This window comes from Actinomadura sp. 6K520 (assembly GCF_004349245.1).
GTDB lineage: Bacteria > Actinomycetota > Actinomycetes > Streptosporangiales > Streptosporangiaceae > Spirillospora.
In genome coordinates this window covers 1-57671 of record NZ_SMLC01000006.1, presented here as the reverse complement: position 1 = coordinate 57671, position 57671 = coordinate 1, and the positions used below count along the sequence as shown (strand labels likewise).

Genomic DNA, 57671 nt, shown 5'->3' with positions numbered 1-57671 from the left:
AGCGCGGCCGGGTCGAAGGGGCGGTGGAGGCTGAAGCGGAACATGGACGGTGCCCTCCTGTTACGGCGCGGGGACGGGCCGTACGGCCCGCCCCCGCTGGTTGATCAGATTTCGTCGTACTTGTTGGGCTGGTCGGAGTCACCGTCCTTCTTGGTGTACTCCTTGGCCTGGACGGTGGTGAAGGCCTCGGGGTCGGCGAACAGCCCCGCGAGCGTGTCGGGGGCCGCGGCACCCGGGGCGCACGACGTGGTGGGCATGGCATTGCTCCTTTTTCGTCGGGGATGACAGATGAGGCCAAGTGCCTCGCTGCTATGGCACCCCGCCGAGTCGGGGAACGGTGGATCGTGTGCAACACGGGCACGCGTTTGCAGAATCTGCACGCGGCTCTGGGCAATTTCCCATTGAGCTCGTAGCGTGTAGGGGCCTGGACTCTCTGTGCTCCCCAGGAGCGGCGATGCAGACGGACCCGTTCTGGCGGTCGGCTGTGGTCATGGCGCTGGTCGATGCCGGGGAACTGGGGCAGGTGATCCGGCTGGCGCGCCAACATCGCGGATGGCGCCAGGTTGACCTCGGCAGAGCCACCGGCTACTCGCCGGCCACCATCTCCCGTCTGGAGCAAAGGCGCAGCACCGGGCTCGACGTGATGAAGGTCAAGAAGGTTGCGGGTGTCTTAGGGATGCCCGCCCAGACTCTGGCCGCGTTACTGGGGGTCCTCGGCCCGCCTGGGGCTACGGTGGTCACGAGAGTGGCTCCCGTGGTCCAGGAGGATCCGATGCGCCGTCGCAACCTGCTCGCCGCGGGGCTGGCCGCTGTCCCGGTGGCAGCCCTGACACGGTTGGATGACGCCCTTGCGCTCACCCCGGCGCCAGCGTCCCCGGCGACACGCGCGCAGGTCGCCGCACAACTTCGGCGGGCGTGGCAGCTCTTTGACGCCGGACGCCTGACCCAACTGGTGGACGGTCTGCCCGCGCTCCTGGCCAAGGCGCACCAGACCGCTGCCGAGGACGCTGACGAGCCGACAACATGGATGCTGGTCGCCGCCGTCTACGACATGGCGGCCGAGGCACTCAACAAGGTCGGCGCTGTCCCGCAGTCGCGGCTCACCGCAGACCGGGCGATGACGTACGCCGCGCGGTCGGAAGACCCGGTCGCACAGGCTGCCGCTGCGCGCTCGCTCGGGATCGTGCTGCGGCATGAAGGCCGTCAAGCGGTGGCGCAGCGCCTCACCATGCAAGCCGTCGCGAGGCTGGACCACGCCAGGCTCACAACCCCGGCCCAGACCGCGGCCTACGTCCAGACGTTGTGCACGACCGCCTACAACGCTGCGCTGGCCGACGACCGAGACGGTGCGCTGGACATGGTCACCGAGGCCCGACGCGCCGCGCGGGGACTCCCCGACCGAATGCCGGCCCGCCCGACCACCGCGCACCGATTCAAGATCACCCTGCCACAGCTCGCGCTCTATGAGGTCGGTGTGCGTTGGGGGCTCGGTGACGCAGGCGCGGCGCTGGCCGCCGGCCAGAACCTCCGGCCGGAACAGTTCGCCACCCCCGAGCGGCGAGCCAGGCTCCACACCGACATGGCCAGGGCCTATGTCCAGCGCGGCCGACCCGAACCAGCGATCGCCCGCCTCCTGGAGGCCTACGAACAGGCACCAAGCGAAGTGCGCGATCGCCCCTCCATCCGGCGGATGGCCAGTGGACTCGTCGAGCGGCATCGACGGGTGCCAGGAGCACGAGAACTTGCCGTGATCCTCTGATCATCAGCGAGCCGACGCTCGGTGCCTGTACGGGCGCGAGCCCTCGTAGGGGCGATGAGGCGGCCCTGCCACTACCACCAAGCGGCCCACGACCATCGTCTCCGTGCCTCGCTGGACGAGGAGCGGTTCGCCGCCCTCAACGCCTGCAGCGACCCCGGTGAAGCCTTCGTCCATATCGTCGAGCACTTGATCAACAACGACTCTGGAGCAGCGAATGACTGAACGCCCCTACGTGCTGTTGTCCTGCGCGGCCTCGATCGACGGCTATATCGACGACACCACCGCCGAGCGGCTTCTGCTGTCCAACGACGAGGACTTCGACCGGGTCGACGAAGTGCGGGCCGGCTGCGACGCCATCCTCATCGGCGCCAACACCATCCGCCGAGACAACCCGCGCCTGCTCGTCCGGGCGGAGGAGCACCGCAAAGCCCGCGTCGCTCGCGGTTTGCCCGAGAGCCCGATCAAGGTCACCTTCACAGCCCGCGGCGATCTCGACCCCGGCGCGAAGTTCTTCGCCGCCGGTAGCGTCGAGAAGATCGTGTACTGCTCCAGCAGCGCGGTCGACAGTTGCCGTGAGCGCCTCGGCGGCGTCGCCACCGTCGTGGACGCCGGGGACCCCGTCGACCTCAACACCATGCTTGCCGACCTTGCCGACCGAGGGGTTCAGCGGTTGATGGTCGAAGGCGGCGGCACCGTCCACACCCAGTTCCTCACCGCCGGACTGGCCGACGAGCTCCAGCTCGTGATCGCCCCCTTCTTCGTCGGTGACTCCGCCGCCCCGCGCTTCGTCGGGACGGGGGAGTTTTCGCACCACCCCGGCAACCGGATGACGCTCGAAGAGACCCGTCCCATCGGCGACGTCATCCTCGCCCGCTACCTCCTCACACGCTCCTGACCGCGTGGTCGGGCTTGTCAGCGGGCGCGTCCGCTTGGCCAGAGTTGCCTGTGTGGTAGGTGCCGGGCGCAGGCTGTAGCCGAGGGAGTTGGTGTGGCGGGCTGGCGGGTCGGGGGACGGGACGACTCACCGCTACTCGGCCGATCGGGGGCCGCCGGGGTAGCTGGTGCCGGACGGTCAGTGCGTGGCGGACTGGACGGCCGTCCGCAGGGCCGCGCGGGTCAGCAGGAGGACGGGGCCGTCTGGGTCCTTGCTGTCCCGCACCGCCACCACCGCACCGGCCACGTCCGCCAGCTCGACGCACTCACCGCCGTTGGGGCCGCTGTGTGTGCTCTTGCGCCACTTGACTTGTGTCAGGTCCATCTCTCTTCGACGACCTTTCGGATCAGTTCGCGCGACATCTCCTGTGAGAGCGCTCGAGAACGGAGCTCGAACAGGGTTCGCGCCAGGCTGGACAGATCGGCCGGGTTGTCCGTGGTGATGCCTCGGACCGCCGTCTCGATGTACGCGATCTCGCTTCGATCCTCCATCGTCGCGACCACAAAGGCGCCGAGGACGCCCTCGTGCTCACCTCTGGACAACACTACTTGAACCGTGACGTTGGGCAACAAACTTAGCTCTAAGAGATGCTCGAGTTGTTCGCGCATGGTCTCGGGCGTCCCCACAGGGTTGTGGAGGACGTGTTCGTCGAGCAGAAGCGCGACGATCGGCGGAGTGGAGTCCTTGTCCGCGGTGAGGATGGCTTGGCGACTGATGCGAGCGTCTGCGGCATCTTGGTTGCCGCGTAGGAGCGCCAATGCATAGGCCGGGGTCTGAGCCAGCCCGGGAATCACGGAATGCTGCCAGCAGACGAGCATGGCCGCATCAGCCTCTACCTGCGGCCAATCGAACCAGATCGGGACCGGGTGCCCGTCCTTGTTCAGGTCCTCCCACAGGCTGATGAGGGAGCCGCCCGCTTCCAGGTAGTCGTCCACGGCGACCACGAAGGACCGCGTGGCGCGCTTCTTCCCGCCTTCAATGCGGCTTACCTGCGGGCCGCTCACCTTTGTGAGATGGGCGATGGTCTCCTGCTTGACGCCCTTGGCCTCGCGCAACCGTCGCATCTGGCGCCCGAAGGCTACGAGCGCAGGGGATTCGCGGGGACGTTGACGACGTGGGGGCATGGTTCCTACCTCCCGGGGGGCATTTACCGCTCTCGTTCATGCTCTGCCGCTACCTACTGCTTTCTTGTGGCATGCGAATCCTAGCTCCGAAAGTGGCTGTATGTGTGCTGAAGGACACACATAGTGAGGAGAGGTCATGGGGCAGGCGGCGACGGAGAACGAGATGGTGGTGAAGCAGGACCTTGCGGTCGTCGCGGAGGTGCGGCGGTTCGTGCGGCTGGTCACCGGCCAGTGGGGCATGGACGACTTCGTCCCGTGCCTGGTGGCCAGCGAGCTGGTCACCAACGCCCTCCAGCACGCGACGTCCACGGCGGAAGGCGACGTGATCCTGCGGTTGAGCCGCACCGAAGACGACGCCCTGTGGATGGAGGTCCAAGACGCCGCCTGCGGTCTCCCGCACCTGCTTGCGGCCGACGCGGACAGCGAGACGGGCCGCGGCCTGTTCATCGTCGACCAGTACGCCCGCTGCTGGGGCATCCGCGCCCTCGCAGACAACGTCGGCAAGGTCGTCTTCGCGGTAATCGACCGCGCATGAAGACCAGCGGAGGGGCGTTCCCTCCCGTCCGCCCCTCCGCTACCTACCGATGACGTCGGTTACCCGTGCCGAAGCCCATGCCCCGGCGGTGGGTTCAGCGTGGACGTGTAGTTCTCCCCATCCACCAACGGCTTGTCGAGATCAACGCCCACAGCGGCCATCCGGTCGTACTCAGCGAGCACAAGCTCCTTCGTGCGGTACGTCCCGTACTTGGCGATCTCGTTGTTCTTCAGCCCGCCGGTCTCCGTCTGGAACGTCTCCAGGATGTAGTCGGTGTCCTCCCGGTTGATGCCGTAGAGGTGGAAGAAGTAGGCATCCATCTCGGCGCGAATCTGAGCCCGCCGCTCCTCATCCCACCGGAACGGCTCCCCGGAGTCGCCGAGGTCGTGAGCTAGTGAGGTCATGTCGTGGGCTGTGTAGACCAGCTCAAGCGTTCGCGGAGTCAGGAAGTTCCTGTGCGGGGCTAGGTCACGAGGTGTGGGAACGGGAAGCTGCTTCCACACGAAAAGGGCCATGTTGGCGCCGCCCACCTTTTGGCGGCTGACGAAGTCGAAGACCAGAGAACTCTGGGTTGCAATTAGTGCCGCGATCAAATCGACGCTGGCCCTGGGCAGCATGAGCGGGAACTTGTCGCTTACTGCATTACGTGGGATGAAGGCTGGGATGGCCGTTCGCTCATCCGTGGTGCGGGCAACGTCACGCCACCCGCACAACCAATCGTGCTCCCAAGCTAGCTTCTTCAGTCGTTCGGCGACACCGCGGACCTCGACTTGCTTTCCTTTTCTGACGGTCGATATCAAGCCTTTATCGAGGACCCAATATCGCGGTTCTGCTAGTACTGATGGGTCTTGCTTCTCGGCGACGTCTAGGCGGCGCCGGTCCTCGTCTCCAGTGCCGAAGTAGGAGTTCCATCGATGATCGAATAGGTGTGCGGTTTTCCCTTCATACAGGGGGAGCATTCGCTCTTCGTCGCTGACGAAGATGTTGCCGTGACGCTCCCAGTTGTCACCTTCGAGTTGTTCTCTCGTCTGGAACAGGTCCGAGTCATCGGTGATGTTGAAGAGATTTCTGAACGAAAGGTTCCAGGAATTTCCATCCTTCGCTTTCTCGTTCCAGAGTACGGGGATGCGGCGGTGGATTGCTGCCGTTAGGTCGGCATCGTGTCGCGACCGAAAGATGGGAAGGTTTCCGGTATTGGGATTAATTAGAGAAATTTCCTCTGGAGTAAGCCTAAAGATGCGTCCGGTATCATCGATTTCTGTTGGATCCTGGAGGTAGAAGGCAAATCTAGCTGAAGGCTCGCTCATCTCCCGCCCGGCTAGTGATAGCAGGCAGAATTTCTGTCGCGAATCAACTCCAAGGAACAGCTTTTTGCGATTCTCGAAGTCATAAAGAAGGTTGATCGCCCCACGGCTGGCAAAGGAACTGAAGAGATGTTGCGCGCCAGCGCCCGTCGCGATCGTCGTTGGAATGATGCCGCCAAAGCGGCCCTTGGAGTCGATGATCGCCGCGAATCGTTCGGGGAAAAGGTGCTCCAAGAAGAGGGAGTTCACCCCCTTGGAACTGAGGCCCTTCTGGCAGAATGGAAAAGCGCCAGATTTGCTAGTGAAGTGGAAGGTCGACTTGACCTTGCGTCGCTCGGCCCAGTACTGGGCGCCAGCCTCCGGATTTTCGCGCTCCCAGTTTGCGATGGCATCTTTTCGAGCAGCTCCGGAGATTGTAGCGATCTTTGGGTCCACTACACTGAAGTACTTCTTGTCCTCGAACTCGAGTTTGTCCCACGGCGGGTTGCCGAGCACGCACGCGAAGCCGCCTGCCCAGCCGGTACCTGGGTCGATGTCCGCGTCCGACCCGTCGTCCGGGACGGTGAAGATTTCTGGAAACTCCAGGTGCCAGTGGAAGAAGCGGTACTGCTCGCTCAGCCGCACGATCTCGTCGTGGACGTCCTGACCGGCAGCCGTTGCGTTCGGGTCCTGGAGGGTGCGGAAGACGTCGTGTGTGATCGGCGTCGGGGCGTCTTTGGTCTTGTGCCACATGAATGCGGCGCACCAGGCGTCCGCCACGTGCACGGCGTGGGCGTACTCGGCGGAAGACTTCCACTCCTCGTACGCATCGGCCTGGCGGTGGACGTCCCGAAGTGTGTTGGAAGGGGCCGCGGTGATGCGGCGCAGGGTCTCGGCGAAGGCGGTGTTGGCGACCTTCGCCTCCTCGAACAGGTCGAACAGGCCGCCCTGTCCGCGGCGCTCCTTGTCGTTCTGCTTGGCCAAGAAGTTGGCGTATGAAGCGTCGTCACCCTCGACCGGCTTGAACGTCTTCGTAGGAATCCCGCCCTTCAGCAGGACAGGGGTTGCGCCGACGAGGCCGTTGCCGAGTTTGATGTGGGCGTCCAAGAACCCGAGGGGCTTGCCGGGCTCGAGGGCCTCCAGCCACAGCGACACCTTGGCCAGCTCGACGGCCATCGGGTTGAGGTCGACCCCGTACACGCAGCGTCCGATGACCTCGTGCAGTGCGTGGCGTACCGCGTCCAACGTCGGTTCGGGGTTGCTTTCGCGGACGGCCGCGACGCGCTTGGCGATGCGGCGGGCGGAGGCGACCAGGAAGTGTCCAGAGCCGCAGGCCGGGTCGCAGACGGTCAGGGTCAGCAGCTCGGAGACGATCGCCTCGGTCGAGTCGGGTTCGCCGGCTGCGGCGGCCTTCTCCTCGCCGCGCTTCTGGGCGTCGTCGATGACCGGGTCGAGCGTGGAGTCGAGCAGTGTCTCGATCAGGGAACTCGGGGTGTAGTACGAACCGGTCTTCTTGCGGTCGTTGCCGAGCCGGTCGATCAGCTCGAACGTCCGCTCCACGGCGCTGTGCTTGGGGACGAGTTCGAGGAGCGACTCGTAGATGGAGCCGAGTTCCTCCGAGCCCATGTTCCGGTAGTCGACCTGGCGCCAGCGCCGCGTGTCGCCGTCGTGAATGCGGGACAGGTGGCGGACGGCCTCCAGCAGGTAAACGTTCGACAGGACAAGCCCGTGCAGCGGGGCGTCGGCGGGGGCGTCGTCGTAGAGGCCGCCGAGTCCGGGGATGCCGAGTTCGGGGCGTCCGTTCTCATCGCCGAGGGCGTCCAGCACGATCTTGAGCGCCTGGTAGAGGTCGGTATGCGCGGTGCCGCGCCGCCGCATCGCCTGCTGCCGGAGCCGCGCCGACGAGAAGTACTTCCGGTACCGCTCGCGGACTTCGTCCGGCGTGTCCTTCGGGTGTAGGACGTCGCGGTCCTCGGCGACGAAGAGGAAGATCAGCCGGTAGGCGAGGCGGAGCAGTGCGCCATGGAAGGTGTGCACGTCCAGGTCGCGCAGCAGTTCATTATTGGCGGGGTGCTTCAGGAAGCCTGTCCCGAGCGCGGTGATGGCCTTCTGCACGCCATCGCGGTGGTGTTCGAGGGCGCGGGTGCCGGAGTCGATGGCGTCCGTCCGCCACTTCTCCAGCCAGCAGGTTGAGGGGGCCGCGCCCTCTTCGACGGCGAAGCGGGAGGCGTGCAGGAGGCGGTACAGCAGTACGAACTCGCTGAACAGCTCCCCATCGAAAATGGCCTCAAGGTCGAATTCGACGTAGGCGGCGGTGGCGAGGGCGCTGGAGTCGCGCAGCAGCCTGAGCTGGCGTCCATTCGTCAGCACGGCCCACAGGTGGGCTTCGGTGCGGTTCAGGCACTCCTGCATCAGCGACTGCGGCGGGATGGTGCCGGGGCCGCCGGGGCGGGCGTCGAGCCGGGTGTTCCACGAAGCCAGGTGGATCGGGACGTGCGTCCACAGGTGGCTGATCGCGAACGTCTTGGTGTCGTCGTCGGCCTGGATGCCGGACGTGCCGAGGGCTGTGAGGCGGCCGAAGCTCAGCTCGGCGAACAGCGGCTCCAGCCACTGGCGGATCGCGAGGCCGGTGGGGTCGGCGGGGGTCTCCGCCTCCGGCGCGACGGGCAGCTTGTCGCGCAGCTCCTTCCACACCGACTTGAGGTAGTCCCAGTGGCGTTCGGCCTCGTCTCGAACAGAACGGGAGCCGAAGATGTCGTAGTCGGCGGGCTTGGAGCCCGCGACGTCCTTCCCCTCGGAAATCCTGACGAGCATGTCGGCGGGGAGGAGGCCGCCGATGGTGTGGACGGCCGAGAAAATCTGGGTGCGGGCGGTGGCGGACATCAGGCGGCACCTCCGGAGACGGCACCGGTCACGGGCAGGTACACGTAGGCGCCGAGGACGTCGGCGGGCTTCTGCGCCTTCACGTCCACGCCCCGGATGATCTCGCCGGCGGCGCTGCGGACGCGGCGGTGCGACTCGCGGAGTTCGGCGGCGAGCCGATCGCCGTACTCGTCGAGGTGCTCCGTGGCGTCGGGCAGGGCGTCCAGGAGCCGTTTCATCGTCCGCTCTCCGAAGGTGGGGTCGGTGTTCTCGTCGGCGGTGGCGTGCAGCAGGCGCGCGGCATCTTCAGACGCCAGCCAGGCCGCGTCGGCGGGTGCGCCCTCGAAGGCGAGGAGCCGGGCGTCCTCGGCGACGAGCTGCCGCTCGCCGACACGGGACGGCAGCGTCAGGTGGAACCGGTAGCGGACGAGCAGCAGCGTCGTCCGGGTGGCGACCGCCTTCGTCCGGATGACGCCGCAGCGGCGGGCCGGGCGGGGACCGTCGGTCTGGGCGTCGAGCGCGGCGTTGAGGAGGTGGCCGGCGAGCGCGCCGACGACCGGGTCCGTGCGGACGAGCGCCGCCTCGCCGCGAGTCACCGCCGAGACGGTGCGGAACGGGACCCGCTTGCCGCTCTCGACGATCCCGCCGCCGAGCATCGGCGCCAGCACGTCACGGAGGCCGACCGGGCTGCCGCTCACGTCGGCGGAGAAGTCCCCGGGGGCGTCGCCGCCCTCGTACAGGACGCCGTCCAGGGCGGTGAGGGAGCGGCGGACGAAGTCGCGGATGTCGCCGGAGTCGCCGAGCGCGTCCCGGACGGCATCGACCTCGACCTTGACCTCTTCGGGACGGATCGTGTGCTGCGCGAACCGGGAGCGGGACGCCTTCTCGCGCTCGGCGGTGGAGTTCCACTCCTGTTCCAGCTCGGCGGCCTTCTCGCTGACGGCCATGACGTCCTCGGCGCCGAACAGCGCCTCCTGCTCCCCGCGCTCGCTGCGCATCAGCAGCCACTCGACGATCGCGTCCGTCACGCCCGACGACGCCTCGTCCGGGACGGACACGGAGATGCCGAGGTCCCTGCGGATCTGCCGGTGCTTGCGGATCAGGACTTCGAGGACCTTGCCGTCGATGCCGTTGTCACTGCCGTACAGGGTGATGACCTTGACCTCGGCGCGCTTCTGGCCGTAGCGGTCGACGCGTCCTTCGCGCTGGTCGTGCCGGGCCGGGTTCCAGGCGAGGTCGTAATGGACGACGGCGTCGAAGTGGTGTTGCAGGTTGACGCCCTCCGACAGGCAGTCGGTCGCGACGAGGACGCGGTGGGCGCCCGGGTCGTCGGCCGTCTCCTCGGCGAGCTCCTCGATGCGCTGGATGCGCTGCTGCGGGGACAGTGTGCCCGTCACGGCCTTGACGACCGTCTTGCGGCCGAGCTTTCCGGTGAGGTGGTCGGCGACGTACTCGGCGGTCGGGATGTAGCGGCAGAAGACGATCGGGTCGTAGCCGTCCTTGATCAGGGCCTTCAGGTGCTTGACCAGGGCTTTCAACTTCAGGTCCGCGTCCGGGCCCTCCAGCTCGGCGGCGCGGTCGGCGAGCGCGGCGAGCCTGGCCCCCGCGTCGTCGGTCTCCGCGCCGGGCGCGACGTCCAAGCCTTCGAGGGCGTCGCTGTCGGCGGAGTCGCGGGTCAGCGGTGCGCCCAGCTCGTCGGCCTCCTCCGCGGTGGCGGCGGACGCGGCGGCCGACCGGGTCCGCAGCGTCTGCGCGGCGGCACGCGGGGACGACACCAGTGAGCGGAGGAGTGCGATGGCCGACCACCAGGCGATCCGGGCCTCGCGCCGGCCCTGCTCCCCGGCGACGGTCACCCGCTCGCTCGCGTAGCCGATCGCGTCCTCCAGCAGCGACCGGTAGGCAGGCGACAGCTTGTAGGTCTCGTCCTTGAAGAACCGGTCGGCGGGGAACTCCGTCTCCTCGTCGAGGTACTTGCGGATGTCGGCGCGGCGCCGCTGGACGAAGTGCAGGGCGAGGCGTGCGCGGTCGGGGCCGCTGTTCATGTCCAGGTCGGCGAACTCGGGCTTCAGCAGGCCGAGCAGGTTGCGGAACGCGGCCTCCTTGCCGCTGTGCGGGGTCGCCGTCACGAGCAGCAGGTGCCGGTCCTTTTTGGGATCGGCGATGCGCTGGAGCAGCTCGTGGCGGCGCTGGCTCTGCTGGGAGGCCCGGTCGTCGGCGGCGACGCAGGTGTGCGCCTCGTCCACGATGACCAGGTCAGGGCAGCGGCGGACGAAGTCGTCGCGGTGCCGGTGCGACTTGATGAAGTCCGTGGACACGATCACGTGGTCGTGCTTGTCGAACAGGGACTGGCCCATGTCGAGGTCCCGTTCGAGCCGGGTGACCGTCGAGGACAGGACCAGCTCGGCGTCGATGCCGAACTTGGTGCGAAGCTCCTCCTGCCACTGCTCGGCCAGCGCCGGGGAGCACAGCACCGCCAGCTTCTTCGCCTCCCCCTGCGCCAGCAGCTCGCTCGCGATCAGACCGGCCTCGACGGTCTTGCCGATGCCGACGTCATCGGCGATCAGCATCCGGACGGTCTTCTGCCGCAGCGCCATCATCAGCGGGACGAGCTGGTAGGCGCGCGGCTCCACCGCGATCCCCGCCAGCGACCGGAACGGGCCCGCGCCCGACCGGAACCCGATGCAGAGCGCGCTGCGCAGCAGGCCCGCCGCGCGTGAGTCACCGAGGTCCTGCGGTGACGGCGCCGCGAACTCCGCTCCCCGGACGTCCTCGAACGCCGGGAACACCGCGGCGATGTCGTCGTCGGCGCCGCCGAGCGGGCGCAGCACCAGCATGTCCGGTTCGCTTTCGGGCAGCACGACCCATTCGCGGTCGCGGACCGAGACCAGGGAACCGGGGGTGTAGTCGGTCGTCGTCAAAAGACCCTCGCGTCGTCGTGCTCGGTGGTTGTCATCGGGGAGAGGCGCCGAAATAGCCGGGGGTCTCGGCGACGATCGCGTCCCAGTCGGCGTCGTAGGGGAACCGGATCACTTCCCAGCCCTGGTTGTCCAGCCGCTGCTCCGCCCGGCGGTCGCGTTCCTTGATGTTGGCGTGTTCGTGGACGGGACCGTCCACGAACACCGCGAGCGGCACGCCCGGCAGCCGGTACACGAAGTCGGGGCGGGCCTGCGCGTCGGCGACGTACGTCTGCGCCTCGTCGGGCATCCGCAGGCCGCGCTCCTTCAGCCAGGCGACGAACCGCTTCTCGAGCGAGCTGTCGGACTGGCCGGACAGGCGCTTCTGCTGCTCGGTGCGGGACTCGCCGCGTCCGGTCGCGGTGGTCTTCGCGCGGGACAGGCGCACAAGGATGTCCTTGATGGAGTGCCGGTCGATCGACCCGTGGTCGAGCTGGTTGCCGTAGGTGAGCAGGCAGTCGTAGCAGCCCCGGGCGCAGGGCCGGTCGGGTTCCTTGTGGGGGGACGACCCCCCACGCCCCCCGGAACGGCCCGATAGCGGACCGCCGAGGTCGTCGCCGTTCTCGTCGAAGTGGCAGATCTCCAGGGCCGTCTTCGCCGCCTTCGCGAGCGCGCCCGGAAGCGACTGCATCAATCGCAGCACGCCGGCGCCGCCCTCGGCCGCCTCGGTGAACAGCATCCGGTCGCGGGCGCCTTCGTCGGGCGGCAGCAGCTCGCTCGACAGCTCCGAGTCCTCCAGCTCGAACGCCGCCTCGATCCCGCGTTCGAGCGCGTACATCAATGACAGTGCGACCGGCTCCTCCAGCGGCTGGGCGAGCTGGGCGACGAGGATGTTGCGGCGGTCCTCCACGTACGGGATGACGCGCTTCTTGTGCTTCTTCTCGTTGCCGTCCGCGTCGACGACCGGCATCTCGCTGGAGTCGCCGGACGCCTCCGAGGCGGCCTTCTCGGTCATCCACTCGCCGGTCGCGGGATCGAGCCAGAAGCCGTCCGGCTCGCCGTCCTTGGCGCGCAGCCGGCCCAGGTTCGTGATCCGGACCGTCGCGGAATCGCCGAAGGACAGGGTGGCGATGCTCCCCTCGGCGTCGGTCACCGCGGCGTCCTGGCGGCCCGGCCGGGCGCCGTGGTCGGTGAACCGGTACGACGTGACGAGACGGAAGCCCGCCCTGCGGCGCTCCTCCTCGTCGGAGGAGATCCGCGCGCGGGGCTTGGTGTAGACGGTGTGCATCTGCAGCAGCCCGTACTTGGCCTCGGGCAGCGGCTCCTTGCACATCTCGCAGAGGTCGGCCTTGTGAGCGGAGTCGTGGTGGTAGCCGCAGGCGGCGCAGCGGCGGGCCTCGGAGGTGACGACGTCCCCGGTCCCGCCCGGCGGGAGCTGGATGCGGGTGACCTGGTAGCGGGCGCCCTCGTGGTAGATCAGCGCACCCGGCCCGAACTCGCGGATCGCCAGGAACCGGGGGCGCTGCAGGTAGTCGCCGTCCGCGAAACGCCGGTCCTGGATGTTGATGTAGGCGGCCAGCGGCAGGCGCGGGAACGAGTAGCCCGGCAGGAACCCCTCGCTGGCCAGGTACCGGTGCGGGCCGAAGTCCGACAGGACCGAGCGGCTCTCCGCCGACTGGTTCTTCAGCAGGTCGAGCTGCGTCTCCGCCTCTCGCCGCCTGCCGACGGCGATCTTGTTGTCGCGGTCGGAGAGCGTGGTGTCCAGGACGCGGCGGTTCTGCTCCGCCTGATCCACCAGCGCCGCCGTGAACAGCCTCCGCCAGCGGTCGAAGGCGCGGTTGAAACGGTCGGGGGCGCCCTTGACCGTCTTCTCGATCCAGTCGTCCTCCCACCAGACCGTGGCGGCGAAGTCGTCCAGGAGCCCGTCGAACACCTGTTTCGCGGCCCGCGCGGCACGTCTCTGCGCTGCCTCGTCGTGAATCGCCTGGAAGACGTTGTCGTGCAAGGGCAGCGGCGGGTCGGGGCGGCGGGCGTCCTCGTCGTAGCCGATATCGATGATCGCGGGAATGTTGTTGTGCAGCTCCAGGCCCGTCTCGGCGAGCCAGATCGCGTGGATGTGCGACCGGACGAGATCCTCGTTCGCCAGGTCGAGCCGCGGCGGCGCGACCGCGCCCGCCACCATCCGCGCGGACCGCCGGAAGTAGTACTGGTCGTGGCTGTTGCCGGTCGCGCAGTAGGTGGTGACGAGCGCCGGCTGGCCCGACCGTCCCGCCCGGCCGCTGCGCTGGGCGTAGTTCGCGGGCGTCGGCGGCACGTTGCGCATCATCACCGCGTTGAGGGCGCTGATGTCGACGCCCAGCTCCATCGTGGGCGAGCAGTACAGCAGCTTTAGCTTCGCCTCGCTGAACGCCTCCTCGCGATTGCGCCGTTCCTCCGGATCGACCTGGGCCGTGTGCTCGCGGGCGATGAGCCCGCCGAGCTCCGCGGCGGTGTTGCGGTACAGATCCCGGAAGAAGACGTTCACGCGGGGACCGTCGCCGCTGGCGTAGGTGCGGGTGAGCGGATCGTGGGCACCGACCTCGCCCGTCCCGGCCCGCCACACCAGGCACGCCGCCGAGACCCGGTAGCCGGTCACGGCCGGGCCGGTGGGACGGCGGCCGCGCCTGGCCCACCCGGGCGTCACCGACACCTCCTTGACCAGGTTCGCCTTGCTCAGGACCTTGAGCAGCTCCTCGATGAGCTGCTGCGCGTCGACCACCGACAGGTCGCTGAAATGCACGCGGCGCAGATACTTGCCGAACTTGCCGCGGCCCGACAGGAACAGGCCCGAACGGTCGATGCCGGGGCGGGAACCCTGCGGGTAGGCGGTGCCGACCTTCGGCTCATCGCCCCTCGACAGGACCCACGGGTCGACGAGCCGCTCCTCGCTGGCGCGGCGGAGGCTGTCGAAGTCGTCCCGGAAGTACTGGACGTCGATGGCGAGGGAGCGGCGCATCTCGTCCAGCAGCGCCCGCATGATCTCGGCGCGGCGGCCCGGCTCGGCCTCGCGCAGCGCCCGATGCGTCGTCTCCCAGCGGTCCTCCTTGGCGGCCAGCCAGCCGAGGTCCTCGTAGTCGATCTTCAGCAGGCCCGTCTGCTCCAGGTTGGGCATGGTGACGCGCCAGCCGCGCTCCAGGTCTAGGTAGAGCTGGAACGCGACCACGTCCCGCAGCGTCCGCGCCGCGTTCCGGGCCATGGACGGGGGGAGGTCGGACGAGCCGGTGTAGTCGGTGACGTCCAGGCCGAGGGCGCCGACGACCTTGGACGCGAGGTCTTCATGGTTGATGCCCTCGTCGCCGGCCTCGACCGCCGCCCGGTAGAGCGCGCCGCGAAGCTGGGTGATCTGGACGAAGTCGTTGAAGTGGCCGGCCTGCAGGGACGCGTCCTGGCGGTTGTCGACGAAGGTGAGCAGCTTGCGGGCCTCCTTGACGAGTGAGCCCTCCGGCACCGCCCGCAGGAAACGGATGATCGACGCCGACACCAGCGACGTCGCCGAGGAACGTCCCTCCTGGTCGAGCGTCGCCAGCTTGGCGAAGTCCTTGCCGCGGACCTGCTCATAGCTCACCCCGCAGTGCAGGCAGAACCGGAACGGCGCCGGGATGAAGGCGGCGTCCAGCTCGCCGTGCCCCTCGACACCGTAGGGATCGACGCGGACGGGGACGGGGAGCTTCGAGCGGTGGTTGGCGCGCACGACCTCCTGTCCGGTGTCGTCCGCCTCCAGCCACGCCTCCGGCAGGCGGCGGTCGCTGATCGCCTCCTCGACGGTCAGCGGCCAGGGCCGGCCGGAGTCGACGTAGAGGTAGCCGTCGCCTTCACGGCCGCCCGACGCCGCGGTGTCGCGGCGCGGCTCGTAGCGGACCATGCCGTCCTTGTCGGTCCGCCACACGGTCAGGTACTCCTGGCCGCACTCCCGGCAGAACGCCAGCGGCAGCAGGATCTTGCCGTCCGACCCCGGCTGGACGAGCTGGTAGTCGCGGGTGAGCTCGCGCGACGACGGGTCCTCCAGGGTGACGTAGACCGTGTCGCCCTTGGACAGGAACTGGTGCAGCCGGAACGCGAACAGGGGACGTCCGGTCACCGAGTGCCGGGCCTCCGAGCCGGCCTCCAGGGTGCTGCGAATCGCCTGCGCGCACACGTCCGCGGGAACACCGGACTGACCGGCGAGGTGAGCGGCGGCCTCCTCGATCTTCGCGGGGTGCTGCCGGACCAGGCGCCCGGTCGGGTCCTCGACGAGCCCGAACCGCGTCTCGATCCAGCGGGCCAGCGGATCCCGCACCAGGTCGTCGTACGCGCGCGGAGCGGCGGACGCCCGGAGCCGCTCCGCCGGCACCGTGTCCGGGGCCTCCTCGGTCGCGCGCACCAGCGTCTCCCCGATGACGTCGCGCTCGTCGATCTCGGTCCCGAAGAGGGTGGTGGCCACGCGGGCGACCTCTCTCTTCTGGTCCTCGAAGGTGCCCTCGCTCGACATCGTCGCGGACGTGCCGACGCACTGCAGGTCCTCCGCCTGGCACGCCTCGCGCACCCGCCGGATGAGCAGCGCCACGTCCGCGCCCTGGCGGCCCCGATAGGTGTGCAGCTCGTCGAAGACCAGGAAGTCCAGGCCCTTCGCCATCCGGATCAGCGACCTGCGATCGTCCGGGCGGGTGAGCATCAGCTCCAGCATCACGTAGTTCGTCAGCAGGATGTCCGGCGGATTGTCGCGGATCTCCTTGCGGCGCTCGGTGTCCTCCTGCCCCGTGTAACGGGCGAAGGTGACCGGCTCGCGGCCCACCCCGTAACCGTCCTGCAGGTACTTCTCCAGCTCGTTGAGCTGGCTGTTGACCAGTGCGTTCATCGGATAGACGATGATCGCCCGGACGCGTTTGGCAGGCGTGGCCTCGCGCTCGCGCAGCACCCGGTCGACGATGGGCACGATGTACGACAGCGACTTCCCGGAGCCGGTGCCGGTCGTCAGGACGTAGGACTTCTTCCGCTCGGCCGCCTCGATCGCCTCCAGTTGATGGCGGTGGAGGGTCAGCGGGCGCCCGTTGGGCTGTGTGCCGTGCCGGGTCTTGCCGGCCTGGAAGATCCGGGCGCACTCCTCATGGAGGAGCCTGCCGGGGCCGCTCAGCTCCGAGACGGTGCCGCCGACCGCGAAGAACGGGTTCAGCGAGACCCACGGGTCCGGCCACTGGGACTTGTCGTCCAGGGTGCTCTCGACGTACGCGGCGACGCGGTCGTCGCGGATGATCGTCCCGCCCTCGGTGAACTCCCGGTAGTCCTTGATGAGCTGCCGGTGCAACCCGAACACGTCCATCACCGAACCCGCCGCCGGGCGCGCCTTCTCCAGCACCGGAGCCGGCGGCGGCGCGGGCGCCTCCTCGGCCGACGCGAGGTAGCGGACCGGATCGTAGCTCTCCCAGTCCTCGACCGCCGCCCCGCCCTTGGCGAAGGGCAGCAGCGTGTCGCGGACCGCCACGGCGTCGGCCGGCCGGTCCGCGGGCAGCTTGCTGAGCAGCCGCTCGATCAGCCGGGCCATGTCCTCGGGGACGTCCGAACGCAGCAGCCGCAGCGGAGCCGGGGCCTCGTCGCGATGCTTCTGCCCCAGTTCGAGTGCGCTCGCACTCACGAACGGCGGGGCGCCCGCCAGCAGTTCGTACAGCATGCAGCCGAGGGCGTACAGGTCGGCCGCCTGCGTCACCGCCGCGTTGAGGAACTGCTCAGGAGCCATGTAGCGAGCGGTGCCCACAGTGACACCGGTGCTCGTCACACGGCTGGCTTCGGCGTCGTCGATGATCCGGCCCATGCCGAAGTCGAGGACCTTCACGTTCCCGCCCGGGAGAAGCATCACGTTCGCGGGCTTGAGGTCGCGGTGCACGATGCCTGCCCGGTGCGCGGCCGAGAGGCCGTCAGCGATCTGCGCTCCCAGGGCCGCGGCCCACGCCGCCGGAAGCTGAGGCTGCTCACCGGTCAGCACCTGCAACGTGTGGCCTTTGAGAAGCTCCATCGCGATGAACGGCAGGCCGTCGCCTTCGTTGAGACCGCCCTCGATGATGCGTGGGAGGTTCGGATGCTCGTTCAGGCGCCGCATGATGCGCACCTCGCGCTCGAACCGCTGGACGGCCTTCACATCGGCCTGTGAATCGATGGCCACGCCCGTTCGGCTGCGCAGGATCACCTTCACCGCGACCTCGCGGTCCCGATCGCCGTCGCCGGCCTGGAGGTCCACGGCCCGGTGGACCTCGCCCATGTTTCCCTTGCCCAGCGGCCCCGTCATACGGAACCGGTTCGCGATGCGGTCGACAGTCACAGCCACACCTTCATCTTCCCGATCGCCCGTGCGATGACATGACGATTCGATGCCCCTTGGCCGTTAACGGCCCCGTTCACGTACCCGCCGCGTTGTCGAGTCGAGGACCGAGGGGCCCGTGCCGACGATTGCCCGTCCCTCATGGCGCCTCGGCCCCCGGAGGGAGGAGAGCACCGCTGCTCAGGGTGGCGGCTACGAGGTCGGCCGTCTCGGCGGCGCGGGCGGCGGCGTCCCGCGCGGTGGTCCGGAGTTCGTGGATCTTGCGGAACGCCCGGCCGTAAGCGGTCTGCTCGTGCAAGGGAAGCAGCGGGACGCGCAGCCGGGATGCGACGAGATGGTGCATGGAGCTGCCGGTCGTCGCCTGGCTGACGTTGTCGGGCGCGCTGACGAACCCGGAGAGGAACCACGGGTCCAGGCGTGCGGGATCGGGGCGGAGCAGGAAGACGTTGGGACCGAGCAGGCACCCGGCCTCGGCCGCACCCGCCACACGTGCCGCGACGCCTCGCGGGCCGACGATCTGGGTGAGCAGCACGTCCCCCGCCTCGATGAGGAACGGGGTCGCCGGCTGCGCTTCGCCCGCGTCAGCACTGGCATGCGTCCCGCCGGCCAGGTCGCGTCCCCGGAGGACGGGCCGGTCCGCCAGGTCGGCTGGCAGAGGGTCGGCCGAGGTGGTTCGCGTCGTCTTGTGGAGAGCGAGTGCGCCGCCGCGGGCCAGGTCGGCGATCGTGGCGGTGCGCCACACGCGGCTCGCGTCGCCGGCCGAGGACGGCGGTCCGATCTCCGTCGCACCGGCCAGTGCGGTCACGTCCGTCCTGAGACGTTCGATGAGCTTGGCGACCTCGCGGTGGGCCGCGTCCGGACTGATCACCGGGGCCGAGCGGACGTGCCGTGCGGGTGACAGGTCGACGAGATCATCGAGGAGGTCGATCGCGGGAACGGCACGCGCGATCCCCGGGATCTCGGCGAACTCGGTGGGCTCGGTGGGCTCGGTGAAAGCCTTCCAAACGCTGAAGATCGTCCTATGGAGCTCGTCGCCTTCGGACGCCTTGCCCCGGTCGGGGGAAGCCGCCTCATCGGAGGCGTCCATCAGCAGGACCAGGTCGCGGCCGGGACGATCCGTCTCGGGACTGCGGAGTATCCACAGGTGAAGCCCGATGTGGTGCGGTACGGAGAGGCCCGCCGGAAGGGCGATGACCCCGCACAGTGCGCCCTGCCGGAGCAGTTCGGCTCTGATCCGGCGGCCGGACGGTCGTGACGCGGTCGCCGGCGGGAGCAGCAGCACCGCCTGGCCGCCCTCGGCCAGATGCGCCAGCGCATGCTGGACCCAGGCGAGTTCCGGTTCCGATCGCGGCGGCACGCCATAGGCCCACCGGGCGTCGAGCGCCAGGTCGTCGTGCCCCCAGTCGCGGTCGCCATAGGGCGGGTTGCACACCACGGCGTCCGCGCGCAGGCCGGGGAAGGCGTCGTCGCGGAGGCTATCGCCGGTCCGCACGTCCACGGACGCTTTGGGTGCCGCCTCGGTAAGCCGAGCCCTGGCCTGGGCCGCGGTGACGGGACGGTACTCCTGGCCGTGCACGGCGGCGCCGGGCTCAAGAGCCGCGGCCACCGCGGCGAGCAGGCGCCCGCTCCCACACGCCGGGTCGAGGGCGCTGCGGACGCGAGGGCCCCCGGTCGTCGCCAGCGCCGCCATCAGGTCGGCGAGCACGTTCGGCGTCGGATGCGCCCCGCGGATGCCGATCGGCACTTCGGTGAGCTCGTCGAGGACGTCGAAGACGGCGAGCGGGCCTTCCTGCTGCGTGACCCGCGCCGCCGCTTGAAGGAGCGTCGCGGGGACGTCGGAATGGCCGAGCTCGACGGCACCGGTCGTCGAGAGCGCTTCCGTGTGCATCGCGATCAGTTCGTCGTCGTCCAGCGTTGCGGCCTCGGCGCGCTTTCCGGCGTCCAGCCCGGCCAGGTGCGCGGTGAACGCGGCCACGGCTTCGACCTCGTGGGACGCGGCGCCGTGCAGGAGCGCCCGCAGGTCGTCGCCGGCCGACCGCGCGGGGAGGCGGCCGCGTGCGGCGAGCCACGCCTCGACCTGCCGCCGGTCGTAGCTGGGGCTGGCCTCCGTCCCCCCGCTGGGCTGCGGAAAGTCGGGGTGGCGCCGGCGCCAGTTGCTCACGGTCGCCCGTGTCACGCCGGCGAGCCGCGAGATCTCGGCGGCGGTCAGTTGTTCGCTCTGCGATGCCATCAGATCGTCCTTACCAGCTTTCGGGAGCATCGCCACTGTACATCACCCAACCGAACGAGCTCGTTTGACAGTGCTTTCATAGAGTGCTTTCATGATAGTGCTTTCAACGGTTCGGCGCGAGGAGCGACTGATGACGAGTTGGGTGGCGATCGACTTCGAGACGGCGAACTCCCTGCGGGGAAGCCCGTGCTCGGTCGGACTGGCCAAGGTGAAGGAGGGGGAGATCGTCGAAGAGTGGTCGACGCTGATCAGGCCCCCGGACGGACGCGACCATTTCGACGCCTTCAACGTCGGCATCCACGGCATCACGGCGAACGACGTCGAGGACGCGCCCCGCTGGCCGGAGGTGGTGGAGCGCATCGTCCAGTTCGTCGGCGACACGCCCTTCGTGGCGCACAACGCGGCCTTCGACATGGGAGTCCTCGCCGGAGCGTGCGAGGCGAGCGGCCTCCCCGTCCCGGACCTCCGGTTCGCCTGCACGCTGGTGATCGCCCGGCGCACCTGGACCGGACTGCTCGCCTACAAGCTGCCGGTCCTCACCGACGCGCTGAGCATCGACCTGCCGCACCACCACGACGCCGGCGCCGATGCGCGGGCCGCCGCCCACGTGATGCTCGCCGCGCTGAAGCGCCAGGGCACCCCGGCTCTGGCCGACCTCCTCGCCGCCCACAAGATCCAGATGGGCTCGTACCGGGACGGTGTCCGCCGGGGCTCCCTCTACCGGGGAGCGCCGCCCCGCAAGCCGTTCCCGGACGCCAACCCCAATGCCGGCCCCGACAACCCGTTCTACGGACTCACCGTCTGCTTCACCGGCTCACTGCCCGGCATGACGCGGAACGAGGCCGCCGACCGGATCGCCGGTCTCGGGGCCCGGACCGTCGACAACGTCACCCAGGCCGTTGACCTGCTGGTCGTCGGCCACGTCCCCCCGCACCTGCTCGCCCCCGGCGCGAAGAAGACCGGAAAGCTCGCGAAGGCCGAGAGCCTCCGCGACAACGGTCACGGCATCACCGTGATCGACGCCGAGGAGTTCCACGAGCTCCTCGCGGTGGCCGAGGGCTGACCAGCCCGCACAGGGGCCGGCCACCGCAGCCCCGATACGCGCCGCCGTCCGCGAAACCACCGGCACCGGCGGGCGGCGGCGCCCCATCCCGGAAACCCACGACCGGCGCGACGACCCGCCGCGCCCGGAACAGGAGCACACCATGCGCAAGATGATCATCGGACTCGCCGCGATCGCCGTCCTCACCGCCGGCTGCGAGCTGGAGGAGGACCCGGTCGCCATCCAGCCCGCCGAGTCCGGCAAGGCGGCGGGCGAGGACGGCGGCGCGGGCGAGCGCAAGAACGTCCCGATCAAGCTGACCGCCAAGCGCACGAAGCCGAAGCGGAGCGTCCTCAGCGACGGCGGCGCCCTGTCCTGCGTCAAGGTCACCGTCACCAACCAGACCAAGAAGCAGCTTGAGGTGAACCCGCTCTACTTCTCCATCACCGACACCGGCAACACCAAGCACGACAGCAGCACCGCCCTCGGCGACTACGAGGGCCAGATCGCCACCACGGAACTCGCCCCCGGCGAGAAGGCCACGGGCACGGTCTGCGCGAAGGGCAGGTTCCGCCCCAAAGGCGTCGCGATGACCAACCCCCTGTTCGACGAGGCCGCCCGCGCGGAGGTCGCCTCCTGAACGGAAAGGGTGGCCGGCGGGTCTAGCGCTGCTGGAAGACCGGCCTCCGTCGTCACAAAACCGCTGTTTCGTCACTTTGAGCAGATAAACCACAACAGCCCGCTAGCGTTCCTCCAGTCCCCTCGCCACAGGATCACTGGACGCAGCGCTCCGGCTGCCAGCGAACGGGGGGACCATGAAGATCCTGCATGCCGCCGATCTTCACATCGACAGCCCGCTGCGGGGGCTCGCGGCCTACGAGGGCGCACCCGAAGAAGATCTGCGCCTCGCCACTCGGAGAGCCCTGGAGAACCTCGTCCGGCTCGCGATCGACCTGCCCGTGGACGCCGTCCTCCTGGCCGGCGACGTCTACGACGGGGACTGGCAGGACTACCAGACCGGCCTCTACTTCAGCGGCCAGATGGCGCGCCTCGGGCGGGCGGGCATCCGCGTGTACATGGTCTCGGGGAACCACGACGCGCAGAACCTCATGACGCGTTCACTCCGGCCTCCCGACAACGTGCACATGTTCGCGACGGACAGGCCCGAAACCGTCCGGGACGAGAAGGCCGGACTCGCCGTCCATGGCCAGGGCTTCGCCAGATGGGACCTCGACGAGAACCTCGTCACCGCATACCCGGCGCGAGACGGCGGCCTGTTCAACGTCGGCCTGCTGCACACGGGCCTCGAAGGCGGCTATCGCGAGCACAAGCGGTATGCGCCCTGCACGGTCGCGGACCTCGAAGCCCGGGACTACGACTACTGGGCGCTCGGGCACGTCCACAAGCAGCAGATCGTCCGGAACGAGCCCTGGATCGTCTACCCCGGCAACATCCAGGGACGGCACGCTCGCGAGACGGGCCCGAAGGGCTGCTTCGTCGTCACCGTCGATGGCGACCTCACGGTCGAGAAGGTCCAGCACCATGACCTGGACACCGCGCGGTGGGAGCGTCTCGACGTCGACGTCACCGATCGCGAGGACGTGGACCAGGTGCTCAGCCTGGTCCATGAGCACTTCCAGCAGGTCTCGAAGGAGCGTCTGACGGCCGTCCGCGTCGTCCTCACCGGGGCGACGTCCGCGCACGCCGCGCTGTGGCGGGACCGCGAGCGGATCGTCAACGAGCTCCGGGCGGCGGCCGGGCACTACCCGCACCTGTGGCTGGAGAAGGTCCAGGTCCGCACGTCCGGCGACGACGGCGACTCCGGTGAGGGAGTCTCCGGGCTCTTGACCGACCTTCGCCGCACCCTCTCCGTCCTCGGCACCGACCCGGACGGTCTCATGGCCCGGCTTTCCAGCCACCCGCTCATCGGAAGGATGCCGGCCGAGCTCAGAGGGGCGGAAGGCATCGCCCCGCACGACCGGGCGTGGATCAGAAGCCTGGCCGACGACGCCTACCAGCTCGTGGAATCCCTCCTGCAGGAAGCGCGGTGACCGGAATGCGCATCGAACGCCTCGACCTCATCGCCTACGGTGCCTTCGACGGCCACAGCCTGCACGACCTGGGCGCCCCCGGCGTCCACCTGGTCCACGGCCCGAACGAGGCCGGCAAGTCCACCGCGCTCAGCGCCCTGGACCAACTGCTGTACGGCATCGATCACAACTCCCCGTACGCTTTCCTGCACCGCGCCCGGACCCGGCTCGGCGCCCGCCTCTCGACGGCCGACGGGGTGGCACTGGAGATCGTCCGCAGGAAGAAGCGCAAAGACGCGCTCGTGGACGGCGACGGAACGCCGATCGGCCAGGACGCGCTCGCCCCGTTCCTCGGCGGCATCGATCGCGACACCTTCACCACCGAGTTCGCCCTCAACAGCGACGAACTGCGCAGAGGCGGGAAACTGCTCTCATCAGGCGAAGGCGACATGGCCCAGATGCTCGCCGCCGCGCGGTCGGGGATGCGCTTGAAGGCCGTCCTGGACACGATCGAGAGTCGGCAAGACCGCCTGTTCCGGGTGCGCGGAAGGACGAACCCGCGAATCAACGTCGCGCTGGGACGCCTGAAAGAGCTCCGGCTGACCGCCCGCGAAGCCACGCTGCAGCCCGGCCAGTATCGGGGCGCCGAACAGGCCGCGGCCGAAGCCGGGGCCAACCTCGTGGCGGCCGAGAAGGAACTGAAGCGCGTGCAAGTGCTCCGCGAGGACAAGCAGCGGCTCCTCGGGATACTTCCCCTCCTGGATGAGCAGCGTGACCTGGAAGACCAGATCGCGGAGATCACCGCACGGGGACCGTCGGCCCCCGACGACATCCGCGAGCAGCTCGGCGACCTGCTGAGGGAGCAGAGCAACCACCACGCGGTGTGCTCGAAGAACGCCCCGCTCGTCGAGGACATCGATCAGCGGCTCGCCACGACGGGCGACGACGGCTCCCCTCTCCCGAACGCCGCCGCGATCGAGCGGCTCTCCAAGGAGATCACGGCGATCCTCGATGCGGTGACGCAGCGGGACGAGTCGTCCGGGAAGGCCGCCCGAACACGCAACGAAGCCGAATCGCGGCTGCGCACCGTCCATCCGCGTGCGACCCTGACCGACGAACACCTCTACCGGCTCCCCGCCGCTCTCCGCACGACCGGCCAGAACCTGAGGGACGAGGGCCGCAAGCGCCACGAAGCCCTCGACCGCGCCCGGGACACGGTCGAGCGACACCGGGAGAAGAGCGAACGGCTCGGCAAGGAGCTCAGCTCACTCCCGGCGAGCGAGGACGTCACACCGCTGAAGAACGCGTACATCGCGGTCCCGCACGACCTGCCGGACAAGCTGACGAGCACCCAGGCCACGGAGAAGAAGTGCGCGCAGCGATTCCAGCAGACCCTCAACCGGCTCGACCTTCCCGAGTTGCCACCCGAGGACGTCCTCAACCTCCGGCTCCCCGAGCTAGGACGAGTCACCGAAGCCGAGGCCGGCCACCGCGAACTCGACAAGGGACATAGCGAACGCGCCGCTGAACTCGACCAGACTCAGCGGCGCCTAGCGACGTACCGGAGGAAGCTCGCCCGGCTCGTCACCGGCGACGCCCCACCGACCCGCGACGACCTGCGCGCCCACCGCGCCCTGCGAGACGACCTCATCACCAGGTTCCGGGACGACCCGGACGCCGAAGCCCCCCTCCAAGAGGCCGTGCGGCGAGCCGACACCACCGTCGACCTGATGCTGCAGCACGCGGAAGAGGTGAACAAACGCGCCGAGACCGAGCGTGAGATCGCCGAGCTGGAATCGGCCGTCCCCGAACTCCAGGCGGCGGTGGAGGAGGCGCACACCGACCTGACCCAGGCCCGGCAGTCCTGGGACGCACTATGGGACGGTTTTCCCGCGCCGTCGCCCGAACCGGGCCGGGGAACGGGCGTCCTGGACGCCGTCGACAGGCTCAAGACCGAAGCGCAGGACCTCCAGGACGTCCGCATCGACCTCCGCGAACAGCGCGACCGCCTCCAAGCGCACACGGCCCGGCTCAAGGACCTGCTGCGACTCGGCGACGCCCCGCCGTCCACCGACGCCGCCGTGCTGTTCACCGAAGTCCTGAGCACGGCCGGCGCCCGCCTCGACGAGCACGACGCAGCCGCCGCGAAACGCGCCGTGGCGCAGCGCGACCTCGACAACGCCGAAGCCGAACTCGCCGATGCGGAGGCAGCCGAGACCCGCGCGGCGAAGGACGTTGAGGAGCACGGGGAGCAGTGGCGACGGTTCCTCGGCGACGCCGGCCTGCCCGCGGACCGTGACTTCGACACCGCTCTGACCGAGTTGAACGTCCTGTTCCAGGTGGCGGGCGAAGTCGACGCGGCGACCGCGATCGAAGACGCGCTCCGGCAGGCCGAGAAGCGGATCTCCGACTTCGAAGGGCTGCTGCGGGAGACGCTGCGTTCCTGCGGCCGAAGCGTCCCGACGTCCACCATCGGCTGGCACCAGGCCATCGAAACCCTGGAACGGGACCTTCAGCGGCAACGGGACGACGACCGCACGCGCCAGGGCCTGCTCGACCACAAGTCGAATCTCGATAAGCAGATCGAGGACGCTTCGCACGAACTGAAGGAGATCGAGAGCCGCCTCCAGGACTTCCGCGCACGCCTCGGCGTATCCACGATCGCCGAGATGGAGGACGCGGTGGGCCGCGCCCGCGACCTGAGGGAGAAGTCGACCGCCCTGGCGAACATCCAGCGGGCACTTCCGTCCGGGGCAGAGCTCGCCCGGCTCCGCGGCCATGGGACGTCCGCCGATAAGCTGACGGCTGAGCTGGTCGAACTCGACCAGCGGATCAGCGAACTAGAGGAGACCAGGGACCGCTGGCTGGAACAGCGGACCACGCGGCGGGATGCGTTCGCCCGGCTCAACGGCGGGGAAGACGCCGCCCGCGTCACCGCCGACATCGCCGCGACCTGTGCCGAACTGGCGGAAGACGCCGAGGAATTCCTGCGCCTGGAGGCCGCGAGGGTCGCCCTCCTGGCCTGCATGGACGAATACCGGAACAGCGACCAGGAACCGGTCTTGGCGCAGGCTTCGGAAATGTTCGCCAAGCTGAGCCTGGGCCGCTATACCGGGCTCGAACTATCCGACGAGGAGCGTCCGAGCATCCGCGCCAAGTCGTCCACGGGAACGCTGCCTCCCACCGCACTCAGCGAGGGCACTCGCGACCAGCTCTACCTGGCGCTGCGCCTCGCCACCCTCGAACGCCATGCCGCAGCAGGCAACGCCCTCCCGATCGCCGTCGACGACATCTTCATGACATTCGACGAACAGCGCACGGAGGCGGCCCTGCACGTCCTCGACACCATGGCCGACCGATTCCAGATCATCGTCTTCACACACCACGAACACGTAATCCGCAGCGCCGCAAAGCAACTACCCAAGGACCACTGCCACGTCCACCACCTGCCTCGCAGTCAGCCCGGATAGCACGACACGTACTCTTCTGCTGGCCAAGCCCACTCCTGACCGTTCCACACCCCCCGGCGCAAGGAGACCCGCATGCAAAATTCCACGGATGGCTCCGAACCTGCGGACAACGACCCCGACACCGCCCCCTCGCCCGTCGCCCACGATGAAACCGTCCTGGTGGAAGTGCTTCCAGGGGCCGTCTTCGCCTTCGGAGATCTACCGGAGAAGCTCAAAACCGACCTCGAACTCGAGCCCGTCGACTCCAGGCTCCTGTCAATCGGCGACCGCGAGAAGATCTCCACGTTCCTCGCCACGATCGGGAACGCCGCCAACGTGGGCGGCAACCTCGCGAACGCGTTCGCCAGCGTGGAGGGGGTCTACCGGGTCTCCGACGCGACGCTGGCCATACTGAACGCCGGCGGAACGCTCGCCGTCAAAGACGGCGCGAACCTCGGGGCCGTATTCCTCAACGGCAAGATCGTTCACCAGGCTCGCTTTATCCCGGTGTCCAAAATCAGTGCGGCGCAGAAGATGGCCGCCATCGGGCCGGCGCTGGCCATGGCCGCCCTTCAGTTGCAGCTGAGTGAGGTCGCCGGCCTCGTCAGGACCAACATCGCGCTGACGAGCCAAGTACTCACGGAACTGCACCACGACCAGTGGTCCACGCTGACGGGCCTCGTCGAAGCCGTCGACGTCGCCTTCCACGAAGCACAAGAGATCGCATCGGTTACGCCGCACGTGTGGGATACCGTCGCGACGAAGAGAGCAGAACTGCTCAAGGCGCGTGACCAGTATCAGCAGAACGTCGGTTCCCACGTCCGGAAGATCAAGCAACTCGACGCGCACGGCTGCCGCGAGTACCTCGAAATGAACGCCGAGGCCATCGTCTTCGACGCCTACGCGCTCCGGTCCTCCCTCGAAGCCTGGACGAAGTACCAGGTGCTCCGCGCCGCGAAAGTGAGCGCGGCGGGACGCGAGGACGAGGCGGGGCTCGTCGAAGTCATCGAGCGCGACACCCGTGCGGAGCGCGACACCGCGCTGACCGAGTTGAGGAGCCTCGTCTACTCACTGACGCGGGAACTGCGCGTCATCGCCGAACTCCCCGGCCGCGCGACGGTGCCGCTGACCCGTAACCGTAGGGATTCGAAGGCCGCCAAGCTGACCTGCAAGCAGCTTCTCGACGCGATCCAGCCCCTTGCCGACGCTCTCCACCCGCCAGTCCCTCCGCTTGAGAGGCCGGACGTCGTCTGCGCGCCCGAGGCGCTGGAGCTCGATCCGTACCTTCGCACCATGCGATGGTTCCTTGAGGACGGCGAGACCCTTCGCGTCCTCGGCTTCCCCGACCAGCTAGAGGTCCTCGGTACTTTCGGCGCGGCCTCCGGCGGGGCGAAGGAGAAGGTGGCAGCGGTGATCGACAAGGCGGTGGCGAAGAATCTGGTCGCCGTCACGAACCGCCGCATCATCACGGCCAAGACCAACGCATTCCGCAAGCACGGCCAGATCGGCCAGGGCATCCCGATCGACCAGGTGCGATACGTCCGGGCGCCCGCACAGGACGGAAACGGGCGCTCGGCGATCGACATCATCACCGCCGATGAGAACATCCGGTCGGTATTCCACGCTGATGTCGACAAGGCACAAGTGGACGCGCTCGCCGCGGTGCTCGCCGAGTCAATGACCATCCCAGACGCGGAACGCCACGAACTTCAACAGCACCACCACCCCGTCCTCGAGGCGGGCGAGAAGGAGAAGAGCGCCGGTACAGGCGCTACCGCAGCGATCGAACCCGACCCCGCCACCGGCGATCCCGAGTAGGACGTTCACAGGTGGACCCCTCTGCAGGCCCGAGGCGTGAGTGAGCCGTGAGTACGAGTGTGGGTTGGGCCCTGGGGTGTGGCACGGCTTGTCATCTGGCTGCGGGGACCAGGGCCGGGCTTCGGTTCTCCAGCAAGACGACTTCCGTTCTGTCTGGTCGCCGCACAGTGCAGAGCAGGCTCCCGGTCACCTGTGCCTGGGTGCGGGCGAAGCGAGCCGCAGGACAGCGCCGCGGTCCGAGTCCAAAAGGTAGGAACCACCGTGGCGTGCCGGGCCGCCGGTCCTTCCACCGCTCCGGATCGAAGTCGAGTGGCGCACGCCAGCCCCGGCTGCTGCGATGGATCAGCCATGGGCTTATGAGGAGGATCTCGCCGCGTTCGAACGGAAGACCGCGTCGGCTTTCGGCGACGGTTCGGCCGATCATGAAACTCGGGGGGTAGAGCCGAAGGACCTCATCGAGCACGAACGCACCGCGCAGGTCCGCGGCGACGCCCAGCGATATGGCGCTGGTGATGGCTGCCGCGGTGCTGCCCCATCCGGCCAAGATCATGGCCCGCAACTCTTCTGCGATCTGCTCCCGCCTCCAGCCGCGGGCTTCGAGTGACGAAAGGAAGGTCGACCCGGAGGCGCTGAGCAACCCTCGGAGATAGATGTAGAAGGCGTCGTGCCGAGAACCAGTGGCGTTCGCGTCCTCGATCAACGTCCAGGTCTGCATCACTTGGTTGCGCAGACCGGTTTGGTCAACGGAGCCCGGCGCGGTGCCCGTAACGAGGCTGATGGTTGCGGAAGTGAGCGCCTCGGTGAGCCCGGTGGGGAGTACCCCCTCGCGCGCACCGAGGGCCGCGGCCACATGCTTGTGCACGAGGTCCTCCTGCTCGGCGAGGGAGCCGAGCGCGAGAAGAAGTTCGCGCTTGAGCGAGCGGACCTCTCTACCCTGCCGAGCACCGACGCCACCCAGCTTGAACTGGGAGGCCGCCGGTCTGGACTTGACGCCGATGCCGTTTGTCAGCACCGTACGCGCGAGAGCGGCGTCAGAGACGAGCCAGCCGGGCGCGCCGCCGAAGCGGGCGCGCTCGAGCGGCGCCACTGCGTCGGGATCGAGGGCGGTGATCTGCTCGAAGAGCATGCTGCGTTCGGTCTGCGACAGACCGACCAGCGCTAGCGTGGGCGTGCTCATCAGGACAGATCGCCGACGCGTCCCCGCAGCTTGAGCCGGAGGATCGTCCGGCCGCCGTCCGGGTCGAGGTGGGGGCCACGATGCAGGACAGCGTGGTTGTCGAAGACAACGATTGAGGACTCGCTCACGTCGACCTGCGCGAAGTCTTCGGACTTGGCAATGGCCGAGCACAGTTCAAGGAGGGCACCGCAATGACCGGGCTCGAGATGTCGACCGAGTGCCGGCCGCAGCCATCGGGGCGTGGTCCCGAGCACGGGGGCCGACAGTGGTGGGAGGTCCGGGAACTGCTCCCGCCACCCGAATTCGGTGTGGTGCAGCTCGTGGGCCGCCTCTGAACCGATCACGGCGAGGAGGGAACTCCACGGCAAGATGGACGTTGGTGCAGGACGCCGGAGCGAATCAGGCTCGACCAGGGTTAGAGTCTGCCATCGGTTCGGAAGCTCCCACGAGGTGCTGTCGGTATGCCAGGCCAGGTTGTGGTCGAAAACACTGCTCGTGATCACCGTGGTGATCTCCCCGCCAAGCGGTCCGGGCGGCGCCCCTTGAAGACCGCCGAGCATATTCGCGACCAGGGCAGTCGTAACGAAGCGGGCGGCGGGCACGACGTCGATGATGACGGCATACCCGTGCCGCTCCAGGGCGGCCAGGAGGGACGTTGTGAACGTTGCCACCCCGGCCGTTGGACAGGAGTTGACCAGCGACATCGAGACCTGCTTGGTCGGGGAAGAGGGCGGCGACGTCCGCGCGACCTCTTCAATAATGCTTGAGACCGTGCCGGGCAGGGAAACCTCGGCGGACATGGCAGGTCCCTCCTAGGCGAAGTGTTGGGTGAGCACGGCACGCACTTTGGCGAGAGAGGTGTCGTCGGCCTGCTCAGTGACGAACACGTCGAGCTCGTCGTCGTGAGACAGGGTCCCCCAAGCCCCGTCGCAGGTCGCCGCGATTCCCTTGAGCAAACTGAGACCGAACGAAGGATAAGCCGAGTCCAGGGAGTGGGCGAGGAAGAATGCCAGGCTACGCTGCCGGGTCGTGAACGGGTCGCGCTCGCGGTAGTTCTCCAGGCTGAATCCGGGGTGGCAGGCATCGAGGAGTAGCTTGGGCACCTGCCACACCGGCATGACGACCCGATGTGAGCCGATGGGCCGCACGGGCAGCGCCAATGGGCGGTTGCCGTTGATGAGCATGAACAGGGCTTCGGCCAGAAGGTCCTCTCGGTTGTAGCCGAATGCGAGATCCGAGAGCGCGTGCTGCGCAGCGAGCTTGCGCGAGGTGCGCAGAATCAAGAAGGTCCCGAAGAAATGAAGCGCTTCATGGGTGAAAGTCGCCTTGAAGTCCGCGTAGAGCTCCTCAAGGGAGGTGGTGATCCCGAGGATCGACTCGATCTCCGGGGCCCGCATCACCTGGTGACGGATCCCGAGGTCTTGGCAGAGAACGGTGGCCCGCTCTGCGGCGTTCTCGGAGAACACGGCGTCGAACACGAGTGTGAAGGCGACCAGCTTGTCGTGCGGGACGGCCGCAGCGAGTCCGTACGCGAGGGCGTTGCTGTCGCCACCACCTGAGACGCCGAAGACGCAGCCACGTTCGGCCAAGCCATACTGAGCGACGAACGACGTCACCTGGTTGACGACCAGCCGACGGGCCTGCTCGCGATCGACGATTGCCAGCGCCTCCGTGGCCATGCCTTGCTCGTCAGTCCGGATTTGCCGAAAGCCGACACCGAGTTCGACGACGTCGGTGGTCGCGGCTGCTGCTCTCGGCTCTGGATCTGCAGGGACCACAGTCGGGAAGAGAGTATTGCGGATGGCGCGGATAAGTAGCCGGTCGATGCCGGCCGGAATGTTTGCGATTGGTGTGGAGAGCGGGATCGGCGTCGAAGTCTCGCCGCTGACCAGGTACGGCTGGAACATCGTCTCGGGCAGTCGCTGTGACGCCAACAGTTGCCCGACGGTCAGATGGTCGAGGGTCACACGCCGGGTGGCGAGCACGTCTTCGATCTCGATCGGTAGGTCTTCGTTCATCGACGTCCGTCCCCCTAGGATCGGATCAGGGAGGGCCGGCAAAACCAAGGCCCTCCCTGACGGGATTTTAGGACAGGCTCAAACTTGGGCGGTCAGGGCCGAAGCGCAGAGGACAAACTCGACACGTCCCTCCGTCATGCGGTCCATGCCGAGGTCAGGCAGTGTTTCGAACACGACCGCCTCGGCCGGGACAATAGGGGCCTCGCTCGCCTCGCGGCTGATCAGTTCGACCGTCACGCTGCACCTTCTTTCGCGCTGGTTCGCAGGTTTCCCCTATCCTCTCACTCGTTTCCCTAGATCGGCAGTGAGCATTGCGAAGAATTCTCTGTGGAAATCACTCATGTGCCCTCGCGCCCAGGGAGGAGTTGAGGGCCGGAAGCTTCACCTGAGTCGGCCTTGATGGGAACACGCGCTCGTCGGCAGGCCGGCGCGGTTCCGTCAGGGCCTTGGCTCAGGTGGCGGAGGGTAAACGGCGAGGATGTAGCCGGGCTGGTGGTCGAGACCTACGTCAGGTGTGGTTGAACGGCTGTCTGTGCCTGACCGCGCACAGCGACGATCATCGCCCGCAGTTGCGGATCTGACTCCTCACCGGCAAGCCACTCCAGAAGCCGTAGCGCATGCCGGATCCGCTCGGTCGCGAACCTTAGCGATCCGCTGGATTCCATGCGGTCGATCTTTCCAGGGACGAATCCGCAGACGAAGACCGCGCGAACGAACAAGAACGACCGGTAGAGCGACCGCAGTCTTGCCTCGTCGATCTCGAATGCCAAGCCGATCCGACGGCATTCGTCGAGGTAAGCACGGCAGATCTGAAGCCGGTCGTGCCACGCCGCCGGGTTCCCGGTGGATGCCACCAGAGGATGGTCGTCAATGAGTTGGACGACCTCATACAGAGCGGGCAACCGCGGATGCTCTTCCAGATCGAGAGCAACGATCTTCCCGTCCCTGGTCACCAGCCAGTTCTCGGCATGGGCGTCCCGGCCCGTCACGAGGCGGAACCGGTCCGGGAGGGCTTTGAGCCAGGTGGCGATGACAGGCTCTGGTTCTGGGAACTGCAGCCTGCCGAGGTACTTGCGCATCGTGTCGGCGATCGCCGCACAGGCGTGTTCGCCATCCTGCTCTCCATCACCTCCCGACCAGTGGTGGATGCGCGCCAGGAAGCGCGCGGCGCGTTCGGCGTACGGCATCGGCTGCCGGCCCGAGACCGGCTGCCGCGCGGAGATCAGTTCTGCCAGGCTCCGTCCCGCCGCTCGGCGTACCGCGAGCGCGGTATCCACCGGAGCCGCCGCACGGAACGCAGCACCCCCGGGCGCGTCCTCAAGCCGATCTCCGGGCAGCGGCACCCGGGCGAAACACTCGGGCACCAGCATCCACGGCGGAGCGCCGGTCGCCGTGAGGTGCGTCCGCAAGGAACCGAGCCGGCGTTCCTCCTCTTCTGCCGCGGCGGCGGTGCCGGGCTTGAGTACGAGGGTCGCGGAGAGCAGGCGGTGGGGGTCGTCCAAGACGAAGGTCGCCGACCTGCCGCCCAGGACACTGCGTTGAAAGGCACGCGTCCGGAGAGCTGCCTCGGCGGAGGCGTGGCGGAGCCGTCCGGTGTCCCGAGCGTAGACCAGGCGTACCAGTTCTTCGAGGTCGACCGTGCGCAAGCCGGCCTCGGCGGGGGCCTCCTGCGCGGTGCGGGGACCTGGATTCGGGCCGCTCGGTTGTGCCGCCGCGAGCTCGGCGAGTTGCAGCAGCGGCCACGGCCAGGCCGGGTCGACGAGGTGTGCGCGGGCAGCGAGATGGACCGCGGCGGAATGGTCCTCCGGCGCTCCATGTCGCCGCCACAATGCCTCGTGGACCGCCGCCGAGACGCTGAGGTTCTCTCGGTTCAGCCCTCCCTTGCGCCGCGCCTCCTCCTTGTAGGCGAGGGCGGTCCGCAGGTCTGCGGAATCCAGGGGGTACTGGTCGCGGCCGCGCCGGTAGTAGGCGTCCCCGAGCAGCCCGACCGCCTGCGGTGTCGCGTTGCCCTGCTCGATCGACCTGCTGAGCCACTCGATCGCCCCATCGACGTATTCCGGTTCCCGGAGGACGGCATGCAGCCGCAGACAAGTCTCACCGAGAAGGCTCGCCGTCATCCATGCGGTCTCCTCGCTCGCTTGAGCCTGGCCGTTCTCCTCGCCGTCCACGGCCGACTCGGTAGCGATGCTCTCTTCGAAGCAAGCACGCGCCTCGTTGAGGAACTCGATTCCCTGTGAGACGTCGCTGCCCTCGGCGAGGCATTCCTTGCCGAGCAACATGGAGGTGCGCGCTAGCGCACCCAGCAGTTGCGCGGACGGCGCGGACGAGTCTTCCACCGCCGTGGAGAAGTACCGGTACGCCCGCCGTAGCAGTTCTGAGCGGGCGTCCTTGTCATAGACCGCGGACGCCTCACCGGTCACCCGCAGGAGCCGGACGGCGATCCAGCCGAGCTGAGAGGCCAGCCAGGCCCGGGAGTCGGTGTTCGGCTGCCTCTCGCGCTCGGCGTCAAGGATTCCGCTGATCTTCTCCACCATTTCGAGGTCCACGGGGTCCACGTCGGACGCGGTGAGCAGAACCCAACTGGCCCGAGTGAGGGAACCGGCGCTCTTGTCACACTCGGGCGCGATCTGCATCACCTCTGCGATCAATTTACGGATTCCCGTCAGATCCGGATCGCGGCCATCGGGGCCGCGGCCGGCACTGGGGAGGACCGGGAAATCCGTGGCGAGAACCCGCTCAAGCCTGCCGATACGGGCGAGCATGAGAAGCGATCGCCGCTGGAGATCGGGCACCTCGTCCGGATGGCGTGCGCAGTACGCGTGGCCCTCCTCCGCGCATGCCGCCGCGCCCAGGAGATCCTTCTCCTTGCGCAGCAGCATCGTCTTGGTGAGCAGGGCGGACGGCAGCGCCAGACCACGCAGCCGTGCTCCCGGCTCAGCGCATGCACGCAGGTCATCGATGACGCCGTCGAGCAACTCCACCCAGGGCTCGCCGAGTTGCCGGTTCAAATACATCAGCCGCTGGGAGGCGAGGCCCCGCTTGGCCCGCATGAGCCCGTCCGGGCTGTCAGACATCGCGGGCACTGCGAGGGCATCGGTGTAGTACCCGATCGCGGCGCGTATGTGTTGCAGTGCGACCTCGATGGCGGCGCGGTGCGCCGGTTCGATGAGTTCGTCGGTGTTCTCTCCGGCGTCGTCCTTACCTGTCGTGGCACCCGCGTCCTCCCCGGCCACGCCCTCCGTGATCGACGTCCACGGGGCCAATGCCTGCTGTCCCTGGTAGAGCTCCAGGTCGGCGATGTTCGCAAACCATTCTCGGCGGCCGCCCGCATGAAGCATGCCCGCTTCGGTGACTTCGGCGATCTCTTCTGCGGCGACGGCGACACCGGCGGCGGTGAGTCGGCCGAGTACCTCCAGCCGGTAGCAGAAGTGCTCCGGGCTCGCATCGCCGCGTGCTTCGGCGAGCCGGTAATCCTCGCGTGCCCGCTGTAGGAGCGGAATCGGCTGCTGGTTCTGGCGCGCGAGGATGAGCTGTGTCTCCGCCCGCATGCCGCGCCATATATAGGACGTCTTTCCTTTCAGCAGGCCGTCATACGCCTCGACGATCGGCCAGTAGTCGAGCGCTGCGCCGAAGGCGGTCCGGGCCTGCTCGTGCTCTTTCGCAACGAGCAGGGTCTTGCCGCGCTCGTAGTGCAGGCCGGCCAGGAAGACGTGCACGAAGCACCAGGTGGGATCCCACTTGATCTGCTGGAAGCGCGACGCGAGCCGCGCCTTTCCGATCCGCAGTACCTCACGTACGGCTGTCGTGGCCACGATCGCGGGGGTGCCGCTGTGCTTGTTGAACAACGATCCCCACACCGCCTCCACCGCGTTCTCCGCAGTACCCGGGCGCAGGAGGTCCACGATGGGGATCGGCCGGAGAGCGATGATGGTCGCATCGAGCAACTCCGTGTCGAGTTGGATGCCGGCCTTGGCGAGTTCTTCGTATACCGCCTTCAGGTGATCGCGTTGCTCGGCCGATCGCGGTGGTCGCCCTGGACGAGGGCGAGGCCGGCTTGCTGCGGGCCCTTCTTCGACAACGTCCATGAGCGCGTCCCCCATTGATCGAGCCGAGCACCGGATCAGCGCATCGGAGGCAGATCCTCCCGAAGCTTGCGGTCTCCGATGAGGAAGGCCGTCTGCGGTCCGATCAGGTGATCGCCCTGGCGGCCCTGGATGATGTCGTCGCTCGAAGCGCAGATGACCCCGTCCTCGCCGGTGTCGCGGCCGAGTTCGAGCAACCGTTCGCGGAGTTCGACCGCGCGGCTGTCACTCGTCACGAGGTTGTAGACCTGGTGGAAGCGCACCTGGCGGTAGTCGCGTCCGGGTACCCGGTGGGGTCCGTCCATGACAGTGCGGATCAGCATGAACTCCAGCTTCTCGACACTGTCGGCCAGTTCCGGATGACCGATCTCAGCGAGTTCCTCCGCCAGCTCCCTGCGAAGGCACTCCGGGCCACTCTCCCGGTCCGCTCCGTTACGTACCCAGCGGGCGAAGGTGGGCAGCTTCTGCGGTGGTACGAAGCCGCGGAGGTCGGCACGCATGGGGTCGCCTTCTCGCTCGACTCGCTGCGCACGGAATCCGATCTTTTCCAGGTCGGGTTCAGCCGTGGAGCGGTACTTGCAAACACCGCCTGGGGGACCGTAGGAACCTGGCGTATACGGGGTGTGAAAGAGGACGCAGCAGTCGTCGTCCCGAATGCGGAGGAGCGCGGACACCGATACCCGCGTCGCAGTGCGGGACGACACCGCAGCCCCCAGCAAGCGGAGATCGCGGCGATTTCGCCAGACCACCGCCATGCTTCCCATGATCAGTGCCGCGAGGATCCCCGACGCCACACCAGTGAACACCTATCGCCTCGCAATCCGGCAGCTATGAGAGCAGGAGAAAGAGAAATGGAGCGGCAGAACGGACACTGGGATAATGGTGTCCAATTTAAGATATTTCCCCCCTGCAGTCAGCCGACCGGGCCACCGTAGTTTCCCCGGCAGGCTTGGTGCCTTCCGAGGTCAGTTCTATCCGCTTCGGCTAGATGGTCATAGCCGTTGGCCACCCTTGGCCTGCTGGGACTGCGGGCATAGGCATCGGCCAGGGCGCCGAACTCCGGCAGCGCCGTCCGCGAGTCTCCACCGAGATAGGGGATCAGCGCACGGTGGCAGCGGAGCTTGAGTAGGCCGGGGCTCGGAGCCGAGCATCTTGCCGGCCGGGCCCATGACCGCCTCAACAACATCGGCGGCCTGCCCGAACCGCTCGGAGCCGAGGAGTTGAGTGGAGCGCTTAAGAGCGTCGCCGGCGGGCAGGATCGCCGCCATCGGCATCCTGGCCGATCCCGAACGGCACCCCCGCCTCCCGGTTCGGCGACCCGCAGCAGCTCGTCCCCGAGGTCACCGGTCCGGCTGATGGTCAGGCCGCCGGTCCGGTCGTCGACACCACAGCCCACCGAACACCTTGCACCACCACAACGCCGCCACTGACCAGAGCCGGACGGACTCGGTGCTTTTGGGGTATGTCGGGCGGTTGCTGTGCGTAGCGGGTCAGGCGGTGCGGCGGGGTTTGGTGCCTTTTGGTGGTGAGCTGGGCGTTTGCGGAGCTCGCCGGTGAGCAGCAGTCCGACCTCATGGCGGACGGCGGGCTGGTTGTGGGAGCCGAGCGGTCGTCCGTGGCCGGGCCGGGTGGTTTGGGTGCACGGGTGAGCGGCGGTGTCTTTGTGCGCAGGTTCCGGAACCCTCTGCGGACGCGGGCGGGAGTGAGCCAATCTGGGTCAGAGATTTCTCCCAGGGGGCGCAGGTTGGCGGTGAGGTCCCGCGCCAGGATCTGTCGACCTGGACGAGGGAGTCCTCGCGATTCGCGAAACGAGATCGGACGATGACCTGGACCCCGACGACACCAAGTCCGATGCCGGTGACCGCACGGTCACACTCGATGCCATCACGGCCGATCATCTGCGGGCCTGGAGAACCCGGCAGAAGAGCGAGCGGCTCGCAGCCGGTCCGGCCTGGGTGAACTCAGGACTGGTGTTCACACGCCCGGACGGCTCCCCGCTCCGCCCTGAGTGGATCTCTCAGCGCTTCGAGTTGCTCATCACGCAGTACGCCGCCATCAGACGGCGACACAAGAACCAGAAATGGGGAATCCCTCAGATCGCCAAGCGTCACCGGGTCGGCGAAGCGAAGGTGCGAGCCGCACTCGCCGGAGGACCGCTCCCTCCCATCCGGTTCCACGATCTGCGCCATGGCGCGGCCACACTGTCCCTGGCGGCGGGGGTCGAGATGAAGGTGGTCAGCGAGACGCTGGGGCATGCGCGGTCGTCCTTCACCGCTGACGTGTACGCCTCCGTGGTCCCCCAGGTCTTCAAGGCGGCCGCCGAGGCGGCCGCGGCCGTGGTCCCCCGCCGCGTCGGCCCCCCATCGGCCCCCCAACACGAAACCAGCGGCTCCCTCGACCCGAAGTAGATCAAGGAAACCGCTGGTCAGAGGCGGAGGATCGGGGATTTGAACCCCGGATGGGCTTGCACCCAAACCGCATTAGCAGTTCCATTTTTGGCGTGTTATGGGGTAATTCGCGGTGCTCGTAAGTCCACATTTTCGCAGGTCAGCGGCTGTATTGTACTGCCTCATCCCTCGTGATCCATTGCAGTTCGTGCGCACCCTGTGCTCACCAATCGCCGATGACCTCAAGGGACAACCACTGGCCAACTGAGTACTCGCCGTAATGTTAGCGAGGCTATTTCGCCAATCGAAATCTGGGCTACCGCAGGCGGCGCGCGAGAGTGTCGGCTCGGCGGCATGTATGAGCCGGGTGCTGCCTATGTGCCGCTGCGCCGCTGGACTCGTCCGAGATCTGTGGTGACGGTCGACCGAGCTTCCTGGGTTCGTACGGAACCAGGATGTACCGACAAGTAACGTGATTTCATGCCTTGACTTGGTGGTCGACAGAAGAAATCCTGCAATGTTCCGCGCCCCGCGGGACGCAGGGAGATGCGAGATCGATGACATCTGAGCACAGTGAGACGCCGTTCGCAGCCGTCCAGCGGCCCCGGCCGCTACCGGTGATTGTGCTGGCGGACGTCAGCGGAAGCATGACCGAGCACGGGAAGATCCAATCGCTCAACCTGGCGATTGCGAGCATGGTCCGAGCGCTGGCCCATGAGCGTTCCCCCCGGGGGGAGATCAACATCGGCGTGATCACCTTCGGCGGTCGGGGCGTCGTGCTACATCAGCGCCTCGTGCCCGCCGCCTCGGCGACGTGGGCGGATATGGAGGCCATTGGTGGCCCGGACGGCACGCCGATGGGCGACGCCTTCGAGATGGCCCGGCAGATCCTCGATGACGAGGAGATGATCCCGGCGCGTGCGTACGACGTCACGCTGGTACTGATCTCGGACGGTAGGCCAACGTCGGAGTGGCGGCCGCAACTGGACCGCCTCCTGAGTTCCGAGCGCGGTGCCAGGTCGCTCCGGCTTGCGGTGGCGATCGGCCCCGAAACCGGCTCGGCTGCCTATCGGGTGCTGGAGTCGTTCGTGGCCGATCCGCTGTATCCGGTGATCCGAGCAGAGGAGGCCGACCGGATCCCAGAGATCTTCAAGTACCTCACCCAGAGCATGAGCGTCCGGGTCAACAGCGCCCGCCCCGACGACGCCTCTGTGTTCGACCCCAGCGAACTGGCAGATCTGAGCGACTGACCATCTCAACACATCAACGGAGGGTGCCCCGCAGCCGATGGGAACGATGACGTGACCGCACCTGTGTCCAGCCGGCGGAGGCGCCGGACCTACCGTCCGGGCGACATGGTCCATGACGACCGAGGGGAGGCCCTGCAACTGCACGCTGAGATCGGCGGAGGTGGACAGGGAACCGTCTGGTCGCTGACCGGCGAGCGAGCTGCCGTAAAGATTCTCAAGCCGGAAGCCCAGATTGGCGCCGAGGAACTGCGGGGCAGGTTGGCGGCCGTACGGCGCTTCGACCTGGCCAGTATCCCGATTGCGCGCCCCTTGTCATTGCTGGTCGGGGACGAGGTCGGCTACACCATGGAGTTGTTGGCGGGCATGACCGCCATCGGTTCGTTGGCCACCGTCCCTCCTCAGGGAGTGGCCGAGTGGTTCCAGAGCACCGGCGGACTGCGTCGGCGGCTAAGGTTGCTCGCCCTAGGGGCCGAGGCGCTCGACCGGCTCCATTCGCGGGGACTCTCCTATGGTGACGTATCCCCTGGCAACATTCTGGTGTCGGCGCGCAGCGAGCACGACCAGGTGCACCTCATCGACCCCGACAATGTGTCGGTGCACGCACGGCCGTTCAAGGCGGCGCACGTCACCCCGGGCTACGCTGCACCCGAGCTCATCACAGGGACCTCTGGTCAGGACACTCTCACCGACGTGTTCGCATTCGCCGTGCTGGCCTTCGAGATTCTGGCATTGGTGCATCCCTTCCGCGGCGACGTGGTCGACCAGAGGCCAGAGCTAGAGGCGCCTGCGTTCCGAGGTGAGTGGCCGTGGATCGACCATCCGTCTGACCGTCGTAACGAGAGCAATCAGGGACTCCAGCGGGAGATGGTACTCACCAAAGGGCTACAGCGGTTGGCTTCGCTGACTTTTGAAGAAGGGTTGCGGTATCCCGAGCGACGGCCTTCCATGCGGGAATGGCACGACAAGCTCGACCAGGCTGCACTCTTGATGCTCGCTTGTCCCGCATGCGCTGGCACGTACCACGCCAGCCTTTCCCAGTGTCCCTGGTGTCGGGCATCGGCGCGCCCGCCGGTAGTGCGCTGCGACGTCCATGGCTTGGTGCCCGCCGGAGCGGTGCCGGGAACGGCAGGTGACGCTGAGACGGACCGGCTTCGGTCGCTGATCCTCGCCGCCCACCAACCGCAGGTAGTGGCGGCACGCACCGGGCTGCTGCGCCTCGACCGGGGGCCGTCGGAAGTACCGGTCGATCCCGGCGAGCCGCTGGTGGAGCTGTCTTGGGACGGCGGACCAAAACTCATGGTTCGGCGGGTGGGAAGGCATGAGGTCTATGTGGTCAACCGATCGGCGCGGCGTAGTTCCCAGTTGGCCGTGGGTGAGACCTGGCCGCTCGACCTGGCCGAATCCGGGCGCTGGACGATCCATTTCGGCGGCCGGAACGAGATCCATCGCTTCATTCGAATACTCCTCCCCCGGCAGGGGGCGTGATGGCCCCTAACGCTCAGGCTGTGAGCACCCCACTGGTGGACGCACTGCCTGGTACAGCTGCCTTCGCATGGGTGGACGTGCCCCGAGGTATGCGCACAGCCGGGCTGAGCGGCCGGGAAGTCCTTCTCGAACGACTCGGGCCCGCGCTGATGGCCACCTACGTCGCACCGGACGGCGACACCCGCACCCACGCGCCGCAGGGGCACGCCGAACACGACGACGAAACGCTTCGCACCGTCGTGACCGAGAACAGCCACATCATCGCCTTCATCGATGATCTCGATCGGGACAGCCAAGGCCGCGACTGGCTACGCCTACGGATCCACGAACTGGCGGGCCGCTTCGACTGGGGAGAACTGCGGGTCGGCGCGGACGAGGCGGCGCTGCTCTCCGCACGGAGCATCGCTGGTCCCGAGCAGGTCCGCGGGAGACGCCAGGAACTCGGTTGGTTGGAGCGGCAGTTCCTGTTCCGTGACGCTCCCGGGCGCCCAAGTCCACTCAACATGCCCGGTAGTCAGGGCCACGGTGGCCTCTTGTCGCGTCGGCTTGTCGCGCTTGTGGCGCCTGGGCAGGAGATGGCTGCGCCGGCAACGTGCCGACTCGTCGGCGGCGGCGTCGTCGCCACGCTCCGCCAAGAGGACGGCGAATGGCGGCTGCGGCAGGTGCACCGGGAGAGCCGGTCCGCCCGCGACCACGAACGGGTCGTGCTGATCCACGTCCGCATCGAGATCTTCGATGCGACGGTCAAGGCCGGGCTCAAGCGCCGGATGCGTGATGAACTGACGCGGCTCGGCAGCGGGGAGGGCGAGCAGACGTTCATGGGCGTTTGGCGCCGTTACCACGAGATGGAGAACCGGTACGCGCTGCGCCGGATGCGTGACATGGACTTCGTGGAGTACGCGCGGTGGTCCTACATCGATGAGAGCGAAGACGTCGTCCGCTTCGAAATCGCCCGCGGCCGGGACGGGCTGCTGACAAGACTGCGGGAGGAACTCGACAGCGGTAACGCGGCGGATCTGGAGTGCACTGTGCAACTCCCCGAGGTCCTCGGTGGGGCGGCCACGGCCGACCCAGTGGCCGGACTGCTGGAACTGGATCTGGCCATCGGGAACGAGGTCGGCGAGGTTGTTCACGCCGACGTCGAGAATCGTGTCGTGCATATGCGGATGATCCGCCGCGGTGACGACGAGGGACCGGCTATGCCGCCGCCCCAGGGATTCCTTCACGCTGCCGTGCGGGGCGACCGCCGACGGCTCGAGCGCCGTCAGCGGGCGCTGCGGCGCCTTCTCAAGGGACACATCCCCCTGCCGCAGTTGCTCCCGCTCCTCCAAGGGGTCCCCGAGCGGGGTAAGGAGGAACCGAGCGTGCCGGCACTGTCGCCCGCTGCGGTGGCATGCTTCGGCGACGATGGCCCTAACGCCGAGCAACAGCTAGCGCTGGCCGCTGCGCTCAACACCCCCGACATCGCTGTGATCCAGGGGCCTCCCGGAACCGGCAAGACCCAGCTGATCGCCGCTCTGCAGGTGCGGCTCGCCGAGGTGGGACGCGGACACGCCGTGGTCAGCCGAAGCATGCTGCTCACCAGCTACCAGCACGCCGCGGTGGACAATCTGGTCGAGCGGTCCATGGTGTGGGACCTGCCCTCGGTGAAGATCGACTCGCAGAACCGGGGCTCCATGGCGCACATCGAGAGCTGGCGCTTGGCGACCGTGCGTGCCCTTCGGGAAGAAATGGACAGTACCCCGGACGGCCGCCGCACCATGGCGATGCGCGAGGTGGCACGGCAGACCGCCGAGTACTGCCAGGCACCCTGGCCCGCCGAGGAACTGGTGGAGCGGCTTGACGAGATCGCCGAGCGGGTGGCGGGGTTGGTGCCCGACCTGCTGCTCGGCCGGCTGGAGCGGATCGCGACCGAATTGCGTTCCGTGACGCGGGTCGCCAACCTTCAGGCGGACCCGCGGCGGGACAGTGCGCTGCGCGCGGTTCGCGGCATCCGCTGCGCACCGGTTTCCTTCGGGGACGACGGTCCGATGATGGCGGCGTCCGCCCTGGAGTACCTGAACCGGATGCCCGTCGCCGACAACGGGCACAGGGAAGTGCTGGAACGCGCCGCCGACTGGGACCGCGACGAGCCACCGCCCTTCCTGGACGAGCTGGCGCAGGTGCGCGACGCGCTGCTGGACCGGCTCACCGACCGGGCGGACCGGCTGTTTCGGCCGGTGACCCGGGAGGACGTGGCTGACCTGCTCAACGAGATCGTGGACGAACTGGACGCGCGGCGTAGGGAGACGGCCGAAGGGGCGCACACTGCGCTGGCGGAGTACCTGGAGGAGCTCGAAGGCGACCCGGAGGCTGTGCTCGCCACCCTCCGCCTCTACACCACGTCGCTCGCCGCGACATGTCAGCAGGCGGATTCACGGGCCGTTCAGGAGGCCAAGGACGGCGAGAGGCTCTTCGACACGGTCATCGTTGATGAGGCTGCTCGGGCCAACCCGCTGGACTTGCTGATCCCCCTCACGCTGGCCGCCCGAAGGGTGGTCCTCGTGGGGGACCAGAACCAGCTTCCGCACATGCTGGAACCCGATGTGGAGCAGGAGCTCCGGTCCGACGCGGGCGACCAGTTGGCCATGCTGCGGGAGAGCTTGTTCGGGCGCATGTTCACCCTGTTGCACAGGGGCGACGCCTCGCCGGGAAGGCGCAGGGCGGTACGGCTCCGAAAGCAGTACCGGATGCATCGGGTGCTCGGCGCCTTCGTTGCAGACGGCTTCTACGGAGGCGACCTCGAGTCGGTACGTCCCGATACTGAATTCAGACACGGGCTGGAGGACTATGAGGGCCGGCCGGCGGCGTGGCTGCGGGTGCCGCGCGCCGTCGGGAGCGAGCACGGCGGGCAGAGCAAGTCGCGGACAGCTGAGGCACAGGCCATCGCCCGGGAGTTGAGCCGCCATGTCGTAGACCGGCCCGACCTGACGTTCGGTGTGATCAGCTTCTACAGCGCGCAGGTCCGGTTGATCTGGGAGGAGCTGGTCAAGGAAGGGCTGGCCGAACGCGACGGCTCGGGCTACCGGCCGGTGAAGGAACTGCGCTGGGACGCCGACGGCGTCGAACGCGACAGGCTTCAGGTCGGCAGCGTCGACGCGTTCCAGGGCAAACAATTCGACGTGGCGCTGCTGTCCGTTGTCCGGTGCAGTCCACCGCTCAGCCTCGATCCAGCTGCGGCGGCACCGGAGCACCCGGAACATGCTGATTACGAGCGGTGGGCTCGGCGCGCCTACGGACACCTCATGTTGTCGAACCGGTTGTGCGTGGCGATGAGCCGCCAGAAGCGGCTCCTTGTGGTGGTGGGCGACGATGCCATGTTCACCTCGCGGTTGGCGCCGCCCGCGGTAGAGCCGCTGACCAGGTTCTACAACCTGTGTGCACCGCCGTCCACGAATGGGGTGCTGCTCGATCCGCCACCTGCGGAGCCTCGCCGTCCCGGCCGGAGATCGGCGCGGGCTCGCCGCGGTACCGGAGAGGCCGACCGGTGAGCGAGCGGCACACGTTCGAGATCAGGCGCGGCGTCTTGCAGTTCCACCGGCCGCCCGACTCCGGTGAGCTCGTGTTCCTGTGCTGGCCGGTGCTGGCGTACCGGGTGACCGCACCTGTGCTGCGGGTCCGGCATCTCAACATCATCGAAAAGGTCGTCTTGGCACTGTGCCGGGCCGGAGTGCGGCAGCCCGAGGACATCGCGGCGAAGATCCATCAGAGCGCGGAGTTGTGCGAGCACGTGCTGCGGCAGCTGCACGCCGACGGCCGGGTCGACCAGCGTGGAGCACCGACAGACCGGGGGGTGGAGACCTTGATCACCGGCCGGGTCGGCGAGGAGCCGGAGTACGTGGTCACCCACGTCCTGCAGGACCCGCTGACCGGTCGGCTGTGGCCGAGAGCCGCCAGGGACCTGGTGTTCCAGCGGGTCAGCGGTGTCGGAGACGGTCAGGCTCGGCTGAGGCTCAACACCGCGGGCGCACCCCGTCCGATAACGGCGCGGATCGTCGGAGATGGAACGGACCTGGTGCTGCCGCGCCCGCCCTCCGCACAAGAGATCATCAACGCCGTCGGCGCGCAGCGCAAAGCGGAGCTCGCCCGTAAGGCGGAACGGTTCACCGACTTGCGCGACGGCCGCACGCCCAGCGCGTCCACCGTCGAAAGGGACCTTCAGGCTCTGTCCACCGAGCTGATGCTGCCGCACGACGCCGAGGTGCGCCAAGTGCTTGACATCGGCCGCCCGGCGGCCGAGTACCTGCTGGTATGGCTGGAGAGCGGGAGCGAGCCGGGCGACGGACCGCAGGTGCGGGATCCCTTCGGGCTGGACCCGAACCCGATGCTGCGGCGACTGCTGGCCGACTGGAACCGCGAGGACCCAGGACTGGCGGACGCGGTGTCACAGGCGACCGACGACTCCTTCGCCCGCATCAGAGAGAACTATCGGACAGTCCGTGAGACGGTCGGCCGAGCGGCCGAGATACGGCTGGTGCAGCAGCTCGGAAACGAAGTGCGGCGCCGCCCCGGGACGCTCAAGCTGCTCCTCGGGCTGGAAGAGGCGGCGGCACGGGGTGGTGAGTCGGGGATCGAATCGGTCGCCCGCGAGGCCTATCGCCTCTACGAGTACCTGCTGCGGCGGCTGGTGGCCGAGTATCCGCCACCGGAACGGCCGAGCTGGGACGCGGGCAACCAGACGGCGGCCTGGGAAACGGTGAAGGCAGCGCTCAAGCGCGCCGCGAAGACGCTCGGTCTGGACGAGCCACACGACGGCGGCTACCTCGGAGCCATGAGCTTCTCCCGGACGGCGATGCTCGGCTATCCGGAGGCCTATCGCCGGACCCACGACATCCGCGCAGTGATCAGCTTGGACAAGGCCACCATCCGGCAACTTCTGCCCTACGCGCTGATCGCGGCGGTCGATCCGAACAGCCCGCACCACCGGGACCATCCGCTGCGCGCACTGGTCGGAGCCCGCTCTGGCCTACTGATCGAGCTCGACGAACTCGGCAGGCTGCGCAACCGGGGCTCGCACAACACCCGGGACGCCACCGTCGAAGAAGACGCCGAATGGTGTCGGCTGCTGGCCCTGGACGCCGCCCGAGTCCTCGTCTCCATGCCCCCACCACCCCCGGAAAGGACGTAGCGACCTCCATGGCAAAGAGGAACAACAGGACAGGTGGCAACCAACGCGGCGGCGCGGGCTCCAGCAAGCAGGCCAGGGCGGCAACGAGCGAGGCAGAGCTGCTCAAGAAGGCCGAACAGCTTGAGGCCGCTGAGTCCGAACCGGCGTCGGAAACCGGACCTGATGGGGAGACGGCCGTGGAACCGGTCAAGGAAGAGGATGTGACGGGACCGCTTACCGTCGACCGGTTGCGGCGCGCCATCGCGCAGGTCGAGACCGTCCGGAAGCGGGCGGATGCCCGGCAGGCCGCACTGGACAAGAAGCAGGCCAAACTGGACGACGATGTCGCCGAGCTCGCCGAGAACCGCTCTGAGCACCAACGCAAGAAACAGGACCTACAGCGCCGAGAGGAGGCGCTGGACGCCGACGAGAGTCGGCTGGCTGAAGAGCGGGAGCGATTGGCGGACCTGCAACAGGAGGCCAGACGAGGCTTCGCCGGATACCGGCGGGAACAGCTCGACCTGCTCCAGCAGGAACTGGACGACCGCAGGGCCGAGTTCGAGCAAAGGCAGCGCGAGCTGGAGAAAGAGTACGCGGACCGGCACTCGCAGCGCGAGCGGGAATTTCTGACGTCCAGCGCCGAACTTGATGAACGCGAGGCCGCACTCAACCGCAGGGACCTGGAGCAGAAGCGTCTGGACCGCCGGTTGGCCGCCCGTGAGGAACATCTCGACCAGGAGGTCGACGACCGGATCCGGGAGCGGATCGCCGGATTGCAGACCGAACTGGAGCTGGCCCGCCAGGACGCCGCAGGTCACCGGCAACAGCTGGAGGCCATGCGGAATCTTGCCGAGCGGCGGGCCGGTGAGCTGGCGCGGTACGAAGCGGCCGAGGCGGAACTGAACGGAATGGGATTGCAGGAGGCGGCCGCGAAACTGCAGCGGCTCCAAGAGGACAACCGCGAACTGCGCACGTCGCTGGCCGCCAACCCTCTACGGGACCGGGAACGGGTCGCCGATCTGGAAGCCCGCCATCACGACCTGTTGATCGAGCGCGATGAGCTGCTCCAGCAGAACGCCGAACTGCGCCGGCACGCCACCGCGACGATGATCTCCGCTACCGAGCGCGAGAACGCGCGCATGATCAACCAGGCGCTGCAGCGGCAGAATGAGGTGCTGACCACCGAGATCGACCAGCAGTCGGCACGGCTCAAGCAGATGCAGGATGTGCTCAAGGACAGCTCGCCCTTCCCGGCTTGCTCGGCCATGGACGCGGACGAGGGCTATCAGGTCGCTCCCGTCCTGGGCAGCCAGCCGATCCGGTTGCGTGATCTGATTGCCCGGATTCGCGGCCGGATGGTCATCGACCTGGGGCTTTACTACTCCGAGGCTGATCTGCGCTGCTTCGTCGCCGGGCTGGCCGCCAGCCGGCTGCACCTGCTGCAGGGCATCAGCGGAATCGGCAAGACCCGCCTGCCCGAGGCGTTCGCGCAGATCATCGGGGCCGGGCGGGAGACCGTCGCCGTCGCCGCCGAATGGCGTAGCCCACAGGACCTGCTGGGCTATTACAACGCCTTCGAGCGCAAGTTCTACGAATCGGAGTTCACCCAGAGCCTGTACAAGGCGCAACTGCCGCTGTATCGCGATAAGCCGTTCGTCGTCGTGCTCGACGAGATGAACTTGTCGCACCCGGAGCAGTACTTCAGTGACCTGCTGTCGGCGATGGAACGCAAGGAGAGCAGTCCGGGCGAGCGTCAGTTCCTCCCCCTCATGACCGCCCCGGTTTCACCGGCGCCGCGCCTGCTGCACGACGGCCGTGCCTTGGAACTGCCTGAGAACGTCTGGTTCATCGGAACCGCCAACAATGACGAGACCACGGTCAGGTTCGCAGACAAGACCTATGACCGCTCGCACGTCCTGGAACTGCCGCCCAAACCTCCGCGCTTCGAGCCGGGCGAGGTCCAGCCCCTTGCCCCCGTCTCGTACCGGACGCTCATGAACGCTTTCGACGCGGCCGAGGCGACCGACGGCGGTGAAGCCGAGAAGGTGCTGGCCTTCCTTGACGACGGGCTTGGAGAGCGACTGCGCGGCGACTTCGGGGTGTCTTGGGGGAGCCGATTGGAGCGGCAGGCCAGGCGATTCGTCCCTGTAGCGGTCGCCGCCGGGGGGCGTCCCGGGGAGGCTGCCGACCATCTACTGGCCACCAAGGTGCTGCGCAAACTGATGGGTCGCGTCGAAATCGCGCCCGGCGACCTGCGGGAACTGCACGAGGAGATCACGGTGTTGTGGTCCTCTGCCTTCCCCGGGACCGTCCCTCGCAAGTCCCTGCAGGTGCTCGAGCGCGAGATCAGGTCGCTGGGGCTCGGATGAGCGGGCGGCCAACGCTCTGGGACCGGGTCACCGGTGCCCCGTGCACCGTCCCGCAAGGCACCGTCCTGCTCGGCCGGTACCAGATTCCGCAAGGTGGGCGCGGCTACGCCGTTAACAGGACGGCCATCGCATCAGGTTCGTACCTTGCGGCCGGAGCCAGGGGGTGGGAGCTACGGCATGGCGCTGAACGATGGCAGGGCGACTTCGGGGCCAGCCCGACCCCGACGCCGCTCGCCATGGAAAGCATCGCAGTCATCGCCGCCAAAGTGGCCGACCTACGCGACAGGAAGGCGCCACTGAACGAGTGGAGCGAGGTCGCCCCCATGGTGAACGGGGTGTCACAACGCCTGCACCCGCATCGCTTGGAAGATCATCTCCGTGCGGAACTCGGTTACCTACGGGCCGTATGCCGCGCCCCACACGCACGGCTGCGCACCGAGCATGTCCTGGTGCCGGTGAGCAAGGCCCGACGGATGACCTGGCGCACCGTGGTGCATCTGGCGGCGCACAGCGAGACGTGGGAGGCGCGCAGGCTCCACGGCGTGGAACCCGCCCAACTGCTGACACCTGTACAGGTTGCCGACCACGATCTTTACGAGAACCGGGTAGTGAGCACCCTTCTCGACCGCCTCTGGCGACACGTCCTGGCGAGGATCGCCGAGATCGACGCGATCGATTCCATGATCCGACAAGGGCAGGGCTTGCTGGAGCAGGCCGAGGCGCGTCCGGACTGGCGGCAAAAGCGGCGCCTGTATACGTTCATCGCCGAACTGCTCCAGCACGACGACCTATCCGACCGCATCGAGCAGCGGCGAGCGGAACTGCTGGCACTGCGAGGAGCCCTGGCCCCGCTCCGCAACTCCGAACTGCGTGCGGGGATTCGCGGCCCGTACACCGGGCCACCGCGGTTGCGTCCAACCAACCTTTTCGATAACGACGTCAACTACCGGCATTGCCGCAGGCTCTGGGACGCGGAGGTCGCGTCGCGTCAGAGCTCGGATGACCGTGACGACCTCGCCGAGGCTCTGACCACATGGTGTCGCGACTTCGCGTACTACACCCTGATTCTCATGCTGCGCTCGTTGGAGCAATTCGGTGTAGTTCCGACCACCACGGAGGGCCCGGGGATCGGCGAACCAGGGCCTCGCTACACCTACAGGAAGCATGACGTCCGGCTCGACTGGAACCGCGATGACACCTTCACCCTGCTGCTCGACGACGATCCGGTACTGCGGGTGGTCCCCGTCCCCCATGCGCTCACTAGGCAACCAGAGCACCTTGACCAGCATCTCAAGGCTCTCCGGCGAAGCGGCGGCGCCGAGGTCGCAGTGCTGTACCCCGGTGAGCTGGTCGAGCGGGAGCGAATGCCGCCGGACCAGCGCATTGCTGTACACGATGCAGCCGGGACTGCCGCACTGCCCATGATGGTGCCGGTCAGCCCTGCCGACCTTGGCAGCATGGGCCGGCTTGCCCGGGCACTACGGGGGGTGCTGGACGAACGGATCATGTTGGAGTATCCGGCACGGGTACCTCGCGGGGTCGCCGGGGACGAGTCCCTGGCGCGGCGTTTTGGGTGGCTTGACCATCGGGATGGGCAACTGCTCGTGACCAGGCCGCCTCTCACCAACGAGGTCGAGCCCTTGGACGCGGTACTGGCGGGGCTACGCACTCGCGCCGATGCGGCACGCAGGCAGGGGGACAACCAAGAAGAGATCAACAGGCTTCGTGCTGGGCTGCTCGCCGCCGTGGACCAGGTCAACAAGCTGACCCATTGCCCGATCTGCTCGCACCGCCCCGAGAACCCTGCCGCCAACTTCACGGTACGCGACGATGACACCTACCGTTGCCGCTGCTCGAACTCCAGTTGCAGCACCGTGTGGGAGTTGCGGCGGTGCCTATCGTGCCAGGCGCGCTACTCGGTGCTGATCGTTCCATCGTCGGCCAACCGTCCCGGCGGCCACGGCGACCTGTTGGACGACAGGTTCTCCCAAGACCTGCTCGCCGTACCGTGCTGGCACAACGCACGAAGCTATATATGCCGCCACTGCGGTGTATGTCCGGAGTCATCCGCTCAGACTTGCGAGCGCTGCCTCCTACACAAACCTCTGAACTGAACGATGCAGAGGAGAGGCGACCAGACCGGTTCGGTCACCACCCATGCACAGTTTCGGGATGGTCAGTTTCAGGTACTGGCGCTGAGGACCGCGTCACAGGACCCGCTCATCGCCGTTAACTTTTTCTGTGGCCTTGCCACGCGCGATCTGAAAACGTACGAACATAGGTGTCGAGCAGTCCGTGGTCACGTCCGTTCCGAACCCTCGAGGACGGGGACCTGTGTTCTTTCATGTCAATGCGCTGAAGAGCGGCCCCCCGACGTCAAGGAGTCCCGATGTCCTTCGCTGAGCACATCGCGCCGATCTTCCGCGCGGCCATGGAGCTCCTGCGGGACGAGGGGCGCCCGCTGAAGCCCGCCGAGGTGCGAGAAGCGGTCGCAGCGCGGGTCACCATCGATCCAGAACATGAGGAACCCAACGCGCACGGGCAGATTCGCTGGCATGCACAGCTGGGCTTCCGTACCGGGGAGGCGGCCTCAATCGGTTGGATGACCAAGAGAAACGGTTGGGCGATCACCCAAACCGGGATCCAGGCCCTCAAGGACTTTCCGGGGGACGAGCTCTATCGAGAGTTGGGGCGCCAATACCGGGCCCGGCGCCAAGCGAACGAGACCAGGACCTATGTCGATCCTCGCTGGAAGCGGGTGCGTGAGGCGCTGACCCAGGTGACGCCCGGATCTTGGACGACCTACGGAGACCTCGCCGAGCTGGTGGGCATGGCGGCCCAGTCGGTGGGTGGTTTTATGGCCGAGTCGGGGGCGCAGGGTGCGCACCGGGTTCTACAGGCTAGCGGCAAGATCTCGCCAGGATTCCGCTGGCCGGATCCGGAGCGGACCGACGACCCCCGGGACGTCCTGCAGCAAGAGGGACTCAAGTTCGACGACGCCGGCCGCGCGGATCGCACAAAGCGGATCACCGCTGACGACTTCCGAAAGATGTTCTCGGACGCGAAGGTGCCCGCACCTCTCCCTGATATCGAAGAAGAATCCGAAGCTTCGGCCCCGTTCGACCAGTTCCAGCAGAACATCAGCTATGCACGCCAACTTATCCAGGGAGGGCAGAATCTGGAACATCTAAAGGTTGGCGCCTTCGATGTCACCGACCTTTACCGAGCGGCCTGGAGCCAGGCCGTCGCCGCGATCGATCACTGGGTCACCCGGGAGATCGTCGATCGAGGCGTCGTTCTCGCGCTGCGTCCCGGCGCACCACGGCCTGCCAAGTTCGACAAGCTGACCATGCCCGTGGCGCTCTTCGAGAAGATCCATCACCACTCCGAGCCCTTGGCCGAGGTGTTCCGGGCCCACCTGGAGCGGGAGTTCGAGTACAAGACGTTCCAGAGCCCTGAGAAGATACAAGAGGGGTTCGCGCACGTCAGCGAAGTCAAGCTCTGGGTGAAGGTGGCGGAGATCCTTACGGATCAGGATCCAAGATCTCCGGTGACCTCCGATGAGGTCCGGGCAAGGATGCGAGAGATCGCAAGACGCAGGAACAACATCGCCCATACCGCTGATCACAACCCCGATCAACCCGACCAGAAACTGCCGATCACCGCCGATGAGGCGGAAGAGACCATCGCCTGGCTCGAGTCGATCGCGCTCGCCATCCAGCAGGCTCTCGGTGACCCCGCACCGCCGACGATCGATTACAACTCCGCACCGGTGGAAGCAGGCACTTTGGGGCCTGCGCCGGCCGCCCCCGGCGAACGCCGCGATGACACACCGCATGCGAAACCCGGGTGGGACGAGGAAAGCCTCCTCCAAGCCATCAACCGATACTGCCCCGGCAAGGTCGCGCATACGCTACTAGCGGTGTACAGGCACGCTGAACGGCATGCAGCGTTCCGTGGTTACCATTACGGCGAAGGTGAGTATCCATCCGTCACGGCCCGATTCAGCGTCGGCACTGACGAGGCGGCGACCTGGAGCATCTACATCGGCGTCACGAAATCCATACTATCGATCAACTTTGCCGAACTGCGGGACCATGGCGTCTCTTCCCAAACACTCCGTCACCTCGCAGGTAACCTGTCGCAACTTCCTGGTTGGACAGATATTGCTCAGCAATTGAAGAGAGCTGACTACAGCGCACGTGTCTCGATCGAGTCCGCCGTGCTGGCTGCGCCCAGCACAGCAAATGTCGTTATCGAGGCGTTCAACGCCCTTCTGGTGTCAGTGAGCGACCGATCGTAAGCGAAGACCGTGGCCCGGTTGTCGACCATCCCGGCCTGGGAATTCTCGCGGCGCGTCCTGTCGGAATCCTCGCTGGGGCCGCTGCACCAGTCCCGTTCTTGAAACGAGGACCTGCCCGAGACCGCGCAAGGCAGGCAGGTCGGCGAGATCGACAAACGCGCCTTCGCGTAGAGAAGGGCGCCAGGGTACAGGTGGCCGGGGCGGGAGGTGCGAGTGGCGATCGCATGGATGAGGGTCGTGGGCGCTCTACGGGTCCACGCGAGCGCGATGCGCCGATCGGGTCGGGCGCTGAGCGGGAGATCGTCGTCGCGAAGACGCCGGCTGGTCAGGTGGGCGAGCCGAAGTGGCCGGTGCGGTTGGTGGAGGCCGTGAGGACGGTGGTGGGAGGCATCGCCGTTTCGCCAAAACCGACATATGCCTACAGGTGGGCATGGATCTCTCGCTATGAGAAAACCCAAACAGCGTGCTTCATGTGCGTTGCGGCCGTAGCCTCCTACTGTTCTCGTGTCGGGCGGGGCTGACCGCCCGCCTCACCGGAACCCGCGCGACCGTCCTCCGGCTTCGCGCGCCCAGGAGAGATGGAGCCGCAGATGGAGCGAGTACTCATCGTGGTCGTGGTGATCCTGGTGGCGCTGATCGCGGCGCTGCTGGCCGCATTCCTGAAGTGGCTGGACGGTGGTCGGGTCATCGGGTCCATCGCGGCCGGGGCCGCTGCTTTCGCCGCCGCAGTCCCGGTGGTCGTCCTGCTCATGAAAACAGGTGGCATCGCGTGAGCAAGGACGCGGGGACGGCCGGCCCGGTCGCCAGGAGGAGTGGCAATGCCGTCTGAAATTCAAATGCCCGTGCGTGACCTGGGTGGGGTTCTGGGATTCCATGAAGCCTGTCACGTCGTGGCCGGACTCATAAGTCTGAGGGCTCAGGCGCGAAATAATCCGCAGGGTGACCAGTATTCCTTGTGGAACTGGCTCCTGGATGGAACGGATAAGCACCAGCGGCAGATGGGGCTTTCAGTACGAGAATGCTTGCTCCGGTACCAAGACGAGGAGGGGCGCGGATTCGTGTCGCGTCTTCCTCCAACGGCCGACGACGCGCTACGTCGCCTGGTCAAGGCGATCCACCGAGCCGACCATCTCGTTGAGTGCCTGGACCAGTGCTTTCAGGACCTGTCCGAGGCGAACGCGAAAAGCGGGGATTACTTCACCCGCAGCGACGTCGTGCGGTTGATGGTGGCAGCGGCTGATCCTCAGGAAGGCCAGCGAGTGCTTGATCCGGTGTGCGGTTCAGCCGGATTGCTCATCGGCGCCGACCGCCACGTGTCCGAGCGCACGGGCCGGCCATCGAATCTCAAGCTGATCGGCCAGGACGTCCACCCCTCCGCGCTCCATGTGGCGCGGATGAACCTGGCCGTCCGCGGCATCCACGCGCGGCTTTCCGAGCCGGTGGACAGTCTCGCGCGGCCTGCCGAGTCCTCATATGACATCGTCCTGGCCAATCCGCCGTTCAACGGCCCGTGGCGTGCCGACCCGCGCACGGACGATCCGAGGTGGTCCGACGAGGCGGCGCCCCCTCAAGACAATGCGAACCTGGCGTGGGTCCTCCACATCGTCCACGCGCTCGCTCCTCGAGGTAGAGCGGCGATCCTGATGGCGGAGGGGGCCGCGACCGGGGCACGACAGGTGGAGCAGCGAGTGCGCGGACGGCTCGTCCAGGAGGACGTCGTCGAATGTGTGGTTGCCCTGCCACCGGGCCTGTTCGCCCACAGCCGTGCCCCCTGCTGTCTGTGGCTTCTCAACACCGACAAAGGTCCCCGTGATGAGTGGGGCAGCAGTGACCGTCGGGGCAAGGTCCTTTTCATCAACGCGCGGAAGGCGTACGAACAGGCGCCGAGGCGTAAGCGTCGCCTCAGCCCGGAAGGGGTCGAGCAGGTGGTGCGGACACTCGGGGCGTGGCGAGAGGTGGATGGGCAATACCGTGACGAGGCCGGTCAGTGCCGTTCCGTCACCGCCGAGGAGATCGCCGATCAGCGATACGACCTGCAGCCGCTGAGGTACACCGATGAGCCCGGCATCGACGAGACCCTGGAGCAGCGGCGGATCGACGAGCTTGCTGCCGAACTCCGGGAGAAGTTCGAGGAGTCGCGCGCCCTGGAGGCCGACCTGCTTCAAGTCTTGGACGAACTGTGATGCGCGCACTCGATGGTGAGGGCTGGCAGCGCAAAACGGTGGAGGAGGTAGCGGACCGGAAGGTCACCTACGGGCTTCAGGAACACGAACTCCCCAGCGGCCGGGGGGTGATCAGAGCCGGTGACGTCCGCGACGGCCGCATCTGGGCGTCCCCCCCGGACCCTGCCACACCGCTGGACGGCAGGGACAGCCGTGCCATCCTCGCCGAGGGCGACCTGGTCGTGGTACTCGTCCGCCGGGTGGGTGACGCGGCGCTGATCGACTTGCGCCATACCGGCTGGGTGACGACGCGCTCGGTCGGCATTCTCCGCGCACGCGACCACCACATCACCCGCTGGCTGAAGATTTGGTTCCAGACGCCGGTCGCCCGCGCGTGGTTCGACCGGCATGTGTCGGCGCATGTCGAGCCGACCTTGAGCCTCGACCGGCTGAGGGCGATGGAGGTGGTCGTCCCTCCCCCCGGACAAATCGCGACCCTCAGCCGACTTGTCGAGTTGATCCAGGACAAGAGGGATCTGAACCTGCGGATCGCCGCGGACACCGTCGCCTTGGCCGACGCTTATCGCGCCATGCTGACGCGACGGCAGCGACAATCATGGACACCTTCCACCTTCGGTGCCATCACTTCGATCATGACCGGGCGGCCAGGCCCACCCCAGGCCGCCGTGAGCGGTGTCGCGACGTGCCGGATAGCGCCGGCCGACGTCCTGCGTGCGGATCCGCCTTACATCGAGGGAGGACGGGAAACACGTGCCGAGCCGGGGGACGTCTGCGATCCGGGAACCGTACTGGTCGCGTCACGACTCGAGGGGGCCCGCGCAGCACTGACCTTGTCGCCAACCACCCCCGGTCGGGGAGTGCTCGCGGTACGCCCGTCCGATCCCTCGGACTGCTGGTGGCTGCTGCACGAGCTGCGTTCCAGAAGTGAGGAGCTTTCTAAGATCGCGCAAGGTCGGCAGAAAAGGGAGATCAGCCGGCGCGCGCTCTCACGGTTGGAACTGCCCTGGCCCGATCCTGAGGTTCGCAGGCGGTTCCAGGAAGTGGTCGAACCCCTTCACAACAGAGCCCGTGCGGCCCTTGAGGAGAATCGGCTGCTGGAGGAATTGCTCGATCGGGTGCTGCGGAACGTGTCCTCGATCGCAGCACGCATCTGACGCCATCACCTTCGGACCGCCCTTCCGGAGGGGACGGGCTGTGGACTCCCGTCGCCTCAGGTGACGTGATGCCAGGGGACGCCGGGAGCTCTTCCTTCTCGGCTGCCCGCGCGCCTCAGCCGTACTCGGTTCCGACACCGGTGTACTGGAGCGCACTCTCCACGGCCACGAAGCCGACGCCACTGGATGCCGCCGGCGACTGAACGCCGGCCTTCGGACGGTCTGAGGTGGGTCGGCAACTCGTCACGACATCGCTGGTGCTCAGGCAGCACCGTCGGCGTACGAGTGCCTGCAACACGCCGTCACTCCCGTCCGCCCAGTGACGCAGAGGTGATCTCTCGGGCGGGCCCCGGTCCGCTGCAGTGCTCCGCCTCGCTCGATGAAGCCCACCTGTCGGCAAACGCGGCGGATTTTCTCTAGGGATGTGCCGTGACGGGATGCGGTTGACGTCTGCGCCCGGGGACGGGCGCAGAGGGCGGCCCGTGCGAGGAGTTGGGCTGGTGGGCATCCAGGCCGGGGGCTGGACGACCCACGGTGCCCCAACGAGTCGGGGCCGCTGCTGGGCTGGTCGGTGCCGGGGTGGTCAGTGGGTGTCGGCGGCGGACTGGACGGCGGTGCGCAGGGCCGCACGGGTCAGCAGGAGGACGGGACCGTCCGGGTCCTTGCTGTCGCGCACCGCCACCACCGCACCGGACACGTCCGCCAGCTCGACGCAGTTGCCGCCGTTCTCACCGCTGCGGCTTGCCTTGCGCCAGGTGGCGTTGCTCAGGTCCATTTCTCCAATGCCTCTCTGATCATGTCCCGGGACATGTCTTCGGGGAGCGCCCTCGCTCGCAGCTCTCGGAGCGATTCGGAGAGTTTGGCGAGGTCCGAGGGGTTGTCGGTCGTGATGCCTCGTACCGTCGTCTCCATGTAGGCGACCTCGCTCCGGTCATCCATGGTAGCCACCACGAAGGCGCCGCCTGTGCCCGCCGGACGCCCATTGTTTCGGACGATCTGGATGGTGATGTTGGGTAGTTCGCTGAGCGCGAGCAGGTGCTCGAACTGCTCGCGCATCACTTCGGGCGACCCCACCAGGTAGTCGAGCACCTTCTCGCTCAGGAGCGCGGTCAGCACCGTGGGGGGCGCGTCCTCGCGGGTGAGGATGGTCTGGCGAGCCAAGCGGGCTTCCACGGCTTCGTCCGAGGTGAGGAATGTACGGGCGTAGGCCGGAGTCTGGAGCAGACCAGGGACGATGGTGTGTTCCCAGGTGACGAGCTCCGTGGCTTCGGATTCTGTTTGCGGCCAGTTGAACCAGATCGGGACCGGGTGGCCGTCCTTGTTGAGGTCCTCCCACAGGCTGATGAGCGAGCCGCTTGCCTCTAGGTAGTCGTCCACGAGTTCCACGAAGGTTCGCGTGGCGCGCTTCTTGCCGCCCTCGATCCGGCTCACTTGGGCGGGGCTGACTTTCGTCAGGTGGGCGATCGTCTCCTGCTTGATGTCCTTGGCCTCCCGCAGCCGTCGCATCTGGCGGCCGAACGCGACGAGGGCGGGGGAGTCATCGGGACGCTGACGCCGTACGGCCATGGCGACTTACCTCTCTCGGTAACTTGCACATACATCTCTCTCCGTGCCGTTGCAATCCACTTAAGGAGTGCATGCGAATCCTAGCTCCGAAGTGGCTGTATGTGTGCTGAAGGACACACATAGTGAGGAGAGGTCATGGGGCAGGCGGCGACGGAGAACGAGATGGTGGTGAAGCAGGACCTTGCGGTCGTCGCGGAGGTGCGGCGGTTCGTGCGGCTGGTCACCGGCCAGTGGGGCATGGACGACTTCGTCCCGTGCCTGGT

Annotated in this window: 36 protein-coding genes (1 of these 36 running past the window's edge); 20 read left to right on the top strand and 16 right to left on the bottom strand. The window is 67.6% G+C overall.

Annotated features, from left to right (window positions below):
* Together E1289_RS03370 and E1289_RS37950 are read right to left on the bottom strand one after the other, a co-directional pair.
* Window positions 1-44 carry the start of an asparagine synthase-related protein gene (locus tag E1289_RS03370; RefSeq protein WP_243712583.1) on the bottom strand. 1825 nt of this gene lie to the left of the window's left edge, so 44 of the gene's 1869 nt are visible here — the first part of the coding sequence; the start codon lies at window positions 42-44; its stop codon lies beyond the left edge, outside the window.
* Between the two features lie 60 nt (window positions 45-104).
* Window positions 105-257 (bottom strand): hypothetical protein, encoded by a 153-nt coding sequence (locus E1289_RS37950; RefSeq protein ID WP_165970319.1) that lies wholly within the window; start codon window positions 255-257, stop codon window positions 105-107.
* A gap of 197 nt (window positions 258-454) precedes the next feature.
* On the opposite strand from E1289_RS37950, the gene E1289_RS03365 reads away from it, so the two are divergent.
* Genes E1289_RS03365 through E1289_RS03360 form a run of 3 tightly spaced genes read left to right on the top strand, consistent with a single transcriptional unit; the run spans window position 455 to window position 2654 of the window.
* A complete protein-coding gene (locus tag E1289_RS03365) occupies window positions 455-1759 on the top strand; it encodes a helix-turn-helix transcriptional regulator (protein ID WP_131975153.1) in 1305 nt (434 codons plus the stop codon).
* A 54-nt stretch (window positions 1760-1813) separates the two neighbouring features.
* Window positions 1814-1981 (top strand): hypothetical protein, encoded by a 168-nt coding sequence (locus tag E1289_RS37945; protein WP_165970318.1) that lies wholly within the window; start codon window positions 1814-1816, stop codon window positions 1979-1981.
* Window positions 1974-2654, top strand: a complete 681-nt coding sequence (locus E1289_RS03360) for a dihydrofolate reductase family protein (RefSeq protein WP_131975151.1) — start codon at window positions 1974-1976, stop codon at window positions 2652-2654. Before E1289_RS37945 ends, E1289_RS03360 begins: the two co-directional genes overlap by 8 nt.
* Before the next feature lie 177 nt (window positions 2655-2831).
* Here E1289_RS03360 and E1289_RS03355 read toward each other — a convergent pair whose 3' ends face one another.
* Window positions 2832-3017, bottom strand: coding sequence for a DUF397 domain-containing protein (locus E1289_RS03355; protein ID WP_131975149.1), 186 nt, complete (start codon window positions 3015-3017; stop codon window positions 2832-2834).
* On the bottom strand, window positions 3008-3817 hold the full coding sequence (locus E1289_RS03350; protein WP_131975147.1) for a helix-turn-helix transcriptional regulator: 810 nt from the start codon (window positions 3815-3817) through the stop codon (window positions 3008-3010). Before E1289_RS03350 ends, E1289_RS03355 begins: the two co-directional genes overlap by 10 nt.
* A gap of 136 nt (window positions 3818-3953) precedes the next feature.
* Between E1289_RS03350 and E1289_RS03345 the strand changes: the two genes are divergently transcribed.
* Window positions 3954-4352: an ATP-binding protein gene (locus tag E1289_RS03345; RefSeq protein ID WP_131975145.1), complete on the top strand. Its 399-nt coding sequence runs from the start codon at window positions 3954-3956 to the stop codon at window positions 4350-4352.
* 59 nt (window positions 4353-4411) lie between these two features.
* On the opposite strand, the gene E1289_RS03340 is transcribed toward E1289_RS03345, so the two are convergent.
* The 4 genes from E1289_RS03340 to E1289_RS03325 all read right to left on the bottom strand — a co-directional run bounded on the left by E1289_RS03340 (window position 4412) and on the right by E1289_RS03325 (window position 19949).
* A complete protein-coding gene (locus E1289_RS03340; protein ID WP_131975143.1) occupies window positions 4412-8518 on the bottom strand; it encodes a DNA methyltransferase in 4107 nt (1368 codons plus the stop codon).
* Complete coding sequence (locus E1289_RS03335) at window positions 8518-11415, bottom strand: DEAD/DEAH box helicase (RefSeq protein WP_243712581.1); 2898 nt, start codon at window positions 11413-11415, stop codon at window positions 8518-8520. The genes E1289_RS03340 and E1289_RS03335 overlap by 1 nt, the downstream gene beginning before the upstream one ends.
* Window positions 11416-11446: 31 nt before the next feature.
* Window positions 11447-17719 (bottom strand): protein kinase, encoded by a 6273-nt coding sequence (locus E1289_RS03330; protein ID WP_243712580.1) that lies wholly within the window; start codon window positions 17717-17719, stop codon window positions 11447-11449.
* 139 nt (window positions 17720-17858) lie between these two features.
* Window positions 17859-19949 (bottom strand): N-6 DNA methylase, encoded by a 2091-nt coding sequence (locus tag E1289_RS03325; RefSeq protein WP_207928749.1) that lies wholly within the window; start codon window positions 19947-19949, stop codon window positions 17859-17861.
* A 130-nt stretch (window positions 19950-20079) separates the two neighbouring features.
* Between E1289_RS03325 and E1289_RS03320 the strand changes: the two genes are divergently transcribed.
* The 5 genes from E1289_RS03320 to E1289_RS03300 all read left to right on the top strand — a co-directional run bounded on the left by E1289_RS03320 (window position 20080) and on the right by E1289_RS03300 (window position 28288).
* Window positions 20080-21012 carry an exonuclease domain-containing protein gene (locus tag E1289_RS03320; protein WP_165970316.1) on the top strand — a complete coding sequence of 311 codons (933 nt, stop codon included), beginning with the start codon at window positions 20080-20082 and terminating at the stop codon, window positions 21010-21012.
* A 142-nt stretch (window positions 21013-21154) separates the two neighbouring features.
* Window positions 21155-21631 (top strand): DUF4352 domain-containing protein, encoded by a 477-nt coding sequence (locus E1289_RS03315; RefSeq protein ID WP_131975139.1) that lies wholly within the window; start codon window positions 21155-21157, stop codon window positions 21629-21631.
* A gap of 175 nt (window positions 21632-21806) precedes the next feature.
* The gene (locus E1289_RS03310) at window positions 21807-23042 is read left to right on the top strand and encodes a DNA repair exonuclease (protein ID WP_131975137.1); all 1236 of its coding nucleotides are present in this window, start codon (window positions 21807-21809) and stop codon (window positions 23040-23042) included.
* A gap of 5 nt (window positions 23043-23047) precedes the next feature.
* Entirely contained in the window at window positions 23048-26491 is a 3444-nt protein-coding gene (locus tag E1289_RS03305) for a YhaN family protein (RefSeq protein ID WP_243712585.1), read from the top strand.
* A 72-nt stretch (window positions 26492-26563) separates the two neighbouring features.
* Window positions 26564-28288 (top strand): hypothetical protein, encoded by a 1725-nt coding sequence (locus E1289_RS03300; RefSeq protein ID WP_131975133.1) that lies wholly within the window; start codon window positions 26564-26566, stop codon window positions 28286-28288.
* A gap of 91 nt (window positions 28289-28379) precedes the next feature.
* Here E1289_RS03300 and E1289_RS03295 read toward each other — a convergent pair whose 3' ends face one another.
* From E1289_RS03295 to E1289_RS03275, 6 genes are all read right to left on the bottom strand, one after another.
* Window positions 28380-29465, bottom strand: coding sequence for a cytochrome P450 (locus E1289_RS03295; protein ID WP_131975132.1), 1086 nt, complete (start codon window positions 29463-29465; stop codon window positions 28380-28382).
* Complete coding sequence (locus tag E1289_RS03290) at window positions 29465-30265, bottom strand: hypothetical protein (RefSeq protein ID WP_131975130.1); 801 nt, start codon at window positions 30263-30265, stop codon at window positions 29465-29467. Before E1289_RS03290 ends, E1289_RS03295 begins: the two co-directional genes overlap by 1 nt.
* 12 nt (window positions 30266-30277) lie before the next feature.
* Window positions 30278-31483 (bottom strand): hypothetical protein, encoded by a 1206-nt coding sequence (locus E1289_RS03285; protein ID WP_131975128.1) that lies wholly within the window; start codon window positions 31481-31483, stop codon window positions 30278-30280.
* A gap of 78 nt (window positions 31484-31561) precedes the next feature.
* Window positions 31562-31720, bottom strand: a complete 159-nt coding sequence (locus E1289_RS37940; protein ID WP_165970315.1) for a hypothetical protein — start codon at window positions 31718-31720, stop codon at window positions 31562-31564.
* A 266-nt stretch (window positions 31721-31986) separates the two neighbouring features.
* Window positions 31987-35568 carry a hypothetical protein gene (locus tag E1289_RS03280; RefSeq protein WP_131975126.1) on the bottom strand — a complete coding sequence of 1194 codons (3582 nt, stop codon included), beginning with the start codon at window positions 35566-35568 and terminating at the stop codon, window positions 31987-31989.
* 35 nt (window positions 35569-35603) lie between these two features.
* Window positions 35604-36359: a hypothetical protein gene (locus E1289_RS03275; RefSeq protein ID WP_165970314.1), complete on the bottom strand. Its 756-nt coding sequence runs from the start codon at window positions 36357-36359 to the stop codon at window positions 35604-35606.
* 1176 nt (window positions 36360-37535) lie between these two features.
* Here E1289_RS03275 and E1289_RS03265 point away from each other — a divergent pair.
* From E1289_RS03265 to E1289_RS03215, 11 genes are all read left to right on the top strand, one after another.
* On the top strand, window positions 37536-37973 hold the full coding sequence (locus tag E1289_RS03265; protein ID WP_165970313.1) for a tyrosine-type recombinase/integrase: 438 nt from the start codon (window positions 37536-37538) through the stop codon (window positions 37971-37973).
* A gap of 536 nt (window positions 37974-38509) precedes the next feature.
* Window positions 38510-39202, top strand: coding sequence for a VWA domain-containing protein (locus E1289_RS03260; RefSeq protein WP_131975120.1), 693 nt, complete (start codon window positions 38510-38512; stop codon window positions 39200-39202).
* Window positions 39203-39307: 105 nt separating this feature from the next.
* Entirely contained in the window at window positions 39308-40687 is a 1380-nt protein-coding gene (locus E1289_RS03255; RefSeq protein ID WP_131975118.1) for a hypothetical protein, read from the top strand.
* 149 nt (window positions 40688-40836) lie between these two features.
* Window positions 40837-44217 carry an AAA domain-containing protein gene (locus tag E1289_RS03250; protein WP_131975116.1) on the top strand — a complete coding sequence of 1127 codons (3381 nt, stop codon included), beginning with the start codon at window positions 40837-40839 and terminating at the stop codon, window positions 44215-44217.
* Window positions 44214-45854 (top strand): hypothetical protein, encoded by a 1641-nt coding sequence (locus E1289_RS03245; protein ID WP_131975114.1) that lies wholly within the window; start codon window positions 44214-44216, stop codon window positions 45852-45854. Before E1289_RS03250 ends, E1289_RS03245 begins: the two co-directional genes overlap by 4 nt.
* Before the next feature lie 8 nt (window positions 45855-45862).
* The gene (locus E1289_RS03240; protein WP_165970312.1) at window positions 45863-48202 is read left to right on the top strand and encodes an AAA family ATPase; all 2340 of its coding nucleotides are present in this window, start codon (window positions 45863-45865) and stop codon (window positions 48200-48202) included.
* Between the two features lie 236 nt (window positions 48203-48438).
* Entirely contained in the window at window positions 48439-50316 is a 1878-nt protein-coding gene (locus E1289_RS03235; protein WP_131975110.1) for a hypothetical protein, read from the top strand.
* Between the two features lie 275 nt (window positions 50317-50591).
* On the top strand, window positions 50592-52505 hold the full coding sequence (locus E1289_RS03230) for an MGMT family protein (protein ID WP_131975108.1): 1914 nt from the start codon (window positions 50592-50594) through the stop codon (window positions 52503-52505).
* A 578-nt stretch (window positions 52506-53083) separates the two neighbouring features.
* Entirely contained in the window at window positions 53084-53278 is a 195-nt protein-coding gene (locus E1289_RS03225) for a hypothetical protein (protein WP_117397240.1), read from the top strand.
* A 45-nt stretch (window positions 53279-53323) separates the two neighbouring features.
* Window positions 53324-54688, top strand: coding sequence for an N-6 DNA methylase (locus E1289_RS03220; RefSeq protein WP_131975106.1), 1365 nt, complete (start codon window positions 53324-53326; stop codon window positions 54686-54688).
* Entirely contained in the window at window positions 54688-55842 is a 1155-nt protein-coding gene (locus E1289_RS03215; RefSeq protein ID WP_131975104.1) for a hypothetical protein, read from the top strand. Before E1289_RS03220 ends, E1289_RS03215 begins: the two co-directional genes overlap by 1 nt.
* Before the next feature lie 583 nt (window positions 55843-56425).
* Here the strand turns inward: E1289_RS03215 and E1289_RS03210 are convergent.
* Complete coding sequence (locus E1289_RS03210) at window positions 56426-56617, bottom strand: DUF397 domain-containing protein (RefSeq protein ID WP_131975102.1); 192 nt, start codon at window positions 56615-56617, stop codon at window positions 56426-56428.
* On the bottom strand, window positions 56608-57408 hold the full coding sequence (locus tag E1289_RS03205; protein ID WP_131975100.1) for a helix-turn-helix transcriptional regulator: 801 nt from the start codon (window positions 57406-57408) through the stop codon (window positions 56608-56610). Before E1289_RS03205 ends, E1289_RS03210 begins: the two co-directional genes overlap by 10 nt.
* Between the last annotated feature and the right edge of the window lie 263 nt (window positions 57409-57671).

What these genes read in the sequence shown, in the direction of transcription:
- E1289_RS03300 (WP_131975133.1), top strand. Translation starts at nt 26,564, where the DNA reads ATGCAAAATTCCACGGATGGCTCCGAACCTGCGGACAACGACCCCGAC.
- E1289_RS03350 (WP_131975147.1), bottom strand. Translation starts at nt 3,817, where the DNA reads ATGCCCCCACGTCGTCAACGTCCCCGCGAATCCCCTGCGCTCGTAGCC.
- E1289_RS37950 (WP_165970319.1), bottom strand. Translation starts at nt 257, where the DNA reads ATGCCCACCACGTCGTGCGCCCCGGGTGCCGCGGCCCCCGACACGCTC.
- E1289_RS03230 (WP_131975108.1), top strand. Translation starts at nt 50,592, where the DNA reads ATGTCCTTCGCTGAGCACATCGCGCCGATCTTCCGCGCGGCCATGGAG.
- E1289_RS03315 (WP_131975139.1), top strand. Translation starts at nt 21,155, where the DNA reads ATGCGCAAGATGATCATCGGACTCGCCGCGATCGCCGTCCTCACCGCC.
- E1289_RS03255 (WP_131975118.1), top strand. Translation starts at nt 39,308, where the DNA reads ATGGTCCATGACGACCGAGGGGAGGCCCTGCAACTGCACGCTGAGATC.
- E1289_RS03250 (WP_131975116.1), top strand. Translation starts at nt 40,837, where the DNA reads ATGGCCACCTACGTCGCACCGGACGGCGACACCCGCACCCACGCGCCG.
- E1289_RS03240 (WP_165970312.1), top strand. Translation starts at nt 45,863, where the DNA reads ATGGCAAAGAGGAACAACAGGACAGGTGGCAACCAACGCGGCGGCGCG.
- E1289_RS03345 (WP_131975145.1), top strand. Translation starts at nt 3,954, where the DNA reads ATGGGGCAGGCGGCGACGGAGAACGAGATGGTGGTGAAGCAGGACCTT.
- E1289_RS03215 (WP_131975104.1), top strand. Translation starts at nt 54,688, where the DNA reads ATGCGCGCACTCGATGGTGAGGGCTGGCAGCGCAAAACGGTGGAGGAG.
- E1289_RS03325 (WP_207928749.1), bottom strand. Translation starts at nt 19,949, where the DNA reads ATGGCATCGCAGAGCGAACAACTGACCGCCGCCGAGATCTCGCGGCTC.
- E1289_RS03280 (WP_131975126.1), bottom strand. Translation starts at nt 35,568, where the DNA reads ATGGACGTTGTCGAAGAAGGGCCCGCAGCAAGCCGGCCTCGCCCTCGT.
- E1289_RS03285 (WP_131975128.1), bottom strand. Translation starts at nt 31,483, where the DNA reads ATGAACGAAGACCTACCGATCGAGATCGAAGACGTGCTCGCCACCCGG.
- E1289_RS03220 (WP_131975106.1), top strand. Translation starts at nt 53,324, where the DNA reads ATGCCGTCTGAAATTCAAATGCCCGTGCGTGACCTGGGTGGGGTTCTG.
- E1289_RS03210 (WP_131975102.1), bottom strand. Translation starts at nt 56,617, where the DNA reads ATGGACCTGAGCAACGCCACCTGGCGCAAGGCAAGCCGCAGCGGTGAG.
- E1289_RS03295 (WP_131975132.1), bottom strand. Translation starts at nt 29,465, where the DNA reads ATGAGCACGCCCACGCTAGCGCTGGTCGGTCTGTCGCAGACCGAACGC.
- E1289_RS03360 (WP_131975151.1), top strand. Translation starts at nt 1,974, where the DNA reads ATGACTGAACGCCCCTACGTGCTGTTGTCCTGCGCGGCCTCGATCGAC.
- E1289_RS03235 (WP_131975110.1), top strand. Translation starts at nt 48,439, where the DNA reads ATGGAAAGCATCGCAGTCATCGCCGCCAAAGTGGCCGACCTACGCGAC.
- E1289_RS03260 (WP_131975120.1), top strand. Translation starts at nt 38,510, where the DNA reads ATGACATCTGAGCACAGTGAGACGCCGTTCGCAGCCGTCCAGCGGCCC.
- E1289_RS03355 (WP_131975149.1), bottom strand. Translation starts at nt 3,017, where the DNA reads ATGGACCTGACACAAGTCAAGTGGCGCAAGAGCACACACAGCGGCCCC.
- E1289_RS03320 (WP_165970316.1), top strand. Translation starts at nt 20,080, where the DNA reads ATGACGAGTTGGGTGGCGATCGACTTCGAGACGGCGAACTCCCTGCGG.
- E1289_RS03365 (WP_131975153.1), top strand. Translation starts at nt 455, where the DNA reads ATGCAGACGGACCCGTTCTGGCGGTCGGCTGTGGTCATGGCGCTGGTC.
- E1289_RS03340 (WP_131975143.1), bottom strand. Translation starts at nt 8,518, where the DNA reads ATGTCCGCCACCGCCCGCACCCAGATTTTCTCGGCCGTCCACACCATC.
- E1289_RS03205 (WP_131975100.1), bottom strand. Translation starts at nt 57,408, where the DNA reads ATGGCCGTACGGCGTCAGCGTCCCGATGACTCCCCCGCCCTCGTCGCG.
- E1289_RS37945 (WP_165970318.1), top strand. Translation starts at nt 1,814, where the DNA reads ATGAGGCGGCCCTGCCACTACCACCAAGCGGCCCACGACCATCGTCTC.
- E1289_RS03225 (WP_117397240.1), top strand. Translation starts at nt 53,084, where the DNA reads ATGGAGCCGCAGATGGAGCGAGTACTCATCGTGGTCGTGGTGATCCTG.
- E1289_RS03290 (WP_131975130.1), bottom strand. Translation starts at nt 30,265, where the DNA reads ATGTCCGCCGAGGTTTCCCTGCCCGGCACGGTCTCAAGCATTATTGAA.
- E1289_RS03310 (WP_131975137.1), top strand. Translation starts at nt 21,807, where the DNA reads ATGAAGATCCTGCATGCCGCCGATCTTCACATCGACAGCCCGCTGCGG.
- E1289_RS03305 (WP_243712585.1), top strand. Translation starts at nt 23,048, where the DNA reads ATGCGCATCGAACGCCTCGACCTCATCGCCTACGGTGCCTTCGACGGC.